This is a genomic window from Burkholderia sp. BDU5 (assembly GCF_001522845.1).
Classification (GTDB): domain Bacteria; phylum Pseudomonadota; class Gammaproteobacteria; order Burkholderiales; family Burkholderiaceae; genus Burkholderia; species Burkholderia mayonis.
Genome location: NZ_LOWC01000110.1, coordinates 1 through 57,671 on the forward strand (window position 1 = coordinate 1; position 57,671 = coordinate 57,671).

The following is a 57,671-nucleotide window of genomic DNA, read 5'->3' on the forward strand; positions in this document are numbered from 1 at the left end:
GGATCGCGTTGAGCACTTGCAGGTTCGGCAGGCTCACATTGCCTCGCTGTCGCGGCAGGCAATGTTCGATCTGTTTGTATTGGGCTTCGGAGATTTCCATCCCCGAAGCATAACCTTAAATCAATGTAGTGTGAACACGCCCTAGCGCGGCGGCGCGTGTCGCGGACCGTTGACGCACGTCAAGCGGCCGGCCGGACCGCGCGTTACGTTGTCCGTATCCCGTTTTGCGTTTCGGTGGATGCGATGAACCTCTCGTCGATATCGCGCGCGATGCTTGCGTCCGGCGTCGCGCTCGCATGCGTGGCGGCTGCGGCGGGGGCGCTCGCGCAAGACCACGGCGGCCGCGCGGGCGGTTTCCACGGGCAGCCTCGATTCCAGGGGCATTCGGGTTTTCACGGGCATCCGTCGTTCCGCGGCCATCCTGATTTCCACGGCCGCGACTTTGGCCGCTTCGCGCCGCGCGAGAGCGTCCGATGGCGCGGCGGACGCTGGTCGCACGGCTGGCACAGCGGGCGCTACGCGTGGTGGTGGGTCGTCGACGGCGTCTGGTACATCTATCCGGAGCCCGTCTATCCGTATCCGACGTACGTTCCGCCCGCGGTGATCGTGCAGGTGCCGCCGCCCGTGCCGAGCGGTCTGCCGCCCGCGTCGGCGTGGTACTACTGCGACGATCCGCAGGGCTATTTCCCGTACGTCGCATCGTGCGACGTGCCGTGGCGGGCGATTCCGGTGCAGCCGTGAGCGCCTGGCGCGCCGCGACGACCGGGATTTGCGCGGCGCCGCACGACTGACCAACCGGCTGCGTAATGGGAAGTGGAAAGACAATTTGCGCGCGCGACGCCAGGAACCGAGCGGACCGCACGTGTGCCTTACGCATTGACCACGAATACGTACCAATCGATGCGCGCGAAGCGGCACGATTTCACCGACCGTTGATCGGCGTCAATCGCGGGCACGGGCGATCGCCGATGCTCGCTGAGATACATCGCGCGCCTGCGCGCATGCCGCGCGCCGCTATTCCGACGATTCCGACGACGCCCGCGCATGCCGCCGCCGACCGCCCGGCGCCGCGCGCGAAACGTCCGACATATCGACAAGGAAAGACGATGATCTACGGATCGAACGAACTCTATGCGGCGATGAAGCTGCACCGCGATCACGAGCCGCGCGCGCATGCGATGGACAGCTACGGCGCGCCGGCGCGCCTGAAGAGCGGGATGGGCTGCAGCGAATGCGGCGCGCTGTACGACGACGGCCGCTGGACCTGGCATGCGGCGGCGGGCGCGCTCGCGCAGATCGCGTGCCCCGCGTGCCGGCGGATCCGCGAGCACGCGCCGGCGGGCGAACTCGTGCTCGAAGGCGGCTATTTCGCACGCCATCGCGACGACATCGTCGCGCTGCTGCGCCATCGGGCGGGCGACGAGCGCAACGATCGTCCGCTCGAACGCATCCTGTCGATCGACGCGCTGCCGGCGCGCGCGGTCGTCCGCACGGCGGGCTCGCATCTCGTTCACCGGCTGAGCGAGGCGCTCGTGCACGCGCATCGCGGCGACCTCGCAATCGACTATCGTGAAGGTGAGGACGTGCTGCGCGCGCATTGGATGCGCGACGCCACGTAGCGCGTCCGCCGTTCCCGATCCCCCGTATCGCCCACCGCACGCCGAGGAATCCCGATGAAGAGCGAAACCGGATACTTGGGCTTCGTCGTCGTGCTGGTGTTCATGGTGCTGCTCGCGCTGCAGCTCGCGACGCTGTCCGCGCCCGCGACACCGATCGCGTACAGCGACTTCCGCAAGCTCGTGGCGGCCGCGCAGGTCGACGATCTCGAAATCAGCCCGACGCGGATCACCGGTGTGCTGCGCAGCAGCGCGGCGGCGGCCGCGCTGCCGGCGTCGGACGCCGAGGCGGTCAAGCGCGCGGGCGCGCCGTGGCGCTTCACGACGAAGCGCGTGACCGACGACCACCTGATCGACACGCTCGCCGCGACGGGCGCCCGCTACCGCGGCGCCGAGGACGACACGTGGATCGGCACGCTCGCGTCGTGGGTCGTGCCGATCGCGATATTCGCGATCGTCTGGAACCTGATGCTGCGCCGCCCGCGCGGCGGCTTGCAGGACTGGTCGGGCGTCGGCAAGAGCAAGCCGCGCGTCTACATGGAAGCGAAGACCGGCATCGATTTCGACGACATCGCCGGCATCGACGAAGCGAAGGCCGAACTCCAGCAGATCGTCTCGTTCCTGCGCGCGCCCGCGCGCTACCAGCGGCTCGGCGGCAAGATTCCGAAGGGCGTGCTGGTCGTCGGCGCGCCCGGCACCGGCAAGACGCTGCTCGCGAAGGCGGTGGCGGGCGAGGCGGGCGTGCCGTTCTTCTCGACGAGCGGCTCGTCGTTCGTCGAGATGTTCGTCGGCGTCGGCGCGGCGCGCGTGCGCGACCTGTTCGAGCAGGCGCAGCAGAAGGCGCCGTGCATCATCTTCATCGACGAGCTCGACGCGATCGGCAAGGTCCGCGGCGCGGGCCTCACGTCGGGCAACGACGAGCGCGAGCAGACGCTCAACCAGCTGCTCGTCGAGATGGACGGCTTCCAGGCGAATTCGGGCGTCATCATCATGGCGGCCACCAATCGTCCGGAGATTCTCGATCCCGCGCTGCTGCGCCCGGGCCGCTTCGACCGGCACATCGCGATCGACCGGCCGGACGTGACCGGACGGCGGCAGATCCTGTCGGTCCACGTGAAGCAGGTGAAGCTCGCGCCGGACGTCGATCTCGGCGAGCTCGCGTCGCGCACGCCGGGCTTCGTCGGCGCGGATCTCGCGAACATCGTCAACGAGGCGGCGCTGCACGCGGCCGAGCATGACAAGCCGGCGATCGACATGTCGGACTTCGACGAGGCGATCGACCGCGCGATGACCGGCATGGAGCGCAAGAGCCGCGTGATGAGCGAGCAGGAGAAGATCACGATCGCGCATCACGAGGCAGGGCACGCGCTGATCGCGCAGACCCGCGCGCACAGCGATCCGGTGAAGAAGGTGTCGATCATCCCGCGCGGAATCGCGGCGCTCGGCTACACGCAGCAGGTGCCGACCGAGGACCGCTACGTGCTCAGGAAGAGCGAGCTGCTCGACCGGCTCGACGTGCTGCTCGGCGGGCGCGTCGCCGAGGAGATCGTGTTCGGCGACGTGTCGACGGGCGCGGAGAACGACCTCGAGCGCGCGACCGAGATGGCGCGGCACATGGTCGCTCGCTACGGGATGAGCGAGCGGATCGGCCTCGCGACGTTCGGCGACGCCGACAGCCGCGGGCTATTGCCCGTCGTCTGGCAGCCGGGAGGCGAGCGCTGCAGCGAGAGCACCGCGACGCGGATCGACGACGAGATTCAGCGGCTCCTCGCCGAAGCGCACGATCGCGTGTCGCGAACGCTGAAGGAGCGGCGCGACGCGCTCGAACGGATCGCGCAGTATCTGCTGAAGCACGAGGTCGTCGATCATGAGATGCTCGTGAGACTGATGAACGACGAGCCGCTGCTGGAAGGCGAAACCGGCGAAACGGGAAAATCGGGCGAGCAAGGCGGGAGCGCGGCGAAGCGGGGCGAAGACGATCCCGATCCGCCGACGCTGCCGACAGGCGCCGACAAGGCCGATCATTCGGTGCCGCAGTGACGCAGCCGTATCGGCGGCGGGGCGCTCATCGCTTGCGTCGGGCGGCGCGAAACGGTTCGCGAGGCAACGGTTCGCGAAGCGAGGCGAGCGCCCGATCGGATCGGCGGATATCCGCGGCGGCGATGTCACACGGAAAGGGCGCGGCGCGAGCGTCGACGGCATGACGAAGCGCTCGTCGCCGCAATCGTCCCGGGGTGCGCCGCGCCGGTGCGGCCAACGCCGCGCACGCGCCGCCGGCCGCGCGATCGATCGCGGGCGGCGCGCCGGCAAGCCGCCCGTCGCTACCCCTTACTCGATCGGCCATTCCCTTCGCGGCCGCGCCCAGAACAGCATCAGCACGAGCGCGCCGAACATCCCGCCCAGATGCGCGAAATGCGCGATGCCGCTGGCCGCGCCGGCGACGCCGAGCAGCAACTCGACGCCCGCGTAGACGAGTGCGAACACCCACGCGGGCATCGGAATCGGCGGAAACAGCAGCACGACGCGGCGCGACGGATACAGCAGCGCATATGCGGCGAGCACGCCGAACACGCCGGCCGACGCGCCGATCGTCGGCGCGGCGCCCGTCGCCGTATAACGGGCGACGACGAGCTGCGTGAGCGCGCCGCAGACGACGCTCGCGAGATAGAGCGTGCCGAACCGCGCGCGGCCGAGCGAGCGCTCGACGTCGCGGCCGAACATGACGAGCCCGAGCATGTTGAAGATCAGGTGCGACAGCCCCGCATGCAGCGCGCTGTACGTGACGATTTGCCAGACATGGAACGCCGGCGCGCCGGCCGCGGCGCCCGTGCTGAGCCGCGGCGGCCACAGCGCGAACAGCGTGAGCACGCGGTCGGGATCGGCGAGCTCGATGAAGAAGCCGATCAGGTTCAGGACGACGATGGCGAGCGTCATGGCGGCCGCGGGCGGGAAAAGTGGGGCGTCGACGGTCATTATGCCGGCATCGCCCGGCCCCCGCCGACGCGCGACAGCGCGCGGCGCGATCGATGCGATCGCATTTCCCGTCGACCGTGGATCGTGAGCGGCTTGCGCCGCGCATCGCGGCATCGGATCGTTCCGGCATCGCGACAGCGGGCGTTGCGAACCGCCCCCGGCCAGCCATTCCGTCGCGCCGGCCGAGGGGGCCGCATAGGGCGACCGGACCGCCCGCATCGGCTTGCCCGCCGCCGGGTTCTTATCGATAATAGCCGGGCCATCAGGGGGAGCCGGACGATCGGCTGAGAGGTTCCGCGCAAGGAACGACCCCTAAACCTGATCCGGGTAATGCCGGCGTAGGAATGAGGTCCGCCATGGTTTGTCCGAAGCTCGCCTGTCGCCGCGCCGCGGCCGCGCTTTCCGTGTTTCCCGTGATTTCCGTTCCGCCCGGCGCGCGCCGATGACGCCGTCTGTCATCGCGCTCGTCCTGTTCGCGGCGATCCTGCACGCGACGTGGAACGCGCTGCTGAGAAGCGGCGCGGACCGTCTGTGGAGCATCACCATGATGAGCTTCGCGACGACCGCCGCCGCCGCCGTCTGCGCGGCGCTGCTGCCGTTGCCCGCGCGTGCGAGCTGGCCATATCTGACGGCGTCCGCCGCGTTGCAGGTCGGCTACAGCGTGTTTCTCGCGTACGCGTATCAGGGCGCGGCGCTCAGCCAGGTCTATCCGGTCGTCCGCGGCACGGTGCCGCTGCTCGTCACGCTGGGCGGCTACGCATGGGCGGGCCAGCGCCTGGGCGGCGCGTCGCTCGCGGGCGTCGCGCTCGTATCGGGCGGCATCGCGAGCCTCACGCTCGGCCGGTCGCGGATTCATCTGCGCTCGTTCGCCGCCGCGCTCGTCACCGCGCTTTTCATCGGCGGCTACGTGACGGTCGACGGCGTCGGCTCGCGCATCGCGGGCGATCCGCTCGCGTACGCGGCGTGGGTCTTCATCGTCTACGGCATCGCGATGCCGGCTGTGTTCTTCCTGTTCGGCCGCCGTTTGAGCGACGGCTTCACGCGCGGCGAAATGCTGAAATCCGCGGCGGGCGGGCTGATCTCGCTCGTCAGCTACGCGGCGGTCGTCGACGCGCTGTCGCGCGGTCCGGTCGGTCCGATCGCCGCGCTGCGGGAGACGAGCATCGTGTTTTCGGCGTTGATCGGCTGGGCGTGGCTCGGCGAGAAGCCGAGCGGGCGGCGCTTCGCCGCCTGCGCGGCGGTGGCGGTCGGCGCCGCCTGCCTCACGTATCCCGCTTGAGACGCAAGTGTTCGCGCGACGTGCGACGGCGGCCCATGATGCGCGGTCGGACGACGCGTGCGTGAATGGCGGAAGCCGAGGGCGCGACAACACAAATGCGGGTTTCCATCGAAGCGCGCTTTCAGTTACTTTCAGCTATATTGGTATGACAAAATATTCCGGCTGATCCTGACGATTTACTTTCAGCCGCGAACCGGTCCGAGTGCCGTCGACGGCTGCTTGACCGTCGTCGACCGTACCGCGGATTCGCGCCTTTCCGATGCCTTTTCCACGGGATGATTGCGCACCACCGTTCGAGAGCAATCGCAGGCACCCGGGAGCATATCGGCGACCGGGGGTGGCTGGCATCGATCGAGGCATGGCCACGAGATGCGCAAGCCGAACTGCGAGAGCGTGCAGCTACAGGCAGCCGCCGACCTTGCGAATCGAATTTCGACGCGCGTTTGAGGCCCCGAAAACTGACGAGAAGATCGGTTGGCGATTCATAAACGCGGTATCGCTCGGGCTCGATCCGATCGATGACGAGAACGTCTTGGGGATTCAGCGCATTCGAAGGATGTAGGAGCCGCCCGACGCTCCGCATCCGCGCGACGCATTTGGCAAAACCGAATGAAAAAGGTCGATCGAGGCCTCTCTCGATTCTCAAAGGCATGAATGAGGAGACAGCAACGATGGAACATTTTTCTAACGTCATCATTGGCGGCGGCCCAGCGGGAATCAACATGGCTCTCGAATTCGAGAGAAGGGGGATTGAATATCTTTTGCTCGAGGCGAACGAGACTGTCGGTGGGCAGTGGGATCGATTTCCGGTATGCGGACAGCTTATTTCGCTAAACAAAAGATACGTTCCCGGCGATAGCCATACTTATCGGATGCGATACGACTGGCACACATTGAGCACCATCGATGCCGATGATGTGACGAACGATCCCAAGCTGCGATTCACGGAGTGGACGTCGGAGCATTGGCCGTCGGCAAGAATTTACAACGAGTATCTGAAGTACGTCGCGGAAAAGAAGGGGCTGTCGAAACACATTCGGACGCGTGCTCGCGTGCAGCGCATAGCGCGCGAAGGCGGGTACTTCGTTCTCGCCGTATCGAACGCGCCGTGCATCACCGCGGATCGTATTTTCTGCGCTACCGGCAAGTCGGAGCCGATCGTTCCGGATATCAAGGGGCTCAATGCCGAGACCTGCACTTTCTACGGGGACTTCGAGCCCGATACCGCGGTGGAACGCTACCGGAACAAGGTCGTCATCATTCTGGGCCGCGGCAATTCCGCATTCGAGATTGCACACCACCTCATCGACATCACGGCGGAGACGCGCGTCGTCACGCGGTCTCTACCCATGTTCGCCCGGCAAACACACAACGTGCATGACTTGCGGGCACAAGTCTCCGACGTGTTCGATCTGATGCAGCTCAAATCCAACAACAATATCGTGAGCGATCGCATCGTCGAAGTCGGGCGAATCGCCAGCGGCAAATACGAAGGCCGCTTGCTGGTTCGCTACGAAACGCCTTGCCCCCACTGGTCTCCGCCAAGGTGGATGAAGCGAACCGGCATCGTGGACGACGTGATCGTATGTTGTGGCTTCAATTACACGCTGCCCGGCGTTTTCGACATGGAAACCGTACGGCCGGCCATTGACGAAAAGGGAAAATACTGCCTGCTGACATCGAGTTGGGAGTCGGTCAGCGTGCCGGGTCTCTACTTTCTCGGCGCTCCGATGCGCGTCAATGATCCGGATGCCGCTTCCGGATTTGTTCACGGCTTCCGCTGCAACATTCAGGCACTCGGATACATCGTCGCCGAAAAATATCACGACATGGTGCTCGAACCGGTATTCGAATGCGATGTTCCGCTAGCGCACTCTTCCGACCCGCTCATTTATCTTTCTGAATTTCTCGTCGAACTCGTGAGCACGAGCATGCCGTTGTTCGAACTGTTCGGCTACTTCGGGTGCACGGTGACGTTCGAGCCAAGCGGCGACGAAGGCTTGATCCGAGCACGTGTATGGCCCGCATTTCCGCGAGCATATAACCTTGAACGCTGGGGCAAGGAGCCGACGAGGCTCGAAATCGTTTTCGAGTATGGATTCAGCCGATACGGCAACGGCGAACTGCCGACTCACTATTTCGCGCTGCCCGCCGATCATTTCGATACGTCCCGGAGCGCATATATCCATCCGGTGTTTCACGTCTATCGGGAAGGCGTCGAAGTGGATTCTTTCCATATGCAGGAAAGCCTCATCAGCCGCTGGGATCTCGACGATTATGTCGACGAGGAAACCAATCTCGACCAGTACAAGAACGTCGCATTCAATGCGTGTGCATGCGCGCTGGGTCTGGATGAACGTCGCAGCATGTTGCCCGTGCTCGAGGAGTTTGTGGACGCATGCTATCCGTTGATGAGCGAAGAAGAGGTGGCCGAGGCACTTCGAATTCAGCCGACGCTGGCTTTGCTCGCGAACCGTTCTTGATTGCGTGTCGAGACCTGTAACTGTATAAATACTGATATTCATTCACCAACTCACCCTGTAAACCGCCGTCGGCACATCACCGATCGATTCAAATCGGCATGAGCCGGTATTTGTTGTCGACCGATTGGGGAAAGCCGAATGCTGGCGTACGGTTTGGCAATTGATCATGCCAGGCGGCGAACGGCATTGGAAAATGACGAATGCCGACTGTTTAGCGACGGTCCAGGGGCGATTATGAGGGCGGCTCAATGTCTGGAAACTTCACGGCGCTCGATGGCCTGCTCGGGCTTGTATTTACCTCTGCAGTGTTGATCGCCGTTCCCGGGCCAAGCATCATGTTTCTTGTCGGGCAGGCCATGACGGCGGGGCGGCGCAGCGCGATGCGCGGCGTCATCGGCAACGCGATAGGAACATATTGCGTCGCAGTGATCGTTGCGCTGGGAATCGGCACCTTGCTGATGCGCGCCGACAGCGTCCTGACGGGTATTCGATTGCTCGGCGCCGTCGTCCTGCTGGCCATCGGTGTTCAATATCTGTTAACCAGATCGCTGCCCGTAGCGGAAGTCCGGGCGCCTGCCAAGCGGAAGCAAACGTTGGTCGCCGGCGTCATCGTGGGCATCACCAATCCCAAAGCCCTGATCATGTTCGGTACGATCGTGCCGAGTTTCCTGAGCAGAGGGGTCGAAAGTCCAGTGGAGTCGCTGCTCTTCTTTTCGCTGGTGCCCATCGGCTTGGGTTTGTTGATCGATTCGGCGTGGGTCGCCACCGCTCATGCCGTCAGTTCACGCGCGTTCTTCAATGAGAAAGGATTCAAGCTGATCAATATCGCGGGCGGGGGCTTGATGATCGCGATGGCCGTTCTCTTGGCGATCGAGACGTTGCGTTGACGGCAGGTCTTCGCACATCCTCCGGGGCGGTGCGCCGCGGCCGCGGCATTGCGCCGAATGGCGGCCGTACGATGTCCCGCTGTCGTCGAGATCGACCGCGCCCGCGCTGACGGCGCTGTCGGCAATGGCCGGGCAGGCGCGAGAGCCCGTCGTCGAGCGCTCGGCCGGCCAGCAGTCGAGCGCTTCGAATGCCGCGCGCTCAACCCGCCGCATGCCGCTCCGCTTCGGCGAGAAACGCCTCCCGCGCCCGCAGTTCGCCTTCCTTGAAATACCCGCCGCGCAACGTCCGTGCGATTCCGGGCGCGCCGAAATCGCCGCGTCCGTGAAAGATCCGCCGGTTGTCCCATGCGACCATGTCGCCTTGCGACCACACATGCAGATACGATCGCATCGTCGCGACGAGGCGCGCCTTGAACGCGTGATATGCGCGGAAGAACGGCATCAGATCGTCGAAGCCGATGCCGTCGAAGAACATCTTCGTCGGATTGTTGACGAGGCGCTCGACGGAGCCGTCCGGACGCAGCCGGACGATCGGCGTCCGATGCTCGTAGCGCTTGCGCGCATTCGGATAGTCGGCGCGGTAGACGACGCGGGTGTGCGCGAGCCGCTCGAACATGTCCGGCGACGCGTCGCGCAACTCGGACAGGACCGCCCAGCCGTCGACGAAGCGCGTGCAGCCGACCTGCTCGCGCGCGCAGCGCGGATCGACGTCGAGACCGTAGAGGAACTGATAATCGGGCGGCGGCGAGCAGTACGGGATGTCGGTGTGCAGCGGCAATGCCTTCGTGCTGAACGACACGCTATCGGTTACGTCGTCCGCTTTCACGTCGAGATCGAAAAAGTCGCCGAAGTACGACGGGTCGAGAAAGCCGGCGAGCCGCTTGCGGACGTCGTCGAACGGCGGCGCGACGCCGTCGCTTGCCTTCAGCACGACGATGCCGAATTCGAACAGCTGATTCAGCGCGCGCCGCAGCGTGGCGTCGCTTTCCAGCACGTCGGCGATGCCGAAATGGCTCGCCGACGGCGCGCCGCGCTCGGGCCAAGGCGTCCAGCGCAGCCGCTCTGCCTGCCGCTCGGTCACGGGGGCGGCGTTGCGGTAGTCGTTGCGCTCGAGCCAGTCGAGCGCGTACGTGCTGACGTGCGCGTCCCGCCAGACGATCCGCAGCCCGTGCGCGTCGAGCGACACGCGCTCGGGCTGGATGCCTGGCGAAATCGCGCCCGGATCGAAGTGGCGTTGCCGGCAGTAGCCGTTGAAGCAGTCTGCGCACTCGCAAGCCTGGCGCAGCCACACCCAGTGATAGCGGCTCGAACGGCCAGATTCCCGGTCGATCTGCAGATGATCGGAATGCGACGTCAGCATGTCAGCTCCTTCGGAATACACGTCGTACGGACGAACTATCGGCGCTGCGCGATGAATAGCCCTTGCAGCAGGCATCCTTCCTCGACGAAGCGGATCTTGCGCTGCCAGCGCTCGACGATGTGCTCGGCGTCGGGCGTGTCGATCGACGGATCGCGCGTCGCGACGCGCGTCTCGTAGCGATGCAGGTCGTCGATCAACTGGCGGCGCGCGTCGGCGCTGACGTCGCGCGCCGCCACGACATCGAAGCCGGCGTTCGCGACGATGCGCGCGTAATCGTCGATCGTCTTCAGGTCGTAGCCGGACACCGACGCGTAAGCGTCGAACGCGAGCGACGAGCGGCCGCGGCAGAAGTCGGTCACGTACAGGCGGCCTTGCGGCGCGAGCAGCGCGTGGCAGCGCGCGAACAGCGACGGCTTGTCGTGCTCGTACATCAGCACGTCGCGCGAATAGACGATGTCGAAGCGCTCGCCGGAGAGAGCGTCGTCATGGATGTCGGCGTTGACGAAGCGCACGCGCCGCCGCGGATCGAGCGCCGGCTGCCGGGCGGCCGCGAGTTCCGTCATCCGCGGCGCGGTATCGAGCCCGACGACCGTCACGTCGAAGCGGCTCGCGAGATGAAACGCGGCGCCGCCGAGGCCCGAGCCGATGTCGAGCAGGTGCATGCCGGGCTCGATCGACATTTTGTCGGCGAGCATCGTCTTGAATCCTTCGATGCCGCCCGGGCTTTGAAAACCGTCGCCGTAGATAATTTCAGAACGAAGAATATTGTGCTCGTTTGAATAGCGCTGTGCTTCATATTCGCTGGACAGCTCGATCGGATGCGTTTGCATAATCGATCACCTTTTTTAGTTTGCAGTCGCGTGACGATGAGATGTTCCGTGCCGGATGACGGCACGGAGTGGAACAACGTTACGGATTACGGCAAATTCAGGCTGATGCGCAACCGGATACGCCGACTACATCCGGGCGTGCGGCGGAAATACCGCCGGGCGGCCAGACGGACCGGTTGGGCCCATGCGGCGGCGCTATGCCGAAAGACGTATTGAATCGGCGATGGTTAATAGGTATAGCAACGCCCTGTTTCATTTGTCAATCGGTCGGCGCAATATTCGTTGAATACTCACGAATATACGAGGATCGGCAATTTCGTTAAGCAAATCGCATTCGAGCGAATCGATAGGATTGTGTTAGGCTAAGCGCTCTGCGAAATTTCCGAAAACGGGGAGACCGCTGAATCGCGAAGCGAAAATATGCGCTCGCAAAATCCTGGCGAATTCGTCCGGATTGTTTCTTCATTAATCATAGAGGCGGCCAACTACCGTCGATTTGCGCGTCGGGGCCGAACGAAAGCGCGCGCGGAGAGAGACGAAGATGCGGAGCATCAACGATGACTGACCCGAAAAGCGCGGGCGCCGCGCCACGTGAACCTGCGGCGCTCGCGACACCGCGCGTCGCGGTGATTGCCGTCACGTTTCGCGGCGACGAAGTGATCCTCGTCCAGCGCGGCAAGGAGCCGCAGAAGGGCACGTGGGGCTTCCCGGGCGGCTCGGTCGAGCCTGGCGAGCGCCTGCACGACGCGGCCGCGCGCGAGCTGTTCGAGGAGACCGGCGTGCGCGCGGAGGTCGGCGATCCGATCGACGTCGTCGAGGTGATCGGCTTCGATCCGGGCGGCCAGCACCACCACTACGTGCTGATCGCGATGCCGTGCCGCTATGTCGAGGGCGCGCTGCGGCCGGGCGACGACGCGGCGGACTGCCGCTGGGTCCGCGTGCCGGACGGCGTGCTCGAATTCCCGGGCGTCCTCGCAGACCACGTCACGCGCGTGGCGCTGCGAGCGCACGCCATCTGTCATTCCAACCAAAAGGAAAATAACCGATGAAGCGTATGTTCTTGGGCGGACCGTTCAAATCCCTGGTCGACAAGCACACCGGCATCATGCCGGAAGACAGCATCGACCTGTTTCGCCGCGTGATCGATCATTTCGAGGATCGCGGCTGGAATGTGCACTGCGCGCACCGGCGCGAGCATTGGGGGCGCGAATTCATGACGCCCGCCGTGTGCACGAAGACGGACTACGAGCAGATCAGCCTGTGCGACTACTTCGTCGCGTTCCCGGGCGCGCCCGCGTCGCCCGGCACGCACATCGAGCTCGGCTGGGCGTCCGCGCTCGGCAAGCGGATCGTGCTGCTGCTCGAAACCGGCAGGGAATACGCGTACCTCGTGCGCGGGCTCGATGAGATCACGCACATCGAACGCGTCGAATACAGCGACGGGCGGATCGACCCGGCCGCGATCGAAGCCGCGATCGGCCGCTTCGACGCGAGGGGCTGACATGCGGCGCTATCCGGGTCTCAGCGAGCTCTATCTCGCCACGCTCAGGGACGTCTGCGGCGCGTACGAATACCGGAGCGCGCCGCGCGGGCACGCGGAGCGCGAAATCATCGGCTACGGCGCACGGATCGACGATCCGCGCGCGCGCTTCTGCCGGCACGCCGCTCGCAGGCAGAACGTCGTCTTCAACTACGCCGAGGCGCTGTGGTATCTGTCCGGCCGCAACGATCTCGAGTTCATCGAGCACTACGCGCCTTCGATGGCGCGCTACAGCCCCGACGGCAAGCATCTGCCCGGCACCGGCTACGGCGCGCGGCTGCTGCATTACGGCGAGGGCGCGCTCGACCAGATCGAGCGCGCGGTCGACATCCTGTCGCGCGACGACGCCGAGAGCAAGCGCGTCGTGCTGCAGATCTTCAGCGCCGACGAAGATCTGTACCGGCGCAACATCGACGTGTCTTGCACGCTCGGCCTGCAATTGCTGCTGCGCGACGGCCGGCTGCACACGGTGGCCTTCATGCGCGCGAACGACGCGTACATCGGGCTCCTGAACGACGTCTTTTCGTTCACGTTCCTGCAGGAGTACGTTGCGTCGCGACTAGGATGCGAGGTCGGCGCGTATTCGCACCACGTCGGCTCGATCCACGTGTACGACGACAACCTGCCGCGCGTGCAGGCGCTCCTCGACGACGTCGAAGCGGCGATCGTCACCGCCGAAGCGCCGCCGCGGATGCCGGCGGGCACCGGCCCCGCGACGATCCGGCGCGTGCTCGACCACGAAGGCCGGATTCGCGCGGGGCAGATGTCGTTGGCCGCGCTGCAGGACGTCGATTTCCACCCGTACTGGCGCGACGTGCTCGGCCTGTTCTGGATCTATCGCGAGATCAAGTCCGGCAATCCGCCGCCCGACGACGCGCTCGCGTTCGTCGGCCCGTTCCATCGCGCCTATCTCCTGAACCGCTGGGACATGGCGTCCGCCTCGCCTCAATAACGCACAAGGACCGAGAATCTCGATGAAGACCGACTGGACCGAACAGCAGGTTTCGCAACGCTTCGACGCATACGACGACCGGATCGAGGACCGCTTCGGCTACCGGCCGCTCATCGCCGAGCTGACGGGCGCGCACGGCACGGCGATCCGCGTGCTCGACTACGGCTGCGGCGGCGGCAAGGTGTCGCGGCGGCTGAAGGCGGCGGGCGTCGCGCACGTGACGGGCGTCGACATCGCGACGACGATGATCGACAACGCGAACGCGGCCGGCGCCGACTCGGGTTTGCAGTTCGCGCACATCGACGGGCCGTCGCTGCCGTTCGCCGACGCGAGCTTCGATGCTGCGATCAGTTGCTTCCTGTTCGTCAACATCCCGGATCGCGCGGAGCTCGTGCGCGTCGCCGCCGAGGTGCTGCGCGTGCTGAAGCCGGGCGGCACGTATTACGTCCTCGATACGAACCCGCGCACGACGGGCGTGCAGTTCCCGACGTTCCGCAACGGCGAGCCGGGCGTCGTCTATCGCGACGGCGACACGCGTCCGGTGTATCTCGACGTGCCCGGCATGGGCGTGTTCGACGTCGTCGACACTCACTGGGACATCCCGACGTACCGCCGCACGCTCGAAGAGGCAGGCTTCGCGCTTGCCGCGACGACGGAGCTCGGCTTCAGCGCGGCGGAAGCGGACGGCGCTCCCCGCGCATATGCGGACGCCGAAGGCAGCAAGCCATTCGTGTTGTTCAAGGCGACGAAGCCGCGGCGCTGAAGCGGCGGTCGTGCGCGGCGCGGCGTTCGCCCCGCGATGCGCGCGGGCGACCGAACGCCGCCGCAGTGCCCGTGCGCCCGCCGATCGCCGCACGGGAGCGGGAAAGCACGCGGGCGTTTCCCGTGCGACCGGTCGCACGAACGGGCGATGCGGTTCGCCGACGGGCGCCGCATCGCTCGAATATCCATTAAAAAAGATGAATCACGAGGGAACATGATCGCGAACGTACTGACGATCGCCGGCACCGACCCGACAGGCGGAGCGGGCATTCAGGCCGATCTCAAGGCATTTTCGGCGATGCGCGCGTATGGGATGTCGGCGATCACCGCGGTCGTCGCGCAGAACACGACCGGCGTGCGCGGTTTCCGCGCGCTCGATCCGGCGTTCGTCGCGGACCAGATCGACGCGGTGTTCGACGACGTCGCCGTGCACGCGGTCAAGATCGGCATGATCGCGACGGCGGCGATCGCGGAGGCGGTCGCCGCGGCGCTCGTCAGGCATCGCGCCGCGCCAATCGTGCTCGATCCGGTCATGGTCGCGAAAAGCGGCGACCGGCTGCTCGATCCGGACGCGGTCGACGCGATTCGCGACAGGCTCGTGCCGATCTCGACGCTGATTACGCCGAATCTGCCGGAAGCGGGCGTGCTGCTCGATCGAAGCGAGCCGCGCACGCTGGACGAGATGCATACGGCGGCGGCCGAGCTGCACGCGCTCGGCCCGCGCTGGGTGCTGCTGAAGGGCGGCCATCTGGCGGGCGAGCGCAGCGTCGACGTACTGCGCGGCCCGGCGGCGGCGACGGTCGAGCTGTCCGCGCCGCGCGTCGCGACGAAAAACGACCACGGCACCGGCTGCACGCTGTCGGCCGCGATCGCCGCGCTGCTGCCGAGCCATTCGGTCGAGGACAGCGTGTGCCGCGCGAAGGCGTATCTGGGCGACGCGCTTGCCGCGTCCGGCAAGCTCGATGTCGGCCGCGGACACGGGCCCGTCCATCATTTCCACGCGCTATGGAATTGACGCTTCCGCCGCTCGCAGCGCCGAAGCGCATCCACGCCCACGACTCATTCGACGAGGATTCATCATGCGTCGCCTCTTGTGCTGTATCACGATCGTTCTGGGCTTCCTGGCCGCCGCGCCGTCGCACGCGGGCAGCGTGGCCGCCGTCCAGCAACTGACGGTCGCGCTGTATCCGTGGGTGCCGCGCGTCGACCAGTTCAAATCCGCGATCGAGACCGAATGGAAGAAGGTGCAGCCGGCCGTCGCACTGCAATTCATGTCCACCGAAGAATGGGACGGCGGCTACCGGAACAATCCGCCCGCGAACGCCGACGTCTATGTGTACGACGCGATTTTCTTCGATTACTTCCGCAGCCAGAACTGGCTTGAGCCGCTCGCGGCGAACGAGATCCTGAACATCGGCGATTTCCTGCCGTACGCAATCGACGGCGTGAAGGCGGGCGACCGGTACTACAGCATCCCGCAGCTCGGCTGCGCGAACGTGCTGTTCTATCGGAAGGACGACGCGGCGCTCGCGGCCGCGACGACGCTCACGCAAGTGCACGGCGCGCTCAAGCAGTGCACGTTCACGAGCGAGATTCCGCCCGACAAGCGCGGGCTGATGATCGACATGTCCGGGCGGACGACGAACGCCGCGCTGTATCTCGACGCCGCGCACAGCCGGACGGGCGCGTATCCGCTGCCGCTGCCGTGGAGCGCGAACGACCTGAACGGCGAGGCGGTCGCGAGCCTGCGCTCGCTGATGGCGATGTCGAGCTGGCTGAACGCGACGGCGGAGCTGCCCGGCCAATATGACCGGTCGACGTGGTTCAGCGACGGCGAAGGTCGCGCGGTGATCGGCTATTCGGAATCGATGTCCGCGATGAGCGAAGCGGCGCGGCAGAATCTCGACTTCAAGTTCCTGCCGCTGTCGGACGAGCCTCAGCCGCCGCTCTTCTATGCGGACGTGATCGGCGTGAACACGACGACGCACGCGCGCGGTACGCGGGCGCTCGCCGTGCAGCTCGCGAACGTGATCGCCGCGTCGTCGACGATGGTGCAAAGCGTCGGGCCGGACCAGAGCGGCGTGCCGCAGTATCTGTTCTCCGCGCGGCGCAGCGTATTGCAGACGCTCGCGCAGCGCTATCCGCTCTATCGGAAGATGGTCGCGCTGCTCGATGCGCGCGAGCCGGTGATGTTCAAGATCGATGCGCAGTCGCGCAACTGGCTCGCGTCGATGAGCGGACCGATCGCGCAGCGCGCGTGCACCGGCTATCCGTGCGGCTGCGACGTCGACACCGCGCTGCCGATTGCCGACTATCGCGGCGCGCAGGCCGTGTGTCCGACCGTCTGCGCGACGCAGGGCGGCTGGAACGGCCAGTGGACCAATCAGTCGCCCGCGGCGCCCGCCGGCGCGTCCGCGTGCGGTTGCAACGCGTGCGCGACGCCGGCCTCCGCGAAATAGCCGAGTGTGCTCGCGACCCGCACCGATCGCGCCGGCCGCGCGAAGCCGTGACGGGCGGCGTCCGGCCAGGCCGAAACGGCGGGCCGGACGCCCGACGCGCGCAGCGCCGGCCTTTTGCCGGCGCGCGCGTCTACAGTTGCGCCCACGCGCACATCTGCCCGAAGGATTCGACCTGAGCGCGGGATTCGTAGATTTCGCACTGCAGGTCCCCGCTCAGCCGGTCGAACTCGATTCGCTTGCCGTTGCCGAGCAGCGTCCATTCGGGATCGGTGGACAGCGCCCGCAGGATTTCCGCATGCCATGAACTGAGCTTCGTGGCCGTTCCGCCGTCGACCGGAATCTCATACGACATCTTCGGCAGCGGCAGCCCCGCGGTCGCGAACAGTTTGACCATCCGGTGCGCGACGTCGAATGACGGGAACATCCGCTTGCAGCGATCGAGAATCTCCATCGCAACCGAGTCCCACAGGTTGATGGGCGGCATCGATATCGGCTTGCGGAAGAAGTCGGGCTCGTGGAACGCGACGAATCCGCCTGGCTTCACGAAGCGCGCCGCGTGGCGGATGAACTCCGCGACGTGGAGCTGATGCATCAGCACGCACCGGGCGACCACGACGTCGAAGCTGTGCGCGCCCTCGACCTGATCGAGACCGCATGCGCGGAAGCGAACGTTGTGCAGACGCGCGCGCTCCGCGTTGGCGATCGCTGCGTCGATCGCGATGTCGCTCTGGTCGATCGCGACGACGGCGCCGGCCGGGCCGACCATCTCGGCCGCCAGCATGCTGACGCCGCCCGTCCCGCAGCCGATGTCGAGCACGCGCATCGAAGACCGGAGGTGCGTGGATTCGAGCAGGCGCCGCGTGATCGGCTTCAGCATCTCCGACTGGAAGTCCAGTCGGCGAAGCTCTATCGGGGAATGGCCCAATACATATTTGGACATTGTTCGTTTGATCTCCTCTTGACGATTCGTAGTCGGTGGCGGAAGCGCGTCGGGCGTCGCATGTCGCTTGTGCGACGCGCGCGCTCGCCGCGAACGGCCAGTGACGACGCGCGCATTGGGCGGATGGCGCCCGTGCCGCGTGGCCGATGCCGCTGCGCGAAGCCGGCTCGCGTAATCGGCGGGCCGGCGTCACGGCGTCACGGCGTTACGAAGGCCGTCGCAACTGCGCAAGCGATCGGCCATGCGGCGGCAGCGTCGAACGCGATACGCGATACGCGATACGCGATACGCGAGCGCACCGCACGTGCTCGACACGCGTTCGTGATGCTTGTTGGCGGGCGGAGCGCGGCAAGACGCTCGTGCACGACTGCAACGCGACGCACACGGACACCTCGATTTGCGGGTCGGCTGATCGGCGGGACTTCGCGAAACGGCGACCGGGATCGTTCGATGTCCGATCACATTTCAGGCACGCCAATGTGCGTGGTACAGCTTCCGAATCGATGCGACCGTTCTTTTCCGATACTGTGCGTATTCGCCGCGAAACGCGCATCGGAGCCCATGCGATTCACAGCGAATCCTGCTTTGATAGCACGCAGTTTCCTTGGCGAAAAGCACGAAGCTTCGGAGGCCGCGCGTCATCCGAACCATCGACGCGGCGGCTGCGAACGCACGCGTTGAGCAATGGGCAATGCCGATCGACGCTGTGGTCAACATTCGCAGGATTTGTTTCGGCACCTTGACGGCTGGCGTTGCTGCCGGCTTGCATGCCATTGCGGACATTCGAGTCGCCTATCGTCACGATCGACGAAGGTAGCGAATGAGACGAACCTCGCGCGTGTGGCCTGGGGATCTCAACGACGCGGCGAACGCCAAACGAATGCGATGCGAGCGCGCCGCTGCCGGCTCGCTCCGCTCCGCGCGAGCCTCGCAGACGAAGGCGGACGACCCGCCAACCCGGCGCCGCCGCACGTCGCGCCGCCGCAACCGCGCTTCCGGCCCCCTTGACCTGCGTCAACCCGTCAATCACCAGCGAACCGCATTCTTTGCATCAGCGAAACAGTGCGCGCCGAACGGACGTGTGCGTCTTCGCCGCCCAAACGGAGGAACCGCCATGCGAAACGCTGTTCATCGATCGATGCGCGTCGTCGCAACGGTCGCAACGGTCGTAACTGTTGCCGCCGTCGCCGCATTCGGCTCGGCAGCCGTCGCGAACGAAACGCTCGAACCCGCCACGCAAAACGGCATCGCCTATCTGACGGGCGGTGTCGGGCAGGACGAAGTCGACGCGTTCCGCGCGGCCGCGCCGAAATACAACCTGCGCGTCAGGTTCGTGTCGCGCAACGGCGAATACCTGTCCGACGTCGACGTCACGATTCGTGCGGCATCGGCTCAGCCCGTGCTGATCGTCCACACGACAGGCCCGTTCCTGTATGCGCGGCTGCCGGCGGGGCAGTACCGGATCGACGCACACTACGGCGGCGCCGACCAGCGCCGCAGCGTGCGCGTGCCCGCGCGCGGCGGCGTCCAGGTCGATTTCCGCTGGGCCGAACCTGATCGCCGCGGCGCGATGCAGATATGCGACCCGTGCCCTGGCAAGCGTCAGCCGTGAGCGGCGCCCGGTCGGCGCCGACGGGCCGGCCTGCAAGCGCGCGCCGGGCCGCGTCCGCATGAGCACGGATCCGGCCGCGCATCGCGCACGGGCCGGCGCGCCCGATGCGCCCGAGCCGACCGGCGACGTGTGGCGGCGCGCGCCGCCAGACGGCCTGTCGAGTGCGCAGGCGGCCGAGCTGCGCGAGCGCTTCGGCCCGAACGCGATCGATACGGGCGGTCGGCACGGCTGGTGGCGCACGTCGCTCGACGTGCTGCGCGAGCCGATGCTGCTCCTGCTGCTCGGCGCGGGGGCCGTCTATCTCGCGCTCGGCGAGCTGCAGGACGCGCTGACGTTGCTCGCGTTCGTCGCCGCGATCGCCGTGCTGACGATCGTGCAGAGCCAGCGCACGGCGGGCGTGCTCGCCGCGCTTCGCGCGCTGTCCGCGCCGCGCGCCGACGTGATGCGCGACGGCGAGCGCCGGCTCGTCTCGGCGGCCGAGCTCGTGCCGGGCGATCTGCTGTGGATTGCCGAAGGCGCGCGCGTACCGGCCGACGGCTGGCTCGTCGACGTGCACGAGCTGAGCGTCGACGAATCGCTGCTGACGGGCGAATCGGCGCCAGTCGACAAGGCGGCCGCGCGGCCCGGCGCGCCGATGCCCGACGGAACCGCGTGCCGTCTGTACTTCGGCTCGATGGTCGTGCGCGGGCAGGGGCGGATGATCGTGACCGACACCGGGCCGCGCACGGCGCTCGGCCGGATCGGCAAGGCGCTGACCGGCATTGCGAGCGCGCCGTCGCCGCTGCAGCGCGACGCGAGAACGCTGGCGAACCGGATCGCGCTCGTCGCGCTCGCGCTGTGCATCGTGCTCGTCGCCGTCTACCGCTGGCGCTCGGGCGAATGGCTGCCCGGCGTGCTCGCCGGGATCACGCTTGCGATGGGCATCTTTCCCGAGGAAATTCCGGTCGTGATGACCGTGTTCATGGCACTCGGTGCGCGCCGCATTGCCGACGAAGGGATGCTGACGCGGCGCATGAGCGCGATCGAAGCGCTTGGGCAGACGTCGGTGCTGTGCGTCGACAAGACGGGTACGCTGACGCAGAACCGGATGACGGTGCGCGCGCTGTTCGCGAACGGCGAGCAATGGACGCTCGGCGACGATGCGGTCGACATCGGCGAGCCATTTCGCGAACTGCTCGAATATCTGGTGCTCGCGAGCGAGATCGAGCCCGTCGATCCGATGGAGCGCGCGTTTCAGCGCGCGGGCCGGCAATGCCTGGCGGGCACCGAGCATCTGCACGAGGACTGGTCGCTCGTCCAGGAATACGCGCTGACGCCGGCGCTGCCGGCGATGTCGCACGTGTGGCGCGCGCCGCGGCTCGATCATTGTCCGGTCGCGTGCAAGGGCGCGCCCGAGGCGATCTTTTCGCTGTGCCATCTCGACGACGCGCCGGCGCGCGCGCTGCTCGCGCAGGCCGAGCGGATGGCCGCGCGCGGGCTGCGCGTGCTCGGCGTCGCGCGGGCCGCGCACGCGCGCGGCGAGTGGCCCGCGCAGCAGCATGACTTCGACTTCCGTTTCGTCGGCCTCGTCGGATTGATCGACCCGGTGCGCGCCGAAGTGGCCGACGCCATTGCCACCTGCCGCTCTGCCGGCATCCGCGTCGTGATGATCACAGGCGATTATCCGTCGACTGCGCGTGCGGTCGCGGGCGAAGTCGGCATCGATGTCCATGCGGTCGTCACGGGCGACGAGATCGCCGCGATGAACGACGCGGCGCTCGACGAGGTCGTCGAGCATGCCGACGTGTTCGCGCGCGTGCGGCCGGACCAGAAGCTGCGCCTCGTCGCGGCGCTCGAGCGCGGCGGGCGGGTTGTCGCGATGACGGGCGATGGCGTCAACGACGCGCCCGCGCTGAAGGCCGCGCACGTCGGCATCGCGATGGGGCTGCACGGCGCCGAGGTCGCGCGCGAGGTCGCCGCGCTCGTGCTGCTGCGCGACGATTTCACGCCGATCGTATCGGCGATCCGTCAAGGCCGGCGCATCTACGCGAATCTGATGCAGGCGCTCGGCTACACGGTCGCCGTCCATCTTCCGATGATCGCCGCGGTGATGGTGCCCGCGCTGCTCGGCTGGCCCGCGTTGCTCGCGCCGCTGCACATCGTGTCGCTGCAGCTCGTGATCGATCCGGCATGCTCGCTCGTGTTCGAAAACGAGCCCGCTCGCGCCGACGCGATGCGCGCGCCGCCGCGGCCGCGTCATGTGCGGCTGTGGTCGTCGCCGCTCGTCATGCAGGGCGCGGTGGCCGGCGCGCTCGCGGCGGCGGGCGTCGTCGGCCTGTACGCGCTGCTGCTCGTGCGCAACGGCGATCCGACGTTCGCGCGCACCTGCGCGTACGTCGCGCTCGTCGCGGTCAACGTAGGCCTGATCTTCGTCGTCCGGGCGCTCGCGGGCGGCACGCGCGCGCAGATGCCTTTCGCGGGCAACCGGTATCTGTGGGCAGTGCTCGCGTTCGCCGCGTGCGGGCTGCTGTCGCTGCTCGCGATTCCGCAGTTGGCGTCGCTGTTCGGCCTCGTGCCGCTGCTCGCGCACTGACGGCGCATGTCCGGACCCGTGGCGTTTCGGAACCGATCCGAGGAATCACGTCCATGTCGATCGACGCCCCGCCGCACCGCATGCACTGCGGCCGAACGCAGGCCAACGGCGAGTGCCGACGCTTCGTCGCGTCACCACGCCCGGCGCGACGACGAATCGGACCGCAATCGACGACGTGCCGGCCCGCCGCATCACCGCGCGGCCGACACGCGAAGGCCGGCTCGCGAACGCGATCGGCAGCAGGATCTCGATATTCGGCTCGCGCGTTTGCAAGACGACCTCCCGGCCGACGGCCCGTCGTCACGGTTCGGTTCCGAACGCGGCCACGGTGCGGCGATTGACGCAGGTCAAGGCCCGTCCGGGCGCAACACCTAGGCTTGTTTCGCATGCGATCGATGTGGCGATCCGGCGAACATCGGGCGTGGCGCGTCGATCGAGGAGCGAAGCGAAATGACCGCATTTTGGGAGCACTTCCAGCATGACGCGGATGTCGGCGTGCGCGGCGTCGGCGAGACGCTCGCGCAGGCCTACGAGCAGGCCGCGCTCGCGCTGACGGCGATCGTCGCGAACCCCGCGTCGGTCCGGCCGCTGCGCGCGTTCGAGATCGCCTGCGCGGAGACCGACCGCGAGCTGCTGCTCGTCGACTGGCTCAACGCAATCGTCTACGAAATGGCGGTGCGCAAGATGCTCTTCAGCCGTTTCGACGTGACGCTCGCCGACGACGGCCTGCACGCGCACATCGCAGGCGAGCCGGTTGACGTCGCGCGGCATCGTCCGGCCGTCGAGCCGAAGGGCGCGACCTACACCGCGCTGCGCGTGGATCGGCTCGACGACGGCGCGTGGATCGCGGAATGCGTCGTCGACGTCTGAACGGAGCATGCCGATGGACCTGACTCTGCTGAAGCAGCACGGCGAGTTCGAATGGCACATTCCGCCGACGGGCGGCATGCGCGTGCCCGGCATTCTCTATGCGGACCGCAAGCTGATCGGCGACATGGATCAGAAGGTATACGAGCAGGTCTGCAATGTCGCGACGCTGCCGGGCATCGTCGCCGCGTCGTTCGCGATGCCGGACGCGCACTGGGGATACGGCTTCCCGATCGGCGGCGTCGCGGCGTTCGACGCGCAAGCGGGCGGCGTGATCTCGGCGGGCGGGGTCGGTTTCGACATCTCGTGCGGCGTGCGCACGTTGCATACGGGGCTTGCGCGCGCGGACGTCGACGCAGTGAAAAAAAAGCTCGCCGATGCGCTGTTCACGCACATCCCGGCGGGCGTCGGCAGCACCGGTCGGCTCAGGCTGTCCGCCGCGAAAACGGACGACATGCTGACGGGCGGCGCCGCGTGGGCCGTCAAGCAGGGCTACGGGACGCCGCTCGATCTCGAACGCATCGAGGAGGGCGGCATGGTGCCGCACGCGAAGCCGTCCGCGGTGTCGGCGCTCGCGAAGAAGCGCCAGCGCGACGAGATGGGCACGCTCGGTTCCGGCAACCACTATCTCGAAGTGCAGGAAATCGACGATATATACGATCCGGCGTGCGCGCAGCGCTACGGACTGCGGCGCGGGCAAGTCGTCGTGACGATTCACTGCGGATCGCGCGGGCTCGGTCACCAAATCGGCACCGAATTCCTGAAGGAGATGGTGATCGCCGCGACAAGCTACGGCATCGCGCTGCCCGACCGCGAGCTCGCGTGCGCGCCGATTCTGTCGGATCTCGGCGAGCGCTATCTGGGCGCGATGCGCGCGGCGATCAACTGCGCGCTCGCGAACCGTCAGATCCTCACGCATCTGACCCGGGAAGTGTTCGCGAAGGTGCTGCCGGCCGCGCAACTGACCCTGCTTTACGACGTTTCGCACAACACCTGCAAGGTCGAAGAGCACGTGATCGACGGCCGCCGCCGGCAGCTCTACGTCCATCGCAAGGGTGCGACGCGCGCGTTCGGGCCCGGCCATCCGGCGCTGCCCGACGCGCTGCGCGACGCCGGCCAGCCGGTGCTGATCGGCGGTAGCATGGGAACAGCGTCGTACATCCTGGCCGGTGCGGACGCGGCGGGCGGCGAACGTGCATTCGGCTCCGCGTGCCACGGCGCGGGCCGCAGCATGAGCCGCTTCGCGGCTGCACGGCGCTGGCGCGGCCGGGCGCTCGTCGACGAGCTCGCGAGCCGCGGCATCCTGATCCGCAGCCCGTCGGACCGCGGCGTCGCCGAAGAGGCGCCGGGCGCGTACAAGGATGTCGGCGCGGTCGTCGACGCGGCCGCCGAGGCCGGGCTCGCGCGCAAGGTCGCGCGGCTCGTGCCGATCGTCTGCATCAAGGGTTGACGCGATGCGTCGAGCCGGAGCGAAACGAGCGGCCTCAACCGGAACGGGAGAAAAACCATGTCCATGAAGCTCAATTCCGCATCGCACCCCGCCACTGCGACCGAAATTCGCGACATCGTCGGGCCGATCGAAGACGACGTCATCGCGAAGATCCTCGAAATCGAACCGACGAGTACCGAGGTGCTCGATGCATACACGTGGTTCAGATCCGACGAACGCCTGCAGTTCCGCCTCGATCGCGAACCGCACGGCCGGACCGCGCGCGTGCTCGAGGTGCTGGAGCGCGAGGAGCCGGACGGCGACGACATGCGCCCGTGAATTCGCACATTCGAAAGCGGCGCGGGTGCGATGGACGCAAGCGTACCGCGCCCGCGCCGCACGAACGCGTTTGCGATTGCGACTACGTCAGTCATCGTCGGAAACAGGCAGGCGAATCGTCATGGTCAAGGCGAACCGCAACTTTCGGACCACGTCCGCCGCACAGCCGGCAACGCCTCCCGTTGCCCGCGGGCGCGCGCCCGGCAAGCCGCCGCGTCAGCGGGCGCTGCGGGCGTTCCTGTCCGCGCGCGTCGGCGCCGAATGGACTTCGGTGCGCGCGGAACTCGCGCGACGCTTCCCCGAGCAGCCCGACGTTCCGGCCGATCTCGTGGCGACGCATACGTCGTCGAAGCACGGGCGTGTTCGCGTTCACTCGCCGCACGGCGTCGTCGCGCTCGAGGACGCGAACTGTGCGTTCTACGTCCATCCGGAGCTCGGCACGCTGATGCGCAACGCCGCGCTCGCGTCGCGCGTGCAGCACGAGAAGGAGCGCGAAGCGCGACGTGCGGAGGAATTGCACGCGCGGATGCGTCCGGTGTCCGCGCATACGCAGGCGCACAAGATCGGACCCGCATGGTATCTGGTCGAACTCGACTATCTGCCGTTCCCGCGCCGTGAAACCGCCGAGACGGGCGCGCGCCACGCGCACGAGCACGAAACCGTGTTTGACGCGGTGCTGAGCCGCGTCGTCGACGCGTCGGACCGCTTCGACCTCGAGCACATTTACGGCCGGCGCGGGGTATACGGCGCACGCAAGCGCGAACTGTCGTATCGCGAGCTGCGCGATTTCGGCCTGCTATCGTCAGTCAAGACGTGACGGGCGGACGGGATCCCGGATGGACGGCGCACGATGCCCGGACATGTCCGGACCTTGATCGTAATCAATGGATGCGCGATCCGATGCGCAATGCTTGAACGTATCGATCAGCGCGCAAGGAGACGACGATGCCGGACTTCATACTGTTGACGCGTTTGTCCCCGGAGGGACTGAAATCGCCGTCGAGCATGGAGACGCTCGAGAAGCGCGCGGTCAAGGAAATCGAGGAAGCGTGCCCGGGCATCGAATGGCGGCACAGCTACGCGATCCTCGGGCCATACGATTATCTCGACGTGTTTTCCGCGCCGGACATCGAGACGGCGTTCAAGGTGTCGGCGATCCTGCGCACGCTCGGACGCTCGCACGCTGAAGTATGGGCCGCGACCGAGTGGCGTGCGTTCAAGGAAATCATCGAATCGATCGGCTGATCGCGGGCCGATTGAAGCAGGCCGATTGAAGTTGACCGATGCGGGAGATGCGCAGCCGATCGCTGCGCGACGGCTCGCATCGCCTGACGAGCGGCAAAGGACCGTTTCACGGGAGGAGCGCGAACCGGATCGGTTCGCGCGTTGATGCGATGAATGAAGCCGACGACACGCGCGACGATCGCGTGCGCCTTTTCCTCTGCGGCGACGTGATGACGGGCCGCGGCATCGACCAGATCCTGCCGCACCCGTGCGATCCTCAGCTATACGAATGCTATTGCCGGTCGGCGCGCGACTACGTGCGCCTGGCCGAGCTCGCAAACGGCAAGCTGCCCGCGTGCGTCGACTACGCATACCCGTGGGGCGAGGCGCTCGCGGAGCTCGACCGTATGCGGCCGCACGCACGGATCATCAATCTGGAAACCGCGGTCACGACGAGCGACGACCATTGGCCGGACAAATCGGTTCTATATCGGATGCATCCGCGCAACATCGACTGCGTGTCGAGCGCGCGCATCGACTGCTGCGTGCTTGCGAACAACCATTCGCTCGACTGGGGGCGCGCCGGCCTCGCCGACACACTGGAGACGCTGCATCAGGCCGGCATCCGGACCACCGGCGCCGGCGACGACGACGCGCGCGCCGCCGAGCCGGCCACGCTCGACCTGCCGAACGGGCGCCGAATCCGCGTCTACGCGTATGCGGTCGAGACGAGCGGCGTTCCGCCGTCGTGGGCCGCGACTGCACGGCGCAGCGGCCTGAACTATCTTGCGAATCTGTCGTCCGAGCGCGCGACGCTGATCGGCGAACGGATCGCGGCGCAGCGGCGCGCGGGGGATCTCGTCGTCGTTTCGCTGCATTGGGGCGGCAACTGGCGATTCGAGATCGGCGACGACGAGCACGCATTCGCGCACCGGCTGATCGACACGGGCGCGGCCGACATCGTCTACGGCCATTCGTCGCACCACGTCAAAGGGATCGAGATATACCGCGGGCGGCTGATTCTTTACGGCTGCGGCGATTTTCTGAACGACTATGAAGGCATCCACGGCCATCAGCAATTTCGGCCGGATCTCACGCTGATGTATTTTCCGGTGCTCGACGCGGACAGCGGGGCGCTCGTCGAACTGTCGGTGGTGCCGATGCAGATTCGCAACCTGCGGCTGCAGCACGCGAGCGCCGAGGCGAAGACCTGGCTGCACGCGGTGCTCGAGCGCGAAAGCCGGAGATTCGGCACGCATGTGTCGGCATGCGATGCCGACGTGTTGCGTCTGCATTGGTGAGACGGTTTCGATGGACGTGCGTCGCGGGCGTGTCGAGCTGCGCATGGGCGGGCGGGGCGGCCGCGCGGCCGAGCTTCGATGCGATCGTTGGGCGGTTGCGTCGCGATCGTCCGCCGTTCGCCCCGATGCTGGCGACATCCATTCCCGGTGCCGGTCGGTCGCGTATTTCGAGTGCCGATCGAGCGGGCCGGCGCAAATCGCGGCGCGCCGATATCGACCGACGAATATCGTCCACGAACCGACATTGCATCGATCGGCGCGCACTGCCGCGCAGATTCAGATCATTCGCCACACGTCCTTCATCGTCAGCGCGACGTGGCGAACATATGGCGCCGCGAGCATGCTCATGTGATTGCCCGGCGTCACGACCGCGTCGACTCGCTCGATCAGCACGGTCCATCCGAACGCCGGCACCATCTCGCCTGCATCGCGATCGCCGTTGGCGACGAGCACCGTCGCGTCGCCTGCGTATCGCCCGCGTGGCGCGTAGCAGGTGCTCAAATTGGCATCGAACACCTGCCGCAGATGCCGCACCGATGCGACAGGCGCGCGCGGCGACAGCAGCGCGGCCCTCACCATGTAGGCATGGACGAACGCATCCTGTGCATCGTCGCCCGTGGCGATGCAATGAGTGATTTCTGCGTCGGTGATCCCGGATGGCGCGCCGGCCGCCTGCTCCAGCAGTCCGATCAGCGTGCGCAGCATGTCCGCATCGGAAGGCGCGCGCCATGCCTGCAGGGCGGGCGGCGGAATCGAATCGAGCAGGACGAGCGGGGCGCAGCGCCTTCCCATGCCGTCCAGCTGCCGCGCCGTTTCGAGCGCGACCCAGCCGCCGAACGAGTGACCGACGATGCGCGGCGGTCCTGGCGGATTTGCATTCAGAATCGCCCGCACGTACCGGCGCGCGGCTGCTTCGACCGACCGGTCCGGCTGGCGCTGGCCGTCGAGGCCGCGAGGCTGCAGGCCATATACCGGCACGTCGGCGCGCAGCATGCTCGCGAGCGGAACGAACGATGCGACGCTGGCGCCAGCGCCCGGGATGCAGAACACCGGCGCTTGCCCGGCGCAGCCTGCCTGAATGACGAGCAGGCAATCCGTTCGATCCGCATCTGCGCGCGCCTGGGCGTGCGCGCCCGCCGGCTTTTCGCCGGTCGGCACCTGCGGGACGTCGTCGCGTGCGTCCCGCGACCGCAGTCGTTCGACGCACGCGGCAAACCCGACGATGGTCGGACATGCGAAGATCTGCTCGATCGGCACGGTTATGTGCAACGCATCGCGGATCCGGAGCGCCAGTTGAAGCGCTTGCAACGACGTTCGTCCGAGTGTGAAGCAATCGTCTTGCGATCCGCAATGCGTGACATCTGTCAGATCGGCCGCGATCGCGGCGATGCGCGCTTCGACGGGCGACTCGCAACCCGCATCGGAATCGCGCGATACGTCGTTCGACGGCGAAACCGCGCTTGCGGTCGGCGACGACGCAGGTTCGCGTCCGCGCGCTTCGATGCCCGTCTCGGCAATCCAGTGAAACGGCGCCGATCCGTGCGCTCGTTCGACGTCGATCGCCGCTTCGCGGAGCAGCGCATCGAGCGTGTCGAAACCGGTCACAATCGGGGCCGCCACGAGCCGCAACAGCCATTGCCCGCTGCCGGGGATGCGAGCGATGCACGCGAGCAGCAACGGCGGACGTTGCACGTCGATCCGCATGCCGGGCAGGGCGGCCAGCGCCGCCAACTGCGCGGCGGGATCGAGGTCGGGATCGAGCAGGGCCGTGTGCACCGGCAGGCGAACCTTGCGAAGCGTGACTTGCATCGGCCGCCGCAGGCGTTCCCAAAAGATGCCCGTTCGCAGACTCGCGTGCCGATCCGTTGCGCGCTGCAGTGCTTCCAGCAACGCATCGAGATGGGCCCGTGAGTCGAGCGTGACGTGCGCCGCCGCCAACGGGCCGTCGCCGCATCGATCGAGCAGATGGCGCGCCAGCATCCGCTCCAGCGTGCGGGTGAGCGGAGCGGTTCGCTCGACGTTCGCCGCACCGCCGTCGACAGTTCCGGCAATCCGATTCAGATCGGCGCTTCCCGGCATATCGAGCGTGCTTACGTCTGAATCGACATCGTGACAATCCGGTGTCTGCAAGTTGGCTTCGGTGGACGTATCGATCGAAACGTGCATGCGTGTAAGAGCTCCAGGGTTCGATGTCGCGAAATGCGCGTCCCATTTTGCAGTCGGGCAGCGGGGCCCCGAGTGGAGCCGCCCCATTTCGAACGCGCAATTAGTTGCCTTCATTGCAATGATAAAACGACCGGAAAATAATCGGTCAATCTATTTGTTTTGTGGAAACTATTTCATACAAGTGAATTTCAGATGACTCTGGTGATGTCGATGAGATTTGCACATCCGTTTGAAATTGGCATGTTTTTTAAACCAACGCTTGTTCGGTAAAAATTTCTGGGCGTCATCGGCATAACGAAATTCAACATTTTGCATAACGTGCGTGCTTAATTAATAAGCGGGCGCGCGAATCTGAAGTCCAGTCGGCAAGATTGATTTGGCACGTGTGCGACGTGGAAATAACGTTTTGATTCATGGATATAGATCGCCCCTTCGATATCTGGGATAACGGATGGCAAGTAAGCGCTGGCTGAATCCTCGAAGCGGACGGCGAGCAACATAAGCATCGGTCTCCGCAAGCGCCGCGCCTCCTGGTTGTCATCCGTTAATGAAATCTTTGCGCCATCCGTGTGTAAATTTTGCGACTGTAATATTTGTCAGGTATGCGTTGCTGTTTGAAATAAAGCAGGACACCTTGCCGCAAAATTGCTTGACACGTGAGAAGTTATGCCCAATTCTATTCGTGCCTTGAAGATGAAAGTGCATTGAAAAATGCATGCCCAATAACCAGATATCAGGTTAGTTCAGGGGACAATTCACGCAGCAGAAATACTTAATTCGCTGAAGTACTTAATGCGTTGGGCGTGGTCGCGGACTTGCATCCGAGCGATGCCAAGGCAGTACATCCGGTGCGTCTTTCCAGCCAATGGCTTCGCGCGATTTCACCTGCGTGCCGCCACGGCAAAAAACCGGCACATCACCTTGCTTTCCCTGGGAATCAGCTATGGACGACGAATTGCACTTCGTGGTGCGAAATAATGAGGGCCAGTATTCGGTCTGGATGGATGGGCGAAGCCTTCCCGCCGGCTGGGAAACGGTCGGCGAACCTGCGACGAAGCAGCAGTGCCTGCAACGCATCGAGCAACTATGGACGGACATGGTTCCTGCCAGCGTCCGCGAGCATCTCAATCAACATTCGGGCTCGGGAATCGACTATGCCGTACGATGAAATTCTGCCTATCGAAACGCTGGTTCGACCCAAAGTGTCGGATTTCCGCAAGCATTACCTGGAAAAAGAGCGTCCGGTGAAGATCGCGAGGGCGCTCGACGCGTGGCCGGCGATGCAGAAATGGTCGCTCAACTACTTCGAGCGCAATTTCGGCGACGAGACCATCGGCGTCGAGAGCTTTCAGCCTGACGAGCGCGGACCCGGCAACAACAGCCCACAAGGTTACGTCAAGCACCTGCGCTTCCAGGAGCTCAAGCTGAAGGATTTGATCCACATCCTGCGGACGAAGCCGGATCACATGTACTACATGGCGTCGCATCCGTTCCGCAAGAGCTTTCCGAACCTGCGCGCCGATCTCGCGCCGCATCCGTATGTGCAGGGGCATATCGAGCACATTCCCGGCGCGCACATGGATTCGTATCTGTGGATCGGACCGGCCGGCACGCACACGCCGACCCATACCGATCCGATGCCGAATTTCCTGACGCAGGTCGTGGGCCGGAAGATGGTGTACCTGTTTCCGCCGGACCAGGTCAGCAAGAATCTCTATATCGGCCAGTTCGAGCGCGAGACGTTCAGTCCGGTCGATTTCGAGAAGCCGGATCTCGAGCGCTATCCGAACTATCGGCACTGCACGCCGTACCGGGCGATCATCGAACCGGGCGAGACGCTGCACATTCCGCGCAACTGGGGGCACTGTGTGATCTCGATGGACATTTCGATTTCCATCAGCACGTTCTTCATCACGTATCCGCAACTGTTCCGACTGGTGCCCGAGTTCTTCACCGAGTACATGAAGCGTGCGTTCGAGGGCTGGCGCTGGAAGGGCATGGAAAACGAGCGGGCCGGTCTGAATCCCCCACCCCGCTGATTCCATCCGCACGATGCATCAGGCAAGAATCGACAATCATTAGAATCGGCAAGGATGAAATCGTGAGCGTTGGTGAAGCAAAGGATACCGAAGTACTGATGGAAGAACGGGCATCTGCGGAAGCTGTCTGTCTGGCGTTCAATGAAAACCCGGAAGCGGTGGAGCCGCGTGTGCGGGCCGCGATCGCGGTCGCGGCCGCACGAATCAATCGCTACCCGTTCGACGCCGAACCGAGAATCATGCAAAAGCTCGCGGAGCATTTCGATTGTCCCGAGGACAACCTGATGCTGGTGCGCGGCATCGACGAATGCTTCGATCGAGTCAGCGCTGAGTTCTCGTCGATGCGATTCGTCACCGCGTGGCCGGGCTTCGACGGCTATCGCGGGCGGATTGCCGTCAGCGGGCTCAGGCACTTCGAAATCGGTCTGACCGACGATCTGCTGTTGAAACCGGACGATCTCGCGCGAGTGTCGAGCAACGATTGCGTCGTACTCGCCAATCCGTCGAATCCGACCGGCCAGGCGCTGACGGCCGGCGAGCTCGATCAATTGAGGCGGCGCGCGGGCAAGCTGTTGATCGACGAAACCTACGTCGATTATTCGTCGTTTCGCACACGCGGCCTGGCTTACGGTGAGAACGAACTGGTGTTTCGCTCGTTTTCTAAATCCTACGGTCTCGCCGGTTTGCGGCTCGGCGCACTGTTCGGGCCACGCGAGCTGATTGCGTCGATGAAACGCAAGCAGTGGTTCTGCAACGTCGGCACGCTCGATCTGCATGCGCTCGAAGCCGCGCTCGACAACGATCATGCGCGTGAAGCGCACATCGCGATGACGCTCGCGGAGCGTCGCCGCGTCGCTGATGCGCTGCGCGCGCTCGGCTACCGCGTCGCGTCATCCGAAGCCAATTTCATTCTCGTCAAAAACGCCGTCGGCGAGCGCACGCTGCAGTTCCTGCGCGAGCGGGGCATTCAGGTGAAGGACGCCGGCCAGTTCGGACTTCATCATCACATCAGGATCAGCATCGGCCGTGAAGAGGACAACGATCGGTTGCTCGCGGCGCTGGCCGAATATTCCGACCACTCATAAGGTGACTCCATGACCGCTGCAACGCTCGTTCGTGCGCAAGCGCACGAAGAAGACCTGTCTGTCGAAGAAATTCTGGATTCGCGCTGGTTCCAGCCCGAAATGTTCAAGACGCTCGACTATGTGAAAGGCTTCGTCGGTGCGAAGGTGATCTTCCAGATGCTCAAGCTCGGCGTGTTCGACGATCTGCTCGCGGGCAAGGCCATCGACGAAATCGCGAGCGGCCGTTCGCTCGATCCGTACCTGTTGCGCACCGTGTTCGAGTATCTGACCGTCGAAGGACTGCTCGTCAAGGAAGGGCGCGAGGACGCGGTATCTTTCCGGCTGTCCGATTACGGCTCCCGCATCAAACACTACGAAGGGTGGTTCAACATCCTGATCGGCGGTTACGACAGCATCTTCTCGAATATCGGCGCGATGCTGAAGGAAGGCATCGGCGGCTACAAGCGCGACGGCAAGTGGGTTGGCATCGGCAGTTGCCAGATTTCGAAGTACGACACGATTCCGATCACCAAGGCTTTCATCGAGTCGGTGAAGCCGGATGCGAAGCAGATCGTCGACTTTGGCTGCGGCAACGCGCTCTACCTGTGCACGCTCGCGAAAGAACTGGGCGACATCAAGGCGATCGGCATCGAGCCGGATACGAGCGCGTACGAAGCCGGCCTGAAGAAGGTTGCGGAAATGGGGTTGCAGGAGCAGGTGCGTCTCGTCAACGTCGATGCGCTGGATTACGAGATCGACGAGCAGCCCGATTTCATCTTGTTCGGCTTCGTGCTGCAGGAAATCATCGCGCAGATCGGCCGGCCGGCGTTCATCGAGTATCTGCGCAAGCTGGGCCGGAAATTCGCCGACAGCTACTTGATGGTGATGGAAGTCGACTATGACATCGACAATCGCGGCGTCATGCAGTCGCCGATGGGCCGTGGGTATTACAACCCGTATTTCCTGCTGCATCCGTTCACCAATCAGCTGCTGCTGCCGAAGCGCGAGTGGGACGTAATCTTCGCGGAAGCGGGCTACGACGTCGTCCGGGACGAGGTCACGAGCCCGAAGGCGGATCCGTCCGGTTTCGGCATCTGCTACGTCCTCAAGTATCGCGGCGCGGATCGCTGACTGATCCGATCAACGGCTCGACGCGCTTTCGTGCGCGATCCGAATAGGATTCCTACATGAATGACATGACTCGCGAGAAAGTCCTGCTCTGCATTGACAACGTCGCAGGGCTGGAAACGCTCACATATCTGGCAAAGAGGGCGAGCGTCGAGGTCGTCGGCGCAATCGTCCATCCGGAAGCGAACGCGACGCACCTCGACGAAATCGTCGAGGTGTGCGAGCGGCACGGCATTCCGCCGATCGATATCCTCGATGCGCGCGCCCGCTTCGACGAGCTGATCGCGCCGCTCGCGCCGGACTTCATCGTTTCGGTCTACTTCGACTACATCCTCGACGATCGCTTCATCGAGCTGCCGACGAAGGATTCGATCAATCTGCATCCGGGCTATCTGCCGTACAACAAGGGCTTCTATTACTACGCGTGGGCCGTGCTCGACGGCACGCCGGCGGGCGTCAGCATTCACCGGATCGTGTCGGCGGTCGACGCGGGGCCGGTCATCAGCCAGAAGCGCGTGCTGATCGATGGAACGGACACGGGCGACGTCATCTACGACAAGCACATGGACGCGTCGGTCGAGCTGTTCCAGACGACCTGGCCGAGCATCGAAAGCGGCACCTATCAGCTATTCCGGCAGCGGCACAAAGGCACGCGCAAGAAGATCACCGAAACCAACGAGGCGATGGAGATCGATCCGAACGCGACCTACGTCGCGCGCGAGCTCATCGATCTCCTGCGCGTGTTCTGCTTCCGCGGCAGCGGCGGCTGCGTGATGAAGATCGACGGCAAGAAATACAGCATCGGCATCGAATTCTCGGAACTGGCCGACAACGTCAACCAGATTCGCGGCAAGCGCGACAACTACCTCGTCGGCTAGTCGACGAGGCGGCGAACCCATCCATCACGGAAGATCCGACATGAAACCCAAACACATTCTCCTCGCTTATTCCGGCGGTCTCGACACGTCCACCGCGCTGCATTTCCTGAAGCAGCATTTCGATTGCCGCGTCACCGCCTATTGCGCGAACCTCGGGCAGAAAGAGGATTGGGAGCGGATGAAGCGCCGCGCGGCGATCGCCGGTGCGGACGATCTGGTCATCGAGGATCTGCGCGAGACGTTCATCGGCGATTTCGTGTTCCCCGCGCTGAAGGCGAACGCCTCGTACGAGCGTGACTATCTGCTCGGCACGCCGCTCGCCCGGCCGGCGATCGTGAAGGGGCTCATCGAGTACGCGCGCAAGCATGACGTCGACTGCCTGTCGCACGGCTGCACGCAGAAGGGCAACGATCAGGTGCGCTTCGAGATGGCCGCGAAGATCCTCGCGCCCGATCTGCCGACCGTCGCGCCGTGGCGCATCTGGTCGCTGCAATCGCGCGAGGATCTGTTCGCGTATTGCCAGCAGCACGACATTCCGGTCGAAAGCCGTCCGGACAATCTGTTGAGCCACGACGAGAACCTCGTGCACATCACGACGGAAGGCGACTATCTGGAAAGCGTCGCGAACGAGTTCAACTGGCTCGACGTGAACTGGATCACGCCGCCCACCGATGCGCCGGATGCGGTCGAGACGATCACGGTCGGTTTCCGCCAGGGCGTGCCCGTCTCCGTCGACGGCGCGGCGCTCGGGCCGGTCGAGCTGATCGAGCGGCTGAACGAGGTGGGCGCCCGCAACGGCGTCGGCTTCCAGGACATCATCGAGAACCGCATCAACGGCCTCAAGGTGCGCGGCGTGTTCGAGAATCCCGCGCTGACGATCCTGCATGCCGCGCATCGCAAGCTCGAGAAGATCACGCTCGGCCGCGACGTCGAGCGCCTGCGCAACCTCGTGTCCGACGACTACGGCGACATCGTCTACCGCGGTCTGTGGTTCAGCGACGAGCGGCTGTGCCTGCAGGCGCTCATCGACGCATCGCAGAAATACGTGAGCGGCGACGTGAAGGTTCAGCTCTACAAGGGTTCATGTACGGCGTCCGCCGTCGAATCGGAGCAGTCGCTCTATTCGCGCGATTTCGTGACGCTGCACGCGGGCCGCGCGATCAGCGGCGAGGACGCGACGGGTTTCCTGAACACGCTCGGCCTGCGCATCGGCATCGAAGCCGCGCGCGCCGCGAAATCGGGAGCCGGCGCATGAGCAATCCGATGGCGAATCCGTGGGCCGGGCGCTTCAGCCAGTCGATGACCGACAGCCTGGTGGCGTTCAACACGAGCCTGCCGCTCGAGGCGCGGCTCTTCGAAGCCGACATCGACGGCACGGCCGCGCACATCGAGATGCTGCATGCCGTCGGCCTGCTTCAGACGGCGGAGCACGAGGCGCTCGCGCGCGCGCTCGACGAGATCCGCGCCGCGTGGCGCGCGGGCGAGATCCAGTTGTCGCCCGCGCTCGAGGACATCCACATGAACCTCGAGACGCTGCTGGTCGACAAGGTCGGCGAGCTCGGCAAGAAGACGCATACCGCGCGCAGCCGCAACGATCAGCAGGCGAGCGCGCAGCGCATCTACTTCATGCGCTCGACGCGCGAGCTGGTCGACGCGATCGACACGCTGCAGCGCGCGCTCTTCGAGCACGGCGAGCATCATGGCGGGCTCGTGATGCCGTCGTACACGCATCTGCAACGCGCCGAATTCACGTATTACGCGCACTGGCTCGCGACTTACGTGGTGATGCTCGATCGCGACCGCAGCCGTTTCGTCGACGCGCTCGCGCGCGCTGATCAGTGCCCGCTCGGCGCATGCGCGTCGACCGGCACGAGCCTGCCGATCGACCGCCGGCGCTCGGCGTCGCTGCTGGGCTTCAAGGAGCCGACGCTGCACAGCATCGATTCGGTGTCCGACCGCGACTATCTGGTCGAATTCGGCGCGCATGCGGCGAATCTGATGATCCATCTGTCCCGGCTGTCGGAGGAACTCATTTCGTTCACGAGCCAGGAGTTCGGTTTCATCGCGCTCGCGGACGGCTACTGCACCGGCAGCTCGATCATGCCGCAGAAGAAGAACCCCGACGTGCCGGAGCTCGTGCGCGGCAAGGCGGCGTCCGTGATCGGCAATGCGATGAGCCTGATGGCGCTCCTGAAGGCGCTGCCGCTCGGCTACAACAAGGATCTGCAGGAGGACAAGACCGCGTGGTTCGCCGCGCTCGACAACTGCATGACGTCGCTCGCGATCCTGACCGAGCTGGTCCGCACGATGGCGCCCGTGCCCGACAGGATGCGGCAGGCGACGCTCGGCGGGCACATCATCGCGACCGAGTACGCGAACTATCTGGTCCGAAAGGGAATGCCGTTCCGTGAAGCGCATCGGGTCGTCGGCGAGCTGGTGAAGACGGCGGATGCGCGCGGCGTCGACGTGTCGGCGTTGCCTCATGCGACGTTCGCCGAGGCGAGCCCGCTGTTCGGCGACGACATCGGCGGCATTACCGTCGAGGACATGGTGGCGCGCAAGAATTCGTACGGCTCGTGCGGCGACCAGGCGCTCGGCGAACTGCTCGCGCGGCTTCGCTCGATGCTGGACGCGCATCAGCCCGGCCGATGACCGAGCGAGCACTGACCATGTCGGAGCCCATGCGTTCATTCATCCCGGCCGCCCGAACGGCGTCGGGCATCTCGTACTGCTCGTTCGGCGAACTGCTGCAGGGCGTGCTGCACGAGAACGACGCCGATTTTCTCGTCACGCTGCCGATCCAGAAGTATTCGGTGAGCACGTTCGTGCCGGACCACGGCAGCACCGAGATCGTCACGCATCCGAGCGGCAAGACGAAGGCTGCGGCGCTCGCGAAGGTGATCCTCCGGCGCTACGGGCACAACGTCGGCGGGACGTTCTACATCGATTGCGACATCCCGATCGGCAAGGGGCTCAGCAGCTCGTCCGCCGATTTGCTCGCGACCGCGCGCGCGATCGAGGTCTACATGGGCCGCGAGCTGCCGCTTGGCGAGCTGTGCCGCGACATGAGCGGCATCGAGCCGACCGACGGCGTGATGTTCGCGGAGTCGGTCGTCTACCTGCAGCGCAAGGGGATGCTGTGGTCGAAACTCGGGCGTCTGTCCGGCATCCAGATCCTGTCGCTCGACGAGGGCGGCACGATCGACACGCTCGAGTATCACCGCCGCGACCGCGCGCATCGGCACAACGTCGAGCATCGCAGCGAGTTCAACGAGCTGCTCGATCGGATCGTCGCGGCGTTCGGCGCGCGCGATCTGGACGAGATCGGCAGCGTGTCGACCCGCAGCGCGTACATCAACCAGAAGATCAATCCGAAGCGCCATCTGGCCGCGGTTCACGACGTGTGCAAGGCGACGCGGGGGATCGGACTCGTGACGGCGCACAGCGGCACGTGCATCGGCATCCTGTACGACACCGGCCGGCCGGGCCACCGCGACAACCTCGCGCAGGCGATCGATGCGCTCTCGGGATACGGAACCGTAAAGGTCTATGACACGATCCAATAGCCGCCGCGCACGCGCGGCCGAACCGCTCCCGCTTCGCTTCGGCAAGGACGACCATGCCATTTTCTGAATCCGTCGCCGAAGCGCCGAGCGCCGTCGCGACCGGGTACGCGCTCAGCGCGCGAAACGAGCGCATCTATCTCGCGTACCGGGTGCTGACGCTCGCGATCATCGATCGCGCGATTTTCGTGATCTTCCTGATGCACAAGGGGTTCGACGCGTATCAGATCGGCATCCTGCAGGGCGTGTTCTTTCTCGCGAACATCGTGACCGAAGTGCCCGCCGGCATGTTCGGCGATGCGTTCGGCCGCAAGCGCTCGGTGCTGCTCGGGCTCGTCGCGTACTGCGTGTACGCGCTCGGCGTCATCGTCAGCGACGGCTTCGCGCCGTTCGTCTGCCTGTACGCGCTCCTCGGCGTCGCGCTCGCGCTCGTGTACGGCTCGGACACCGCGCTCCTCTACGACAGCCTCGTCGTCGACGGCCGCGTCTCGCATTTCAACCGGGTGCAGCTGCGCGCGAACGCGCTCGGCCTGATCTCCGGCGCGTTCGCCGTGCTCGCGGGCGGCTTGCTCCAGAAGGTGTCTTGGAACGCGGTCTATGCCGCGTATTTCGCGATCTACGCGGCGGCGCTCGCCGCGTGGTGCTTCGCGATGGAGCCGCCCGAAGCGCCGACGGAAAAACACACGGGGCGCAAGGACGTGACGAAGGAGCTGTTCGCGTTCATCCGCGGACATTGGAGAAGCGTCGCGCTGCCGATCCTCGGCTTCACCGTGTTCGCGGCCTGCACGACGCCGTTCTTCACGTTCAGCCAAGCGCTCTTCAAGGAGAACGGATTCAGCGTCGAGCACATCACGTGGTTCTTTTTCGCCGCGCAGATGCTGATCGGCATGGTCTATCTCGTCATGCAGCGGACCATGTCGTTCCTCGGCTTCTATCCGGTGGTGCTCGCGAGCACGCTCTTGACCGCGGTCGTGCTCGCGTCGATGTTTTTCAACGTCGCGGCCGTCGACTTCACCGGGTTCTTCCTCGTCATGATCATCAATCCGATCGTCACGGTTGTCGCCAACGAGTACTTCAACAAGCGTCTGCCGAGCCGGATTCGCGCGTCGTTCCTGTCGCTGATCGGGCTGTGCATGTCGCTCACGATCGCCGTGATGTATTTCCTTTACAGCTATCTCGCGCAGTACCTGGCGATCTACAAGGTGATGGCGGCGACGTCGCTGATTGCCGCGTGCGCGTGCGCGATCTTCGTCGTCGCGCGCTGCTTCGACACGAAGGAGGAAGCATGATGCTGCTGCGCCGCCTGCTGTACCGCGAAGCCCCGTTCGAGCCGCTGACCGACGCCGAGCTGCGCCGCCTCGAGGCGGCGTTCGGCGAGATGGTCGAGGGCCATCCGCTCATCTATTACTGGATTCACCGGATCGACGGCGTGCGCTGGCTGATCACGGACTTCTTCCATCCGTCGATGTTGCGCTATCGCGGGCTCGAGTTCGTGCTCGTCGAGCGCGGCACGGTCTCGTACTACCGGCTGCCGGGCGCGAAGGTCGGCGGCACGGGGCGCGTCGCCGCCGGCAATTACCGCGTGAGCATCACGTCGCCCGCCGGCGCGGCCTTCCTGACCGAGATCCGCAAGAACGCGCTCGGCCGGCTCGAACTGCTCGGCGTGTCGCCTGCGCCGGCAAGCGGCGCGTCGCCGTCGCACGTCGAGCTGCCGCGCCATTCGCTCGAGCCGAGCAAGTTCGCGGACGAAATGAAAGCCGCGATCGCGGGCGGCGTCGAGTGGGTCTACCGGCGCTACCGCAGCGCCGACGATCGCACGAAGGCCGCGCTCGCGGACGAATGGCGGGACGCCCGCTGGCCGCGCGCGGTGCGCGGCGCGAGCCCCGAGACGGATGCCTATTTGCGGATGCTCGAACAATCGATCGCACGAACGACATCATGACCCACACCATCGACAGACCCGCCTTCCAGGTGTACGACAGCGTCTCCGGCTCGCTCGACCATCCCGACCTGATCCGGCTCGGGCCGGGACTCGTCGCGGCCGCGTTCCGCCTGATGAAGCTCGTGCCCGCCAAGTACATCATCGAGCACGCGATCGCGAGCGGGCAGCTGAATCCGGGGATGCCCGTGCTCGAGACGTCGAGCGGCACGTTCGCGATGGGCATCGGGATCGTCTGCGCGGAAAAGCGCATCCCGTTTCACATCGTCAGCGACGCGGCGATCGACGAACGGCTGCAGGCGCGCCTGCGGCAGCTCGGCGGGCGCGTGCAGATCGTCGGGGCGAACGCGACCGGCTCGAACGTTCAGGTGCTGCGGCTCGAAGCGTTGCAGGAGCAACTGCGCGACAACCCCGGCGGCTTCTGGCCGCGGCAGTACGACAACCCGGACAACCAACGCGCGTATCGCGCATTCGCCGCGCAGCTGATCCGCACGTTCGGCACGCATCTCGCGATCGTCGGCACGGTCGGCTCGGGCGCGTCGACGTGCGGCACGATCCGGGCGCTGCGCGAGGTCGATCCGTCGATTCCGCTCGTCGGCGTCGATACGTTCGGCAGCGTGCTGTTCGGCCTGCCGGTCGGGCCGCGCGCGCTGCGCGGCCTCGGCAACTCGATCTATCCGAACAATCTCGACCACGCGTGCTTCGATCAGGTGCACTGGGTGTCGGCCGCCGAGGCCTTCGCGAGCACGCGCCGGCTGCACCGGCAGCACGGGCTGTATTGCGGGCCGACATCCGGCGCGGCGTTCATGGTCGCCGAATGGCTGCGCGCGCAGCGCGACGACGGCAGGACGATCGTGTTCATCGCGCCCGACGAAGGGCATCGCTACATTGACACCGTCTATGACGACGCATGGCTGCGCGAGCAAGGGCACGCCGATGCCGATGCCGCGCCGGACGCCGAGCCCGTGCGCGCGGTGAGTCCGAACGCCGCGTCCGGCCCGTGGGCGTACGTCGAATGGGGGCGCCGCACGTTCGAGCAGGCGACCGGCCGCTCGCGTCCGGCGGGCAGCGTGCTTGAGCAGATCCGCGACGTCCGGCCCGCGCCTGTCGCATGACGCCGCGAGCGGCGCGTTTCGATTTTCCTTTGGCGGCCACATTCATCGTGAAGACCTTCGTATTCATCGAAAGCAACACCACCGGCACCGGCCGGCTCTGTCTGCAAAAGGCGCTGCTGCGCGGCTTCGACGTGCTGTTCGTCACGAGCCGGCCGCAGCTCTATCCGTTCCTGCAGGAAGAGAGGGTCGCGCCGCTCGTCGCCGACACGTCCGATCCGCAGCGGATCGTCGACGCGCTCGCGCCGTATCCGGCGATCGGCGGGATCTACTCGACGTCCGAGTACTACATCGAAACCGCCGCGACCGTGGCCGCGCGCTTCGGCTTGCCCGCGGCGGACCCGGACGCGATCCGCGCCTGCCGCGACAAGGGCCGGCTTTACCGGTGCCTGCGCGACGCGGGCGTCGGCACGGCGGACACCGAGATCGTGTCCGATCGGACGCAACTGCGCGATCTGGCGCGCGGCCTCACGTATCCGCGCGTGCTGAAGCCGGCGTTCGGCTCCGGCAGCGTCGGCGTACGGCTCGTGCAGACGGAAGCCGACATGCTCGCGCACGGCGACCGGATCCTCGACGCGCGCAGCAACGAGCGCGGCATCGCGGTCGCGCCGCAACTGCTCGTGCAATCGTTCGTCGACGGCACGGAATTTTCGGTCGAAGTCGTCGGACTCGGCGCGGCGCACGGCTATGCGGTGCTCGGCGTGACCGGCAAGCATCTCGGGCCGCTGCCGTTCTTCGTCGAGCGCGGTCACGATTTTCCCGCGCGGATATCCGCCGCGCAGCGCGATGCGATCGTCGCCGAGACGCTGCGCGCGCTCGACGCGACCGGCCACCGCTTCGGCCCGGCCCACGTCGAATGCCGCGTGAGCGGCGGCAAGGTCGTCGTGATCGAAATCAATCCGCGTCTCGCGGGCGGCATGATCCCGCAGGCGGTCGAATGGGCGACGGGCGTCGACGTCCTCGGCGCGATGATCGACCTGCACGCGGGCACGCCGCCGGACCTGGGCCCGCGCCGCCGCGACCACGCAGCGATCCGTTTCGTGCTGCCCGCGCGGCGCGGCGAGCTGAAGGCGCTGTCGTTCGAGCCGGACGACCGCTTCCCTGCGGTGCGCATGCGCTTCATGCCGTTGAAACAGCCCGGCCAGCGCGTCGATCTGACCGGCGATTTCCGTGACCGTCTCGCGCTCGTCATCGCGTCCGCAGCCGATCCGGACACGCTCGCGCACTCGCTCGAAGGCGTCGAGCGGCGTGTGACGGTCGTGCTCGACGACGCCGACGCGGCCGGCGAAGGCGCGAGCACCGGCCGGCTGCGCCGCACGCTGCAACCGGAGGCGCTCTCGATCGTCCGCAAGCCGGCGCCGCGCGCGGAGCGGCTCGCCGAACTCGACGCGTTCGCGGCGATCGACGAGGCGCATCTGCTGATGCTCGTCGATGCGGGCATCTGCGACCGTGCGCGGGCCGCGACGGTGCTCGCGGAAATCGCACGGCAGCGCGACGCGGAGTTCGCCGCGATCGCCGACGCCGTCGCGCCGCGCGGCGCGTATGCGCTGTACGAGCAGTTGATCATCGAGCGGGTCGGGATCGACGCGGGCGGCGCGGTGCATACCGCGCGGTCCCGCAACGACATCAACGCGTGCGTCGCGAAGCTGCGTGCGCGCGACTGGCTCGATACGTGCGGCGGCAAGCTGTGGCGCGTCCGGGCGGCGCTCATCGACAAGGCGCAGCACACGCTCGACTGGCCGCTGCCCACGTACAGCCAGTACCAGGCCGCGCAGCCCGGCAGCTTCGGCTACTACCTGTGGTCGGTCGAAACCGCGCTGCGGCGCGACCAGGCGGCGCTCGACCGGCTCGACGACGATCTCGCCGTCTGCCCGCTCGGCGCGGGCGCGGGCGCCGGCACCGATTTTCCGATCCGTCCGGACGTGAGCGCGGCGCTGCTCGGCTTCGCGCGCAGCTTCGACAGTGCGCTCGACGCGGTCGCGAGCCGCGATCTCGTGCTGCATGTCCTGTCCGCGATCGCGATCGCGTCGACGACGTTGAGCCGGCTCGCGCACGACCTGCAGCTCTGGACGATGCGCGAGACCGATTTCCTCGCGCTGCCGGACGAGCTGAGCGGCGGCTCGTCGCTGATGCCGCAGAAGAAGAATCCGTACCTGCTGGAAATCGTCAAGGGCAAGCTCGCGCACGTCGCGGGCGCGCTGAACGCAGCGGTGTTCGCGTCGCAGCGCACGCCGTTCAGCAATTCGGTCGAGATCGGCACCGAGATGCTCGCGCCGTGCGCGGACGCCGTGCTGGCATTCGGCGAAAGCTGCGATCTGCTGCGGTTGATGGTGACCGGCGTGACGGGCGACCCGGCGAAGATGCGCGCGGCGGCCGAAGAGGGACTCGTGATCGCGACGCAGGTCGCCAACGCGCTGGTCCGGGAGACGGACATCAGCTTCCACGCCGCGCATCGCCAGATCGGCGCGCTGATCACGCAGGCGCTCGACGCGCACGAAGATCCGGCTGCGGCGCTCGGCAGCTTCGTGCGGCAGCCGGGCGCGTCGATCGAAGAAGCGGCCGAACGGCTCGCCTACGGCGGCGGGCCCGGCGCGGCGGGCGCGGGACTCGCGCGATCGCGCACGCTGCTGCGGCAGTCGGCGGACCGCCAGTGGCGGCGCCGCGCCGCATGGCACGCGGCGGATGCGCAGCGGCGCGCGCGCGTCGCCGACCTGCTCGACGCGACGCCGGCCTGACGCGACGGCGCGACAGTGGGACGGCACGCGTATGCGCCATGCGACACGCACATGCAATGACACGCGCGACGACGGCCGCGAAGGCGGCGGTCTCGACGACGAACCGGCGCAGCCAGGCCGGACGACCCAACACATGGACCGAGGCGATGATTGATTTCCTGAGCGACACGGTGACGCTGCCGACCGCCGAGATGCGGCACGCGATGTTCACGGCGAACGTGGGCGACGACTGTTACGGCGAGGACCCGACGGTCAACGAGCTGGAGTCGGTTGCGGCCGGCATGACCGGCAAGGAGGCGGCGGCGTTCGTCACGAGCGGCACGCTCGGCAACCTGACCGCGCTGCTCGCGCAGTGCCCGCGCGGGCACGAAGTGATCCTCGGCGACCGCTCCGATCTCTACAACTACGAGGCGGGCGGCGTGTCGCTCGTCGGCGGCGCGGTGCTGCATCCCGTGGCGACGGCGGACGACGGCAGCTTGCCGGTCGAGCGGCTGCGCGCGGCGATCCGCGACAAGACCGACTACCAGTGCGCGCCCGCCGCGGTGATCGCGCTCGAGAATCCGCATTGCCTCGCCGGCGGCCGCGTGCTGTCGCTCGACTATCTGCGGCGGGTGCGCACGCTCGCCGACGCGCACGGGCTCGCCGTGCACATGGACGGCGCGCGCCTCTTCAACGCGCAAGCGAGCCTCGGCGTGAGCGCGGCCGACATCGTCGCGCACGTCGATTCGGTCCAGTTCTGCCTGTCGAAGAGCCTCGCCGCGCCGTACGGCTCGATGGTGTGCGGCAGCGCCGGCCTGATCGATCGCGTGAAGCGCTATCGGAAGCTGCTCGGCGGCGGCACGCGGCAGGCCGGCATCATGGCGGCCGCCGGGCTCGTCGCGCTGCGCACGATGGTCGCGCGGCTGTCCGACGATCACCGCCGCGCGGCGCGCCTCGCGGATGAGTTGTCGCGGATCCCGGGCGTCGCGCTGCGCTCGGAGGCGGTCGAGACGAACATGGTGTTCTTCGATGTCGCCGAGCCGGGCAACGAAGCTTTTCTCGCCGCGCTGCACGGCGCAGGCATCCGGATGGGCGTGCTCGGCGACGGGGTCATCCGGGCCGTCGTGCACTACATGATCGACGACGACGCGATCAACCGCACCGTCGACGCGGCGCGGGCGATTCTCCGTCCGTTCGCACCGGCGTCCAAGCCGGCCGCCGCGCCGGAGGCGCAATGATGAGCGCCTTCTCGCTGACCCACGCGCACCTCGATTTCGGCCATGAAGGAACCCGCATGACCACTTTTCCCATTTCCACGCCGCGCCTCGTGCTGCGGCCGTTCAAGCGCGGCGATCTGGCCGCGTTCACCGTGTACCGGAACCACCCCGACGTGGCCCGCTACCAGAGCTGGTCGTCGTACACGCACGACGAAGCGGACGCGTTCTTCGCCGAGCAACAGGCGCTCACGTTCGATACCGACGACACGTGGTTCCAGATCGCGGCCGAGCACAAGGCCGACGGCGCGCTGATCGGCGACGTCGCGGTGCACTTCTTCGACGAAGGCCGCCAGGCCGAGCTGGGCGTGACGTTCGACGTCGCCGCGCAGCAGCAGGGCTTCGCGCTCGAAGCGGTGTCGCGGGTGATCGAGCTGCTGTTCGCCGATCTCGGCAAGCACCGCATCGTCGCGACGGTGGACGCGCTCAACGCGCGCGCGCAAAGGCTGCTCGAACGGCAGGGCTTTCGTCGCGAAGGGCATTATCGCGAGAACATCTTCTTCAAGGGAGCGTGGTCCGACGAGTACGGCTATGCGCTGCTGAACCGCGAATGGCGGACCCTTCGGCAAGCTGCGGCGGGAGGTGCGCAATGACGGCGTTCGAGAATTTCGTCGACCTGTGCGCGCACCGCGCCGCCGCGAACGGCGACGCGCTCGCCTACCGCTATCTGAGCCCGCACGACGAGGATCGCACGCTCAGCTTCGGCGCGCTCGATCTCGCCGCGCGGCGCATCGCGGCCCGGCTCGCCGCGAGCGGCGCGCCGGGCGATCGCGTGCTGATCGTCTGCCCGCAGAGCCTCGACTACGTAACCGCGTTCTTCGGCTGCCTCTACGGCGGCTTCATCGCGGTGCCCGCGTACGCGCCGCGCAACAACCACCACTTCGAGCGGCTCAGCAAGATCATCGAAGACGCGCAGCCGCGCGTCGTGATGCTGTGCCGCAAGCAGTACGCGTCCGTTCACGCGTTCATCGAGCGGAATCCGCCGCTTCGCGCGGTCGAGCTCGTCGTCGTCGACGCGCTCGGCGACGTGGATCCGGCCGGCTGCCGGCCGCACGCGGCCGCGCGCGACGACGTCGCGTTCCTGCAATACACGTCCGGCTCGACGGGGCAGGCGAAGGGCATCATGGTGTCGCACGGCAATCTGCTCGCGAACGAGGAGATGATCCGCACGACCTGCGGCAACACGCCCGACAGCCGCGCGGTGTTCTGGCTGCCGCTGTTCCACGACATGGGGCTGATGACGCTGTTGCAGGGCGTCTACGTCGGCTATCCGACGTACCTGATGGCGCCGATGGATTTCCTCGCGAATCCGCTGCGCTGGCTGCAGGCGGTGTCGCGTTTCCGGGCGACGCTGACCGTCGCGCCGAACTTCGCGTGGCAGCTCTGCGTCGAGAAAATCTCGCCCGAGCAGCTCGACGGGCTCGATCTGTCGAGCGTGACGGCCGCGGTCAACGGGTCGGAGCCGATCTCGGTGCGCACGCTCGACAGCTTCGTCGCGCGCTTCGGCGCGTGCGGCTTTCGCCGCGAAGCGTTCCGGCCGAGCTACGGTCTCGCCGAGGCGACGCTCCTCGTCGCCGGATCGAGCGGGCACGCGCCGAGCGGCGTGATCGAAGAAACGATGATGTCGTCGGCCGGCCGCCGGACGGTGTTTCAGCGGGTCGGCTGCGGCCGGCCCGCCGCCGGCTGCGAAGTGGCGATCGTCGACCGCGACACCCGCGCGGTTCGCCGCGACGGCGAAGTCGGCGAGATCTGGGTCAAGGGGCCGCACGTCGCGCAAGGCTACTGGAACCATCCGGAGCAGACCGCGCAGACCTTCGGCAACCACACCGCGGACGGTGCGGGGCCGTATCTCGCGACAGGCGACCTCGGGTTCCTGCATGACGGCGCGCTCGTCGTCACCGGGCGCTGCAAGGACGTGATCATCCTGCGCGGCGACAACTATTACCCGTCGGATCTCGAAGCGACCGCGACCGCGGCCCATCCGGCGCTCGTGCCGGATGGCGCGGCGGCGTTTACGCTCGCGGGCGACGACGCCGGGCCGGACGACGCCGCGACGCAGGCGCTCGCCGTCGTCGCCGAGGTGCGGCGCAACACGCCGGCCGCGCAGTGCGCGGAGATCGCCGCGGCGATCGTCGAACGGATCTCGGCGGGCTATGGGCTCGCGCTCGAACGGCTCGTGCTGATCAAGGAGCGCTCGATTCCGAAGACGTCGAGCGGCAAGGTGCAGCGGGGCGCCGTGCGCGCGGAGCTCGACGACGGGCAGTTGAAGACGCTCCACGACGTGCGTCCCGGCGAGACCGGCGTGCGCGCCGCCGCGCAGCCGTTCGCCGAGCTGCACGCGATGCTTGCCGCCGCGCGCGGCGACGGCTTCGCGCGGATCGTCGACGGCTTCGTGCTGAGCCAGTTCGCCGAAATCATGAAGACGCCGTTCTACGCGCTCGACCTGACGCGGCCCATCGCCGCGCTCGGGCTCGATTCGCTCGCGCTCGTCAACGTCCAGCACCGACTCGGCGCGGCGCTGAAGATCGATGCCCCCGCGGAGCTGCTGTTCGGCGACGCGACGCTCGGCGAGCTGGCGGCGCAGATCGGCGCGCTCGCGCAGGGCGCGTGGGTAGAGTCGGCGGGGTCGGCAGGGGCTATGGCCGCGTTGGATGAAGCGGCGCGGGCAGCGCAGGTGCCATCGGAAGCAGCAGCCGCGCCTTCGGGGACTGCCGAGGCCGGATTCGAGTCGACCTCGGCGGCGGCCGGCTGGGACGCAACGCCCGGTCAAGCGGCGCTGTGGCTGATCCAGCAGGCCGATCGCGAATCGCGCGATTACAACGAGGGTTTCGTCGCCGCCGTCGACGGCGCGTTCGATCCCGAGCGGTTCATGCTCGCGCTGGCGCGCCTCGCCGCGCGCCACGACGCGCTGCGCGTGACGTTCGCCGAAATCGACGGCCGCCCGGTCGCGCGCGAAGCGGACGCATTGCAGCAATCGACGGTCCGCTGCGCGGACGACGCGGCCGCGCTGCAAGCGGCGCGCGACGCGCTCGCCGCGCCGTTCGACTTGAGCCGCGCGACGTGGCGCGCGGTGCTCGCGCAAGGGCCGAGCGCGACCTATGTCGCGCTGGCGCTGCATCATGCGGTCGTCGACATGTGGTCGTTCGATATCCTGGTCGCCGAATTGAAGCAGCTCTACGACGCGCTCGCGCGCGACGCCGACGTGTCGCTCGCCGCGCCCGGCGGCTACCGCGAATTCGCCGCATGGCAGCGCGGCTGGCTGAACTCGCCGGAAGCGGCGGGGCACGCCGCGTATTGGCGCGATCGGCTGCGCGGGATGCCCGCGCGCTCCGCGTTTCCGTCGACGTCGACCTCGACGTCGATTTCGACGCCCGCGCCCGCCGCAGGCGTCGGCGCGCGCGCCCACCGCTTCGCGATCGACGCGCGGACGATGGATGCCGTGCGCACGCTCGCGCAGCGGCACGGCCTCACGACCTATCACGTGCTGTTTGCGGCCGGCGCGCTGCTGCTCGGCCGCTACGCCGGCCAGCGCGACGTGGTCGTCGGGATGCCCGCGCACGGCCGCCCGCGCGCGGCCGACGCACGCACGATCGGCTATTTCGCGAACGTGCTGCCGATCCGGATTGCGCTCGACGATCGCAAACCGCTCGCCGACTGGCTGCACGATGTCAAGGACGCGATCGTCGGCGGCCTCCGGCATCAGGCGCTGCCGCTGCCCGTGCTGACCGAAGCGCTCGCGGTCGAGCGGGGCGCGCAGGACGGCGCGCTCGTGCAAACCGTGATCTCGCTGCTCGCGCCGAGCGCGGCGCGCGCCGATGCACGCGCATCGGATCACGCAGCGGACGCCGGCGACCGGCTGTCGCCGTTCGCGCTCGGCGACGCGGGCGGCCGGCTCGCGCTGGGCGGCGCGACGCTGACGTCGTGCGAATCGCGGCACGACCGCGCGCCGTTCGACATCGCTTTCACCTTGATCGACGACGACGGCGAGCTCGCGGCGTCGATCGGCTACCGCGCCGATCGCCACTCGGCCGAGATGATCGAGCGGCTCGCCGCGAACTACCGCTGCGTGCTGGAGGCGCTCACGCACGCCGCGCCCGCGCGGCTCGGCGACGTGCCGCACGTGTCGGCCGCGGAGCGCGAGCTGCTGCGCCGCAACCTGACCCATCGAGCGCTTGCGCAGGGGGCGGCGGCCGGCGCAGGCGGCGACAGCGTCGTCGATCGATTCCGCCGCACGGCCGCCCGGCAGCCGGACGCGATCGCGCTTGCCGGCACCGCACGCACGCTTACGTACGGCGAACTGGCGCGCGCCTCCGACGCGCTCGGCCATGTGCTGCTCGACAACGGCGTCGCGCCCGGCGACCGGGTCGTCGTCGCCGTCGGCGAGCGCGCGACGCAGACGCTCCTCGCGCTCGCGACGCTCAAGGTCGGCGCGGCCTACGTGCCCGTCGACCTCGCGAATCCGCCCGAGCGGCTCGCTTATCTGCTGAACGATTGCGGCGCGAATCTCGTGCTGACCACGCGCCGCGACCGGTCGAGCCTGCCCGCGGCCGGCGCGGAAATCGTCTGCGCGGACGAGCTCGATGAGCTCGACGACGCGACGCTCGCAGGACAGGCGAGCCGCCCGCTGCCGCGCATCGCTTTCAATGCGGGCCAGCCCGCGTATTGCATCTACACGAGCGGCTCGACCGGCCAGCCGAAAGGCGTGCTCGTCACGCACGGCGGCTTGGCGAATCTCGTCGACTGGCACGTCGACGCATTCGCGCTCGACGCCGGCGCGCGCGCCGCGATGCTCGCCGGCCCCGGCTTCGACGCGGCCGTGTGGGAAATCTGGCCTGCGCTGTGTGCGGGCGCGAGTCTCGCGGAGCCCGCGCCGGACGCGCGGCACGACGTGGCCGAGCTCGCACGCTGGCTCGACGCGCACGCGATCAGCCATTGCTTCATGCCGACGCCGCTCGCGGAGGCATTCATCGCGGCGGCCGCACGGCCGCGCGCGCTGCGCTTCTTGCTGACGGGCGGCGACCAGTTGAAGGCGCGCGGCCGCGCGGACGACGGCTTCCGGCTGATCAACGCGTACGGCCCGACCGAAAACACCGTGGTCACGACGAGCGGCGCGGTCGAGCCGGCGCCCGCGTCGGCTCACGGCGATGACGCGCACGACCGCCTCGCGCCGCTGCCGGACATCGGCGCGCCGATTCGCGGCCAGTCGCTGCACATCCTTGACGCGCAGCTGCGGCCGACGCCGCTCGGCGTGAGCGGCGAGTTGTACGTGAGCGGCGCGGGCCTCGCGCTCGGTTATCTGAATCGGCCCGCGTTGACGGCCGAGCGCTTCGTGCCGGCCCCCGACGCGGACGCGTCCGGCGTGGACGCGCCCGGCGCACGGATGTATGCGACAGGCGACATCGTGCGGCTCGACGAAAGCGGGCGGCTGCATTTCGTCGGCCGCGCGGACGACCAGGTGCAGATCCGCGGCTTCCGGGTCGAGCCGGGCGAGGTCGAAGCGGTGCTCGCCGCGCATCCGGGCGTCGCGCAATGCAAGGTGATCGCGTTCGAGCGCGAACCGTCGGGCAAGCTGCTCGCCGCATACGTCGCGGGCGATCCGAGCTTGACCGAAGCGGCGCTGCGCGCGTTCGTCGATAGCCGGCTGCCGTCGTACATGCGGCCGGCCGCGTTCGTGATCGTCGACGCGCTGCCGCTCGATGCGAACGGCAAGATCAGCCGGCGCGCGCTGCCGTCTCCGACGCTCGAAGCCGGAGACGAGACCGTCTTTGCCGATCCGGTCGAGCAGACGGTGGCGAGCGTCTATCGGGATGTGCTCGGCTGCGGCCCGGTGCGCGCCGACGACGATTTCTTCGCGCTCGGCGGCCATTCGCTGCTGGTCGCGCGCGTCGCGTCGGGCATTCGCGCGCGGCTCGGCATCACGGTGTCGATTGCCGACCTGTTCGCGCATTCGCAGGTGGCGGCGCTCGCCGCGCACCTACGCGGCGAGGCCGCCGCGCTCATCCGTCCGCCCGAGCGGCTCACGCGCGCCGGACGGCCCGCGCGCGCGCCGCTCAGCCCCGCGCAGCAGCGGATGTGGCTGCTGCAGACGCTCGAACCGGACAGCGCCGATTACCACGTCTGCGGCGCGCTCCGGGTGCGCGGCGCGCTCGATCTCGACCGGCTCGCGGCCGCGCTCACGCAGACCGTCGCGCGCCACGAAGCGCTGCGCACGTGCTTCCCGAAGCATGACGGCCAAGCATGTCAGGTCGTTTTGCCGCCGTTCCCCGTCGACGTGGAGCGGCTGTCGGCCGACGTCGGCGGCGCATCGGCGGCGGCGCGCGACGCGGCCGTGCAGGCGCGGATCGATGCGTGGGAAGCGCAGCGCTTCGATCTCGAGACCGGTCCGCTCATCAGGGCGGCATACCTGCCGCTCGCCGATGACGACGGCTATCTGCTGCTGAATCTTCATCACATCGTCGCGGACGGACGCTCGATTGCGATCCTGCTCGACGATATCGCCGCGCGCTATGCGGGCCTGCACGCCGGGACAGCCGGCGCGGCGGCGCTCGACGCGCCGGACGCCCCGCACTATGCGGACTACTGCGTGTGGAGCCGCTCCGAGGCCGCGCGCGAACGCGAGGCCGCGTCGCTGCCGTTCTGGCGGACGCAGCTTGCGGGCGAACTGCCGGCGGGCATCGCCGCGCTGCGCACGACCCGCGCGGGCGCGGCGCACAACACGCACGACACGCACAACACGCACAACACGCAAGACGCGCCCGGCGCGCGGTCCGGAGACGAAGTCAGCGACACGCTGCCGGCCGGTCTCGCGGAGAACATTCGCGATGCGGCGGCGCGCTGGGGCGTGACCGAATCGACGGTGTATCTCGCCGCCTACGGCCTGCTCGTCGCGAAATTCGGCGGCGACGCCGACGTGCTGATCGGCATCGCATACGCGGGCCGGGATCTGCCGGACACGGCGGACATGATCGGCATGTTCGTCAACGTGCTGCCGATTCGCGTCGAGGTGGGCGACGCGGACGCGTTCGAGCAGCAGGTGCGCGGATGGCGCGACGCGTGCGTCGGCGCGTTCCGGCATGCGCATGTCAGCTACGAGCGGATGGTGGCGCTCGCGGGCGGCGACCGTCGCGACGGCGCGGGCGAGCTCGTGAAGACGATGTTCGACTTCGAGGAGCGCGGGCTGCCGCCGCGCGCATTCGGCGACGCGCAGCTCGGCGTCGAGCGCCGTCCCGACCGCAGCGCGAAATTCGACCTGACGCTGCGCTGCAGCCCCGACGCAAACGCGCGCATGCGGATCGCGATGAATTTCCGGCGCGCCGCGCTGAGCGTCGAGCGGGCGCGAAACCTGCTCGACGCATACCGGCTGATCCTCGAACAGGTGCTGCAAACGCCGGACCTGACGCCCGCCCGCACGCGGCTCGTCGGCGACGCGCAAGCCGACGCGCTGCTGCGGCTCGGCGCCGGGCCGGCCGCGCCGTGGTCCGGCGCGCCGGTGCATCGGCAGATCGAACGCATCGCGCACGCCGATCCGAACGCGCTCGCGATCGCGGGCGAAGACGGCGCGCGCATCGGCTATTCGGTGCTCAACGCGGTCGCGAACCGGCTCGCGCGCCGGCTGCAAGCGCTCGGCGTCGCGCCGCGCGACGCGGTGGCGCTGTGCATGCATCCCGGCCCGTCGTTCGCGCTCGCCGCGCTCGCGGTGCTGAAGCTGGGCGCCGCGTACGTGCCGATCGACCCGCGCTATCCGGACCCGCGCAAGCTGCGCATCGTCGCGGACAGCGGCGCGCGGCTCGTCGTCACGGAGCCGGACGCCGCGCCCGCGCAGACGCCCGACGCCGCCGCGCTCGTCTGGTGGGACGCGCTCGCGGTGGAAGCCGCGATGCTGCCGGACGGCGATCTCGATATCGAAACCGCGCCGGACGATCTCGCGTACATCGTCTACACGTCCGGCACGACCGGCGCGCCGAAGGGCGTCGAGATCCCGCACCGGGGCCTCGCGAACCTGTGCGAATGGCATGCGCGCGCGTACGGGCTGCACGACGCGCCGCGGTCGATCCGCGCGAGCCAGACGGCGGGCATCGGCTTCGACGCCGCCGTGTGGGAAATCTGGCCGTATCTGTGCACGGGCGCGAGCGTCTGGTTCGCGCCGGACGCGGCGCGGCAGTCGTCCCGCCGTCTCGAAGACTGGCTGACCGCGCAGCGCATCACGCATTGCTTCGTCGCGACGCCGCTTGCGCACGCTGTGCTCGCGGACGGCTGGCTCGGCTCGCCGAGCCTCGCGTACCTGCTGACGGGCGGCGAGCGGCTCACGCGCCGCGCGCCCGCCGGCGCCCGCTACCGGCTGTTCAATCACTACGGGCCGTCGGAAAACAGCGTCGTCGCGACGGCGGGCGAAGTCGCGCAAGGCGCCGGCGGCGAGCCGCCGTCGATCGGCGCCGCGCTCGACAACGTCCGCATCTACGTGCTCGACCGGCACGGCCAGCTCGCGCCGCGCGGCGTGCCCGGCGAGCTGTACATCGGCGGCGCATCGCTGATGCGCGGCTACCGGTCGAACGACGCGCTGACGCGCGCGCGTCTCGTCGCCGATCCGTTCGCGGGCGCGCCCGATGCGCGGATGTACCGCACCGGCGATCTCGTGTGCTGGAACGACGCGGGCGAGCTCGACTACGTCGGCCGCGCCGACGATCAGGTGAAGATTCGCGGCCACCGGATCGAGCCGAGCGAAATCCTGCATGCCGTCAAATCGGACGCCGGCGTGTACGACGCGGTGGTCACCACGGTCGATCATCCGCAAGCCGGCCCGCAGCTCGTCGCGTACGTCGTGTTCGCGCCGGCCGTTCGCGTTGGCGCGAACACGGCCGGCGCGCCGGATCGCGCGGCGCGCGTCAAGCGCGCGGTCGCCGCGCAGTTGCCGGCGTTCATGGTGCCGGCGCACGTCGTCGAGCTCGACGCGCTGCCGCTGACGAGCAACGGCAAGGTCGACTACGCGGCGCTGCCCGCGCCGCGCGCGGCGAACGCGGACGCGGACGCGCCGCGCACGCCGCTGCGCACCGCAACCGAGCGCGCGCTCGCCGACATCTGGGGCGAGCTGCTCGGCGAGCCCGTCGACGACGCGCACGCGAACTTCTTCGCGCTCGGCGGGCATTCGCTGCTGGCCGCACGGGCCGTCGCGCTGGTCGAGACGCGCCTCGCGCGCGAGATTGCGCTGAAGGACTTTTTCGCGGCCGAGGATCTCGCGGCGCTCGCGCGCGCGCTCGACGCGGCCGGCGTCCATGTCGGCATTCCCGCCGCGCCGGCCGGCGCGCCGATTCCGCTGTCGCCGTATCAGCAGCGTCTCTGGCTCGTGCAGGCGTTCGATCGCGGCAGCGTCGATTACAACGTCGTCGGCGCGCTGCGCGTGACCGGCGCGCTCGATCCAGCGCGGTTCCGCGCGGCCGTGTCGGCGGTGGTCGAGCGGCACGCGATCCTGCGCACGCGGTTCGTCGATACGGAAGACGGCCCGCGTCAGCACGCGCCGGACAGCGACGCGCGCGAAGCGGACCTGCTGCAGATGAACCTGACGGGCAACCCGCCGTCGATGCAGGACGGTTTCGTCCGCGACTACCTGGCGAGGATGGCCGTCGAGCCGTTCGATCTGGCCGCGGGGCCGCTCTTCAAGCTCGTGCTGATCCAGACGGCGGCCGACAGCGCGGTGCTCGCCGTGAGCTTTCATCACATCGTCGTCGACGCGTGGTCCGCTAACGTGTTCCTGCGCGATCTGCTCGAATGCTACGCGGCGCAGCGCGCGCAGCGTGCGCCGCGGCTCGCGCCGCTGCCGATCCAGTACCAGGACTACAGCGTCTGGGCGCAGCGCGAGCTGGCCCGCTCGGAAGATGCGCTGCGCGCGTTCTGGCGCGACTACCTGCGCGGGCTGCCCGCGCGCGCGCCGCTGCCCGTCGCGCGTCACGGCGCCGACGCCGGGGCGCGCGCGGGCCGCCGGCTGTCGATCGCGTGGCCGGCCGACACGCTCGCGCGGCTGAAGGCGCTCGCGCGCCGCGAGCAGGCGTCGCTGTACGAAGTGCTGATCGCCGCCTGTTTCGCATGGCTGCACCGGCTGAGCGGGCAGGGCGATCTCGTCGTCGGGATGCCGTACAACGATCGCGGACGCGCGGAGCTGGAGAATCTCGTCGGGTTCTTCGTCAACGTGCTGCCGGTGCGCGCGCGCGTGCGGCCGCATCTGTCGTACGCGGCGCTCTTGCGGCAGGTCCGCGACGATCTGCGCCGCGTATACCGGCATCACGCGCTGCCGTTCGACCGGATCGCCGAGCAGTGCACCGACGCGACGGGCAGCCTGTTCCAGACGATGTTCGACCTGCAGTCGGAGCCGCTCGCGCACGACGCGCGCGCGGCGGACGGCGAGCGCGACAGCGACGGCCTGCGCGCCGAACTGCTCGACGGCGCGCCGGAAGCGCCGGTCGCGGACCTGTCGGTCACGTTCCGCGAAGCGACGGACGGGCTCACGCTGTCGTGCGTGTACGCGGCCGACCGCTTCGATGCGCCGGCCGTCGAGCGTTGGCTCGACAATTTCCGCGCGCTGCTCGACGGCGTGGCGACCGACGCCGATGAGGCCGTTGGGCGCCTCGCGTTCCTGACGGCGAACGAGCAGGCGATCGTCGACCGGCTGCGCAACGCGGCGCCCGTCGACCACCGCGACGTGCTCGCCGAGGCGGGCGGCGCGACCGGCCCGGCGCTGCTGCACCGGCTCGTCGACCGCTGGGCGACGGTCGCGCCGGCGAACCCGGCGCTCGTGTCGCCGGGGCAGACGCTGAGCTTCGCGGAGCTCGCGCGCCGGACCGACCGGCTCGCCGGCATCCTGTGGGAAGCGGGCGTGCGGCCGGGGATGGTGGTGGGCGTCGAGGCCGCGCATAGCGTCGACGCCGTGCTCGGCATCATCGCGACGATCAAGGCGGGCGCGATCTGCTTCCCGGTCGACGTCCGGCTGCCGCCCGACCGGCTCGACGCGGTGATCGCGGACAGCGGCTGCCGCCACGTGCTCGCGTCGGCGGGCGTGTCGCTCGGGCGCTTCGACGGCAAGCGGCTCGCGCTCGACGGCGCGGCGTGGCGCGCGCGCGCCGCGGCCGCGCCGGCCGTCGATGCGACGCCCGACCACGGCGTGTTCCTGACCTACACGTCGGGCACGACGGGCGCGCCGAAGGCGTCGGTGCTCCATCATCGCGGCATCGTCAATTACATCGGCACGGTCGTCGAGCGCTTCGGCTATACGCATGGCGATCGCGCGATGCTGTTCGCGCCGCTCACGTTCGACGCGTCGCTCGAAGAGATCTTCACGCCGCTGTGCGCGGGCGCGTCGCTGTACGTCGGCGACGAAAGCGTCAAGCGTTCGGTGCCGGCGCTCGTCGATACGTGCCGCGCGCAGCGGATCAGCGTGCTCACGCTGCCGACCGCGTACTGGCGCGTGCTGAGCGAGCATCTCGCGGCAAGCGGCGGCGTGGCCGGGCTCGGCGCGGTGCGGCTCGTCAGCATCGGCGGCGAAAAGGTCACGCTCGAGGCGATCCGCCAATGGCATCGCGCGACGGCGGGACGCATCGCGCTCTATAACATCTACGGGCCGAGCGAATGCTCGATCGGCAGCATCGTCGACCGGATCGACGTCGAGCGCGCGCTCGAAGACGGCGAAGTCTATCTGCACCGGCCGGTCGCGAACGCGCATCTGCACGTGCTCGACGCATGCCTGAATCCGGTGCCCGCCGACATGCCGGGCGAGCTCTGGATCGGCGGCGTCGGCGTCGCGCACGGCTACCACGGGCGGCCCGCGCTGACCGCGCAGCGCTTCGTCGCCGATCCGTTCGCAGTCGTGCCCGGCGCGCGGCTGTATCGGTCCGGCGATCTGGTCCGCTACGACCTCGAAGGACGCCTCCATTACCTCGGCCGCACCGACTTCCAGGTGAAGGTGGACGGCATCCGCGTCGAGCCGGAAGAGATCCAGGCGGTGCTCGAATCGCATCCGCAAGTCGCGCAGGCGGTCGTGCTCGCGGGCGAAGCGCGGCATGCGCGCAATCCGCTGATCGGCTACGTGATCCTCGAAAAAACGCCGGCCGGCGCGCGCGCGGCCACCGGCACCGACGGCGCGGCGTTCGTCGACTTCCTGCGCGCGCGGCTGCCCGCGCACATGGTGCCGGCCCAGGTCGTCGTGATGGATGCGTTCCCGCTGACGACGAACCAGAAGGTCGACCGCCGCGCGCTGCTGCTCGCGGCGAACGATTCGGTCGTGGCCGCGCCCGCGCTGTCGGCGACCGAAACGGCGCTGCTCGCGCTCTGGCACGAGCTGCTCGGCGACGGCACGTTCGGCGTCGACGACAATTTCTTCAGCCT

General features: G+C 67.5%; 42 protein-coding genes and 1 riboswitch (1 of these 43 running past the window's edge). Of the genes, 37 read left to right on the top strand and 5 right to left on the bottom strand.

Annotated features, from left to right (window positions below; genetic code table 11):
* The first annotated feature begins 243 nt into the window (after positions 1-243).
* The 3 genes from WS69_RS17565 to ftsH all read left to right on the top strand — a co-directional run bounded on the left by WS69_RS17565 (position 244) and on the right by ftsH (position 3,656).
* Positions 244-741: a hypothetical protein gene (locus WS69_RS17565; protein WP_059472002.1), complete on the top strand. Its 498-nt coding sequence runs from the start codon at positions 244-246 to the stop codon at positions 739-741.
* A gap of 365 nt (positions 742-1,106) precedes the next feature.
* The gene (locus tag WS69_RS17570; RefSeq protein ID WP_059472039.1) at positions 1,107-1,619 is read left to right on the top strand and encodes a BCAM0308 family protein; all 513 of its coding nucleotides are present in this window, start codon (positions 1,107-1,109) and stop codon (positions 1,617-1,619) included.
* Between the two features lie 54 nt (positions 1,620-1,673).
* Positions 1,674-3,656 carry an ATP-dependent zinc metalloprotease FtsH gene (gene ftsH, locus WS69_RS17575; RefSeq protein WP_059472003.1) on the top strand — a complete coding sequence of 661 codons (1,983 nt, stop codon included), beginning with the start codon at positions 1,674-1,676 and terminating at the stop codon, positions 3,654-3,656.
* Positions 3,657-3,944: 288 nt separating this feature from the next.
* On the opposite strand, the gene WS69_RS17580 is transcribed toward ftsH, so the two are convergent.
* Positions 3,945-4,550, bottom strand: coding sequence for a rhomboid family intramembrane serine protease (locus WS69_RS17580; protein WP_059472040.1), 606 nt, complete (start codon positions 4,548-4,550; stop codon positions 3,945-3,947).
* 294 nt (positions 4,551-4,844) lie between these two features.
* Positions 4,845-4,951, top strand: a riboswitch (TPP riboswitch).
* Between the two features lie 80 nt (positions 4,952-5,031).
* On the opposite strand from WS69_RS17580, the gene WS69_RS17585 reads away from it, so the two are divergent.
* The 3 genes from WS69_RS17585 (at position 5,032) to WS69_RS17600 (ending at position 9,238) form a co-directional block, all read left to right on the top strand.
* On the top strand, positions 5,032-5,868 hold the full coding sequence (locus tag WS69_RS17585) for a DMT family transporter (RefSeq protein WP_059472004.1): 837 nt from the start codon (positions 5,032-5,034) through the stop codon (positions 5,866-5,868).
* A 671-nt stretch (positions 5,869-6,539) separates the two neighbouring features.
* Complete coding sequence (locus WS69_RS17595) at positions 6,540-8,351, top strand: NAD(P)-binding domain-containing protein (RefSeq protein ID WP_082716267.1); 1,812 nt, start codon at positions 6,540-6,542, stop codon at positions 8,349-8,351.
* Between the two features lie 248 nt (positions 8,352-8,599).
* A complete protein-coding gene (locus tag WS69_RS17600; RefSeq protein WP_059472007.1) occupies positions 8,600-9,238 on the top strand; it encodes a LysE family translocator in 639 nt (212 codons plus the stop codon).
* Between the two features lie 199 nt (positions 9,239-9,437).
* On the opposite strand, the gene WS69_RS17605 is transcribed toward WS69_RS17600, so the two are convergent.
* Together WS69_RS17605 and WS69_RS17610 are read right to left on the bottom strand one after the other, a co-directional pair.
* Positions 9,438-10,598: a TauD/TfdA family dioxygenase gene (locus WS69_RS17605; protein WP_059472008.1), complete on the bottom strand. Its 1,161-nt coding sequence runs from the start codon at positions 10,596-10,598 to the stop codon at positions 9,438-9,440.
* A gap of 35 nt (positions 10,599-10,633) precedes the next feature.
* Complete coding sequence (locus WS69_RS17610) at positions 10,634-11,428, bottom strand: methyltransferase domain-containing protein (protein WP_059472009.1); 795 nt, start codon at positions 11,426-11,428, stop codon at positions 10,634-10,636.
* A gap of 557 nt (positions 11,429-11,985) precedes the next feature.
* Between WS69_RS17610 and WS69_RS17615 the strand changes: the two genes are divergently transcribed.
* From WS69_RS17615 to bcmE, 6 genes are all read left to right on the top strand, one after another.
* A complete protein-coding gene (locus WS69_RS17615) occupies positions 11,986-12,477 on the top strand; it encodes an NUDIX hydrolase (protein ID WP_059472010.1) in 492 nt (163 codons plus the stop codon).
* Positions 12,474-12,929: a nucleoside 2-deoxyribosyltransferase gene (locus tag WS69_RS17620; protein ID WP_059472011.1), complete on the top strand. Its 456-nt coding sequence runs from the start codon at positions 12,474-12,476 to the stop codon at positions 12,927-12,929. Before WS69_RS17615 ends, WS69_RS17620 begins: the two co-directional genes overlap by 4 nt.
* A gap of 1 nt (position 12,930) precedes the next feature.
* Positions 12,931-13,920 carry a thymidylate synthase gene (locus tag WS69_RS17625; protein WP_059472012.1) on the top strand — a complete coding sequence of 330 codons (990 nt, stop codon included), beginning with the start codon at positions 12,931-12,933 and terminating at the stop codon, positions 13,918-13,920.
* 22 nt (positions 13,921-13,942) lie between these two features.
* Entirely contained in the window at positions 13,943-14,683 is a 741-nt protein-coding gene (locus WS69_RS17630; RefSeq protein ID WP_059472013.1) for a class I SAM-dependent methyltransferase, read from the top strand.
* Between the two features lie 213 nt (positions 14,684-14,896).
* On the top strand, positions 14,897-15,697 hold the full coding sequence (thiD, locus tag WS69_RS17635; protein ID WP_059472014.1) for a bifunctional hydroxymethylpyrimidine kinase/phosphomethylpyrimidine kinase: 801 nt from the start codon (positions 14,897-14,899) through the stop codon (positions 15,695-15,697).
* A 64-nt stretch (positions 15,698-15,761) separates the two neighbouring features.
* The gene (bcmE, locus tag WS69_RS17640; RefSeq protein ID WP_059472015.1) at positions 15,762-17,141 is read left to right on the top strand and encodes a thiamine pyridinylase; all 1,380 of its coding nucleotides are present in this window, start codon (positions 15,762-15,764) and stop codon (positions 17,139-17,141) included.
* A gap of 130 nt (positions 17,142-17,271) precedes the next feature.
* Here the strand turns inward: bcmE and WS69_RS17645 are convergent, their stop codons facing one another.
* A complete protein-coding gene (locus WS69_RS17645) occupies positions 17,272-18,081 on the bottom strand; it encodes an SAM-dependent methyltransferase (protein ID WP_082716268.1) in 810 nt (269 codons plus the stop codon).
* A 1,114-nt stretch (positions 18,082-19,195) separates the two neighbouring features.
* Here WS69_RS17645 and WS69_RS17650 point away from each other — a divergent pair.
* From WS69_RS17650 to WS69_RS17690, 9 genes are all read left to right on the top strand, one after another.
* The gene (locus WS69_RS17650) at positions 19,196-19,693 is read left to right on the top strand and encodes a hypothetical protein (protein ID WP_059472017.1); all 498 of its coding nucleotides are present in this window, start codon (positions 19,196-19,198) and stop codon (positions 19,691-19,693) included.
* A 58-nt stretch (positions 19,694-19,751) separates the two neighbouring features.
* Positions 19,752-22,265: a cation-translocating P-type ATPase gene (locus WS69_RS17655; protein WP_059472018.1), complete on the top strand. Its 2,514-nt coding sequence runs from the start codon at positions 19,752-19,754 to the stop codon at positions 22,263-22,265.
* Positions 22,266-22,377: 112 nt separating this feature from the next.
* Complete coding sequence (locus tag WS69_RS33460) at positions 22,378-22,719, top strand: hypothetical protein (protein WP_156438207.1); 342 nt, start codon at positions 22,378-22,380, stop codon at positions 22,717-22,719.
* A complete protein-coding gene (locus WS69_RS17665; protein WP_059472019.1) occupies positions 22,716-23,135 on the top strand; it encodes an archease in 420 nt (139 codons plus the stop codon). Before WS69_RS33460 ends, WS69_RS17665 begins: the two co-directional genes overlap by 4 nt.
* Before the next feature lie 13 nt (positions 23,136-23,148).
* The gene (locus WS69_RS17670; protein WP_059472041.1) at positions 23,149-24,582 is read left to right on the top strand and encodes an RtcB family protein; all 1,434 of its coding nucleotides are present in this window, start codon (positions 23,149-23,151) and stop codon (positions 24,580-24,582) included.
* A gap of 63 nt (positions 24,583-24,645) precedes the next feature.
* On the top strand, positions 24,646-24,900 hold the full coding sequence (locus WS69_RS17675) for a hypothetical protein (protein ID WP_059472020.1): 255 nt from the start codon (positions 24,646-24,648) through the stop codon (positions 24,898-24,900).
* Positions 24,901-25,021: 121 nt separating this feature from the next.
* Complete coding sequence (locus tag WS69_RS17680; RefSeq protein WP_059472021.1) at positions 25,022-25,717, top strand: hypothetical protein; 696 nt, start codon at positions 25,022-25,024, stop codon at positions 25,715-25,717.
* A 128-nt stretch (positions 25,718-25,845) separates the two neighbouring features.
* Positions 25,846-26,145, top strand: coding sequence for a GYD domain-containing protein (locus WS69_RS17685; protein ID WP_059472022.1), 300 nt, complete (start codon positions 25,846-25,848; stop codon positions 26,143-26,145).
* A 149-nt stretch (positions 26,146-26,294) separates the two neighbouring features.
* Entirely contained in the window at positions 26,295-27,425 is a 1,131-nt protein-coding gene (locus WS69_RS17690) for a CapA family protein (protein ID WP_059472042.1), read from the top strand.
* Positions 27,426-27,701: 276 nt separating this feature from the next.
* Here the strand turns inward: WS69_RS17690 and WS69_RS17695 are convergent, their stop codons facing one another.
* Complete coding sequence (locus WS69_RS17695; protein ID WP_231747158.1) at positions 27,702-29,363, bottom strand: alpha/beta fold hydrolase; 1,662 nt, start codon at positions 29,361-29,363, stop codon at positions 27,702-27,704.
* Between WS69_RS17695 and WS69_RS34850 the strand changes: the two genes are divergently transcribed.
* The 16 genes from WS69_RS34850 to WS69_RS17770 all read left to right on the top strand — a co-directional run.
* Positions 29,349-29,525 carry a hypothetical protein gene (locus WS69_RS34850; RefSeq protein WP_226382859.1) on the top strand — a complete coding sequence of 59 codons (177 nt, stop codon included), beginning with the start codon at positions 29,349-29,351 and terminating at the stop codon, positions 29,523-29,525. The genes WS69_RS17695 and WS69_RS34850 overlap by 15 nt on opposite strands.
* Before the next feature lie 1,009 nt (positions 29,526-30,534).
* Positions 30,535-30,759 (top strand): MbtH family protein, encoded by a 225-nt coding sequence (locus tag WS69_RS17700; RefSeq protein WP_059472024.1) that lies wholly within the window; start codon positions 30,535-30,537, stop codon positions 30,757-30,759.
* Entirely contained in the window at positions 30,746-31,630 is an 885-nt protein-coding gene (locus WS69_RS17705) for a cupin-like domain-containing protein (RefSeq protein WP_059472025.1), read from the top strand. The genes WS69_RS17700 and WS69_RS17705 overlap by 14 nt, the downstream gene beginning before the upstream one ends.
* Positions 31,631-31,692: 62 nt before the next feature.
* Positions 31,693-32,715, top strand: a complete 1,023-nt coding sequence (locus WS69_RS17710; protein WP_059472026.1) for a pyridoxal phosphate-dependent aminotransferase — start codon at positions 31,693-31,695, stop codon at positions 32,713-32,715.
* Between the two features lie 9 nt (positions 32,716-32,724).
* On the top strand, positions 32,725-33,825 hold the full coding sequence (locus tag WS69_RS17715) for a methyltransferase domain-containing protein (protein ID WP_059472027.1): 1,101 nt from the start codon (positions 32,725-32,727) through the stop codon (positions 33,823-33,825).
* Positions 33,826-33,881: 56 nt separating this feature from the next.
* On the top strand, positions 33,882-34,700 hold the full coding sequence (locus WS69_RS17720) for a formyltransferase family protein (RefSeq protein ID WP_059472028.1): 819 nt from the start codon (positions 33,882-33,884) through the stop codon (positions 34,698-34,700).
* Positions 34,701-34,740: 40 nt separating this feature from the next.
* Entirely contained in the window at positions 34,741-35,955 is a 1,215-nt protein-coding gene (locus tag WS69_RS17725; protein WP_059472029.1) for an argininosuccinate synthase, read from the top strand.
* On the top strand, positions 35,952-37,352 hold the full coding sequence (gene argH / locus WS69_RS17730) for an argininosuccinate lyase (protein WP_059472030.1): 1,401 nt from the start codon (positions 35,952-35,954) through the stop codon (positions 37,350-37,352). Before WS69_RS17725 ends, argH begins: the two co-directional genes overlap by 4 nt.
* 29 nt (positions 37,353-37,381) lie before the next feature.
* Positions 37,382-38,266, top strand: coding sequence for a GHMP family kinase ATP-binding protein (locus tag WS69_RS17735; RefSeq protein WP_059472043.1), 885 nt, complete (start codon positions 37,382-37,384; stop codon positions 38,264-38,266).
* A 53-nt stretch (positions 38,267-38,319) separates the two neighbouring features.
* On the top strand, positions 38,320-39,552 hold the full coding sequence (locus WS69_RS17740) for an MFS transporter (protein ID WP_059472031.1): 1,233 nt from the start codon (positions 38,320-38,322) through the stop codon (positions 39,550-39,552).
* Positions 39,552-40,205, top strand: a complete 654-nt coding sequence (locus WS69_RS17745) for a hypothetical protein (protein ID WP_059472044.1) — start codon at positions 39,552-39,554, stop codon at positions 40,203-40,205. The genes WS69_RS17740 and WS69_RS17745 overlap by 1 nt, the downstream gene beginning before the upstream one ends.
* Positions 40,202-41,317 (top strand): cysteine synthase family protein, encoded by a 1,116-nt coding sequence (locus tag WS69_RS17750; protein WP_059472032.1) that lies wholly within the window; start codon positions 40,202-40,204, stop codon positions 41,315-41,317. Before WS69_RS17745 ends, WS69_RS17750 begins: the two co-directional genes overlap by 4 nt.
* Positions 41,318-41,346: 29 nt before the next feature.
* Positions 41,347-44,049, top strand: coding sequence for a lyase family protein (locus WS69_RS17755; RefSeq protein ID WP_059472033.1), 2,703 nt, complete (start codon positions 41,347-41,349; stop codon positions 44,047-44,049).
* Between the two features lie 56 nt (positions 44,050-44,105).
* Positions 44,106-45,266: a GntG family PLP-dependent aldolase gene (locus WS69_RS17760; RefSeq protein ID WP_082716271.1), complete on the top strand. Its 1,161-nt coding sequence runs from the start codon at positions 44,106-44,108 to the stop codon at positions 45,264-45,266.
* Positions 45,263-45,895 carry a GNAT family N-acetyltransferase gene (locus WS69_RS17765; protein WP_059472034.1) on the top strand — a complete coding sequence of 211 codons (633 nt, stop codon included), beginning with the start codon at positions 45,263-45,265 and terminating at the stop codon, positions 45,893-45,895. The genes WS69_RS17760 and WS69_RS17765 overlap by 4 nt, the downstream gene beginning before the upstream one ends.
* Positions 45,892-57,671, top strand: partial view of a non-ribosomal peptide synthetase gene (locus tag WS69_RS17770; protein ID WP_059472035.1) — the 5' portion only. The gene runs 7,108 nt beyond the window's last position; the window shows 11,780 of its 18,888 coding nt (coding positions 1-11,780); the start codon lies at positions 45,892-45,894; its stop codon lies off the right edge, out of view. The genes WS69_RS17765 and WS69_RS17770 overlap by 4 nt, the downstream gene beginning before the upstream one ends.

Bases quoted from the DNA above. Each gene is read 5' to 3' on its own strand.
- WS69_RS17750 (WP_059472032.1), top strand. From the start codon at position 40,202: ATGACCCACACCATCGACAGACCCGCCTTCCAGGTGTACGACAGCGTC.
- WS69_RS17715 (WP_059472027.1), top strand. From the start codon at position 32,725: ATGACCGCTGCAACGCTCGTTCGTGCGCAAGCGCACGAAGAAGACCTG.
- WS69_RS17595 (WP_082716267.1), top strand. From the start codon at position 6,540: ATGGAACATTTTTCTAACGTCATCATTGGCGGCGGCCCAGCGGGAATC.
- WS69_RS17570 (WP_059472039.1), top strand. From the start codon at position 1,107: ATGATCTACGGATCGAACGAACTCTATGCGGCGATGAAGCTGCACCGC.
- WS69_RS17620 (WP_059472011.1), top strand. From the start codon at position 12,474: ATGAAGCGTATGTTCTTGGGCGGACCGTTCAAATCCCTGGTCGACAAG.
- ftsH (WP_059472003.1), top strand. From the start codon at position 1,674: ATGAAGAGCGAAACCGGATACTTGGGCTTCGTCGTCGTGCTGGTGTTC.
- WS69_RS17630 (WP_059472013.1), top strand. From the start codon at position 13,943: ATGAAGACCGACTGGACCGAACAGCAGGTTTCGCAACGCTTCGACGCA.
- WS69_RS17665 (WP_059472019.1), top strand. From the start codon at position 22,716: ATGACCGCATTTTGGGAGCACTTCCAGCATGACGCGGATGTCGGCGTG.
- WS69_RS17735 (WP_059472043.1), top strand. From the start codon at position 37,382: ATGCGTTCATTCATCCCGGCCGCCCGAACGGCGTCGGGCATCTCGTAC.
- WS69_RS17645 (WP_082716268.1), bottom strand. From the start codon at position 18,081: ATGTCCAAATATGTATTGGGCCATTCCCCGATAGAGCTTCGCCGACTG.
- WS69_RS17585 (WP_059472004.1), top strand. From the start codon at position 5,032: ATGACGCCGTCTGTCATCGCGCTCGTCCTGTTCGCGGCGATCCTGCAC.
- WS69_RS17745 (WP_059472044.1), top strand. From the start codon at position 39,552: ATGCTGCTGCGCCGCCTGCTGTACCGCGAAGCCCCGTTCGAGCCGCTG.
- WS69_RS17685 (WP_059472022.1), top strand. From the start codon at position 25,846: ATGCCGGACTTCATACTGTTGACGCGTTTGTCCCCGGAGGGACTGAAA.
- argH (WP_059472030.1), top strand. From the start codon at position 35,952: ATGAGCAATCCGATGGCGAATCCGTGGGCCGGGCGCTTCAGCCAGTCG.
- WS69_RS17690 (WP_059472042.1), top strand. From the start codon at position 26,295: ATGAATGAAGCCGACGACACGCGCGACGATCGCGTGCGCCTTTTCCTC.
- WS69_RS17705 (WP_059472025.1), top strand. From the start codon at position 30,746: ATGCCGTACGATGAAATTCTGCCTATCGAAACGCTGGTTCGACCCAAA.
- WS69_RS17655 (WP_059472018.1), top strand. From the start codon at position 19,752: ATGAGCACGGATCCGGCCGCGCATCGCGCACGGGCCGGCGCGCCCGAT.
- WS69_RS17650 (WP_059472017.1), top strand. From the start codon at position 19,196: ATGCGAAACGCTGTTCATCGATCGATGCGCGTCGTCGCAACGGTCGCA.
- WS69_RS17610 (WP_059472009.1), bottom strand. From the start codon at position 11,428: ATGCAAACGCATCCGATCGAGCTGTCCAGCGAATATGAAGCACAGCGC.
- WS69_RS17740 (WP_059472031.1), top strand. From the start codon at position 38,320: ATGCCATTTTCTGAATCCGTCGCCGAAGCGCCGAGCGCCGTCGCGACC.
- WS69_RS17605 (WP_059472008.1), bottom strand. From the start codon at position 10,598: ATGCTGACGTCGCATTCCGATCATCTGCAGATCGACCGGGAATCTGGC.
- WS69_RS17580 (WP_059472040.1), bottom strand. From the start codon at position 4,550: ATGACGCTCGCCATCGTCGTCCTGAACCTGATCGGCTTCTTCATCGAG.
- bcmE (WP_059472015.1), top strand. From the start codon at position 15,762: ATGCGTCGCCTCTTGTGCTGTATCACGATCGTTCTGGGCTTCCTGGCC.
- WS69_RS17700 (WP_059472024.1), top strand. From the start codon at position 30,535: ATGGACGACGAATTGCACTTCGTGGTGCGAAATAATGAGGGCCAGTAT.
- WS69_RS17720 (WP_059472028.1), top strand. From the start codon at position 33,882: ATGAATGACATGACTCGCGAGAAAGTCCTGCTCTGCATTGACAACGTC.
- WS69_RS17625 (WP_059472012.1), top strand. From the start codon at position 12,931: ATGCGGCGCTATCCGGGTCTCAGCGAGCTCTATCTCGCCACGCTCAGG.
- WS69_RS17760 (WP_082716271.1), top strand. From the start codon at position 44,106: ATGACACGCGCGACGACGGCCGCGAAGGCGGCGGTCTCGACGACGAAC.
- thiD (WP_059472014.1), top strand. From the start codon at position 14,897: ATGATCGCGAACGTACTGACGATCGCCGGCACCGACCCGACAGGCGGA.
- WS69_RS17670 (WP_059472041.1), top strand. From the start codon at position 23,149: ATGGACCTGACTCTGCTGAAGCAGCACGGCGAGTTCGAATGGCACATT.
- WS69_RS17565 (WP_059472002.1), top strand. From the start codon at position 244: ATGAACCTCTCGTCGATATCGCGCGCGATGCTTGCGTCCGGCGTCGCG.
- WS69_RS17675 (WP_059472020.1), top strand. From the start codon at position 24,646: ATGAAGCTCAATTCCGCATCGCACCCCGCCACTGCGACCGAAATTCGC.
- WS69_RS17680 (WP_059472021.1), top strand. From the start codon at position 25,022: ATGGTCAAGGCGAACCGCAACTTTCGGACCACGTCCGCCGCACAGCCG.
- WS69_RS17725 (WP_059472029.1), top strand. From the start codon at position 34,741: ATGAAACCCAAACACATTCTCCTCGCTTATTCCGGCGGTCTCGACACG.
- WS69_RS17615 (WP_059472010.1), top strand. From the start codon at position 11,986: ATGACTGACCCGAAAAGCGCGGGCGCCGCGCCACGTGAACCTGCGGCG.
- WS69_RS17600 (WP_059472007.1), top strand. From the start codon at position 8,600: ATGTCTGGAAACTTCACGGCGCTCGATGGCCTGCTCGGGCTTGTATTT.
- WS69_RS17765 (WP_059472034.1), top strand. From the start codon at position 45,263: ATGATGAGCGCCTTCTCGCTGACCCACGCGCACCTCGATTTCGGCCAT.